35 protein-coding genes (2 of these 35 cut by a window edge) are annotated in these 57,671 nt (G+C 75.7%); 21 read left to right on the top strand and 14 right to left on the bottom strand.

Annotation, left to right across the window (positions count from 1 at the left end; genetic code table 11):
- On the bottom strand, positions 1-742 hold the 5' end (the start) of the coding sequence (locus IEY94_RS18905) for an APC family permease (RefSeq protein WP_189171562.1). Its footprint begins 1,319 nt before the window's first position; only the first 742 of its 2,061 coding nucleotides appear in the window; its start codon is at positions 740-742; the stop codon falls past the left edge of the window.
- Positions 743-935: 193 nt separating this feature from the next.
- On the opposite strand from IEY94_RS18905, the gene IEY94_RS18900 reads away from it, so the two are divergent.
- Genes IEY94_RS18900 through IEY94_RS18890 form a run of 3 tightly spaced genes read left to right on the top strand, consistent with a single transcriptional unit; the run spans position 936 to position 2,535 of the window.
- Entirely contained in the window at positions 936-1,283 is a 348-nt protein-coding gene (locus tag IEY94_RS18900; RefSeq protein WP_189171561.1) for a histone-like nucleoid-structuring protein Lsr2, read from the top strand.
- A complete protein-coding gene (locus tag IEY94_RS18895; RefSeq protein ID WP_189171560.1) occupies positions 1,199-2,059 on the top strand; it encodes an aminoglycoside adenylyltransferase domain-containing protein in 861 nt (286 codons plus the stop codon). Before IEY94_RS18900 ends, IEY94_RS18895 begins: the two co-directional genes overlap by 85 nt.
- Positions 2,060-2,100: 41 nt before the next feature.
- The gene (locus tag IEY94_RS18890) at positions 2,101-2,535 is read left to right on the top strand and encodes a VOC family protein (RefSeq protein ID WP_189171559.1); all 435 of its coding nucleotides are present in this window, start codon (positions 2,101-2,103) and stop codon (positions 2,533-2,535) included.
- Positions 2,536-2,583: 48 nt separating this feature from the next.
- Here the strand turns inward: IEY94_RS18890 and IEY94_RS18885 are convergent, their stop codons facing one another.
- The 3 genes from IEY94_RS18885 to IEY94_RS18875 form a co-directional block, all read right to left on the bottom strand.
- On the bottom strand, positions 2,584-4,524 hold the full coding sequence (locus tag IEY94_RS18885; protein ID WP_229784253.1) for a galactose oxidase-like domain-containing protein: 1,941 nt from the start codon (positions 4,522-4,524) through the stop codon (positions 2,584-2,586).
- 653 nt (positions 4,525-5,177) lie between these two features.
- Positions 5,178-5,498, bottom strand: a complete 321-nt coding sequence (locus tag IEY94_RS18880) for a hypothetical protein (protein ID WP_189171557.1) — start codon at positions 5,496-5,498, stop codon at positions 5,178-5,180.
- A gap of 7 nt (positions 5,499-5,505) precedes the next feature.
- Positions 5,506-6,711 carry a DUF418 domain-containing protein gene (locus IEY94_RS18875; protein WP_229784252.1) on the bottom strand — a complete coding sequence of 402 codons (1,206 nt, stop codon included), beginning with the start codon at positions 6,709-6,711 and terminating at the stop codon, positions 5,506-5,508.
- 356 nt (positions 6,712-7,067) lie between these two features.
- On the opposite strand from IEY94_RS18875, the gene IEY94_RS18870 reads away from it, so the two are divergent.
- Complete coding sequence (locus tag IEY94_RS18870) at positions 7,068-7,487, top strand: hypothetical protein (RefSeq protein WP_189171556.1); 420 nt, start codon at positions 7,068-7,070, stop codon at positions 7,485-7,487.
- 108 nt (positions 7,488-7,595) lie between these two features.
- On the opposite strand, the gene IEY94_RS18865 is transcribed toward IEY94_RS18870, so the two are convergent.
- Complete coding sequence (locus tag IEY94_RS18865) at positions 7,596-8,183, bottom strand: hypothetical protein (protein WP_189171555.1); 588 nt, start codon at positions 8,181-8,183, stop codon at positions 7,596-7,598.
- A gap of 40 nt (positions 8,184-8,223) precedes the next feature.
- Positions 8,224-9,018: a serine protease gene (locus IEY94_RS18860; protein WP_189171554.1), complete on the bottom strand. Its 795-nt coding sequence runs from the start codon at positions 9,016-9,018 to the stop codon at positions 8,224-8,226.
- Between the two features lie 359 nt (positions 9,019-9,377).
- Here IEY94_RS18860 and IEY94_RS18855 point away from each other — a divergent pair, with 359 nt between their 5' ends.
- Positions 9,378-11,093: a RecQ family ATP-dependent DNA helicase gene (locus tag IEY94_RS18855; protein WP_189171553.1), complete on the top strand. Its 1,716-nt coding sequence runs from the start codon at positions 9,378-9,380 to the stop codon at positions 11,091-11,093.
- Here the strand turns inward: IEY94_RS18855 and IEY94_RS18850 are convergent.
- Together IEY94_RS18850 and IEY94_RS18845 are read right to left on the bottom strand one after the other, a co-directional pair.
- Positions 11,077-11,322 (bottom strand): hypothetical protein, encoded by a 246-nt coding sequence (locus tag IEY94_RS18850; protein ID WP_189171552.1) that lies wholly within the window; start codon positions 11,320-11,322, stop codon positions 11,077-11,079. The genes IEY94_RS18855 and IEY94_RS18850 overlap by 17 nt on opposite strands.
- A 250-nt stretch (positions 11,323-11,572) precedes the next feature.
- Positions 11,573-12,190 carry a hypothetical protein gene (locus IEY94_RS18845; RefSeq protein WP_189171551.1) on the bottom strand — a complete coding sequence of 206 codons (618 nt, stop codon included), beginning with the start codon at positions 12,188-12,190 and terminating at the stop codon, positions 11,573-11,575.
- Between the two features lie 256 nt (positions 12,191-12,446).
- Between IEY94_RS18845 and IEY94_RS18840 the strand changes: the two genes are divergently transcribed.
- Positions 12,447-13,784 carry a salicylate synthase gene (locus IEY94_RS18840; RefSeq protein ID WP_229784251.1) on the top strand — a complete coding sequence of 446 codons (1,338 nt, stop codon included), beginning with the start codon at positions 12,447-12,449 and terminating at the stop codon, positions 13,782-13,784.
- 275 nt (positions 13,785-14,059) lie between these two features.
- Here the strand turns inward: IEY94_RS18840 and IEY94_RS18835 are convergent, their stop codons facing one another.
- Positions 14,060-15,634, bottom strand: coding sequence for a (2,3-dihydroxybenzoyl)adenylate synthase (locus IEY94_RS18835; RefSeq protein WP_189171549.1), 1,575 nt, complete (start codon positions 15,632-15,634; stop codon positions 14,060-14,062).
- Between the two features lie 427 nt (positions 15,635-16,061).
- On the opposite strand from IEY94_RS18835, the gene IEY94_RS18830 reads away from it, so the two are divergent.
- From IEY94_RS18830 to IEY94_RS18775, 13 genes are all read left to right on the top strand, one after another.
- Positions 16,062-26,612 (top strand): non-ribosomal peptide synthetase, encoded by a 10,551-nt coding sequence (locus IEY94_RS18830; RefSeq protein WP_189171548.1) that lies wholly within the window; start codon positions 16,062-16,064, stop codon positions 26,610-26,612.
- The gene (locus IEY94_RS18825) at positions 26,605-33,300 is read left to right on the top strand and encodes a non-ribosomal peptide synthetase (RefSeq protein WP_189171547.1); all 6,696 of its coding nucleotides are present in this window, start codon (positions 26,605-26,607) and stop codon (positions 33,298-33,300) included. The genes IEY94_RS18830 and IEY94_RS18825 overlap by 8 nt, the downstream gene beginning before the upstream one ends.
- Positions 33,297-36,461, top strand: a complete 3,165-nt coding sequence (locus IEY94_RS18820) for a non-ribosomal peptide synthetase (protein WP_189171546.1) — start codon at positions 33,297-33,299, stop codon at positions 36,459-36,461. The genes IEY94_RS18825 and IEY94_RS18820 overlap by 4 nt, the downstream gene beginning before the upstream one ends.
- Complete coding sequence (locus IEY94_RS18815) at positions 36,458-37,453, top strand: alpha/beta fold hydrolase (protein WP_189171545.1); 996 nt, start codon at positions 36,458-36,460, stop codon at positions 37,451-37,453. Before IEY94_RS18820 ends, IEY94_RS18815 begins: the two co-directional genes overlap by 4 nt.
- A gap of 182 nt (positions 37,454-37,635) precedes the next feature.
- On the top strand, positions 37,636-37,740 hold the full coding sequence (locus IEY94_RS24385; RefSeq protein ID WP_373291321.1) for a putative leader peptide: 105 nt from the start codon (positions 37,636-37,638) through the stop codon (positions 37,738-37,740).
- Between the two features lie 96 nt (positions 37,741-37,836).
- Positions 37,837-39,225, top strand: coding sequence for an LLM class flavin-dependent oxidoreductase (locus tag IEY94_RS18810; protein WP_189171544.1), 1,389 nt, complete (start codon positions 37,837-37,839; stop codon positions 39,223-39,225).
- Positions 39,222-40,646 carry an NtaA/DmoA family FMN-dependent monooxygenase gene (locus IEY94_RS18805; RefSeq protein WP_229784250.1) on the top strand — a complete coding sequence of 475 codons (1,425 nt, stop codon included), beginning with the start codon at positions 39,222-39,224 and terminating at the stop codon, positions 40,644-40,646. Before IEY94_RS18810 ends, IEY94_RS18805 begins: the two co-directional genes overlap by 4 nt.
- Positions 40,646-42,286, top strand: a complete 1,641-nt coding sequence (locus IEY94_RS18800; RefSeq protein ID WP_189171543.1) for an ABC transporter substrate-binding protein — start codon at positions 40,646-40,648, stop codon at positions 42,284-42,286. The genes IEY94_RS18805 and IEY94_RS18800 overlap by 1 nt, the downstream gene beginning before the upstream one ends.
- Positions 42,287-42,293: 7 nt before the next feature.
- The gene (locus tag IEY94_RS18795; RefSeq protein WP_189171542.1) at positions 42,294-43,262 is read left to right on the top strand and encodes an ABC transporter permease; all 969 of its coding nucleotides are present in this window, start codon (positions 42,294-42,296) and stop codon (positions 43,260-43,262) included.
- Positions 43,259-44,116, top strand: a complete 858-nt coding sequence (locus tag IEY94_RS18790; RefSeq protein ID WP_189171541.1) for an ABC transporter permease — start codon at positions 43,259-43,261, stop codon at positions 44,114-44,116. Before IEY94_RS18795 ends, IEY94_RS18790 begins: the two co-directional genes overlap by 4 nt.
- Complete coding sequence (locus IEY94_RS18785) at positions 44,116-45,843, top strand: dipeptide ABC transporter ATP-binding protein (RefSeq protein ID WP_189171540.1); 1,728 nt, start codon at positions 44,116-44,118, stop codon at positions 45,841-45,843. The genes IEY94_RS18790 and IEY94_RS18785 overlap by 1 nt, the downstream gene beginning before the upstream one ends.
- The gene (locus IEY94_RS18780; protein ID WP_189171539.1) at positions 45,840-47,090 is read left to right on the top strand and encodes an acyl-CoA dehydrogenase family protein; all 1,251 of its coding nucleotides are present in this window, start codon (positions 45,840-45,842) and stop codon (positions 47,088-47,090) included. Before IEY94_RS18785 ends, IEY94_RS18780 begins: the two co-directional genes overlap by 4 nt.
- Complete coding sequence (locus IEY94_RS18775) at positions 47,087-47,683, top strand: flavin reductase family protein (RefSeq protein ID WP_189171538.1); 597 nt, start codon at positions 47,087-47,089, stop codon at positions 47,681-47,683. Before IEY94_RS18780 ends, IEY94_RS18775 begins: the two co-directional genes overlap by 4 nt.
- A 30-nt stretch (positions 47,684-47,713) precedes the next feature.
- Here the strand turns inward: IEY94_RS18775 and IEY94_RS18770 are convergent, their stop codons facing one another.
- The 3 genes from IEY94_RS18770 to IEY94_RS18760 form a co-directional block, all read right to left on the bottom strand.
- Positions 47,714-50,077, bottom strand: a complete 2,364-nt coding sequence (locus IEY94_RS18770; RefSeq protein ID WP_189171537.1) for a putative bifunctional diguanylate cyclase/phosphodiesterase — start codon at positions 50,075-50,077, stop codon at positions 47,714-47,716.
- An 89-nt stretch (positions 50,078-50,166) separates the two neighbouring features.
- On the bottom strand, positions 50,167-51,486 hold the full coding sequence (locus IEY94_RS18765) for a hypothetical protein (RefSeq protein ID WP_189171536.1): 1,320 nt from the start codon (positions 51,484-51,486) through the stop codon (positions 50,167-50,169).
- A 362-nt stretch (positions 51,487-51,848) separates the two neighbouring features.
- Positions 51,849-52,400 (bottom strand): YbaK/EbsC family protein, encoded by a 552-nt coding sequence (locus IEY94_RS18760; RefSeq protein WP_189171535.1) that lies wholly within the window; start codon positions 52,398-52,400, stop codon positions 51,849-51,851.
- Between the two features lie 120 nt (positions 52,401-52,520).
- On the opposite strand from IEY94_RS18760, the gene IEY94_RS18755 reads away from it, so the two are divergent.
- Positions 52,521-53,783: an RCC1 domain-containing protein gene (locus tag IEY94_RS18755; protein WP_189171534.1), complete on the top strand. Its 1,263-nt coding sequence runs from the start codon at positions 52,521-52,523 to the stop codon at positions 53,781-53,783.
- A 57-nt stretch (positions 53,784-53,840) separates the two neighbouring features.
- Here the strand turns inward: IEY94_RS18755 and IEY94_RS18750 are convergent, their stop codons facing one another.
- Both IEY94_RS18750 and IEY94_RS18745 read right to left on the bottom strand, forming a co-directional pair.
- Positions 53,841-54,446, bottom strand: a complete 606-nt coding sequence (locus tag IEY94_RS18750) for a pentapeptide repeat-containing protein (protein ID WP_189171533.1) — start codon at positions 54,444-54,446, stop codon at positions 53,841-53,843.
- A gap of 2 nt (positions 54,447-54,448) precedes the next feature.
- A complete protein-coding gene (locus IEY94_RS18745) occupies positions 54,449-54,913 on the bottom strand; it encodes a hypothetical protein (RefSeq protein ID WP_189171532.1) in 465 nt (154 codons plus the stop codon).
- Positions 54,914-55,219: 306 nt separating this feature from the next.
- On the opposite strand from IEY94_RS18745, the gene IEY94_RS18740 reads away from it, so the two are divergent.
- On the top strand, positions 55,220-57,671 hold the 5' portion of the coding sequence (locus tag IEY94_RS18740; protein ID WP_189171531.1) for a LamG domain-containing protein. 401 nt of this gene lie beyond the right edge of the window; the window shows 2,452 of its 2,853 coding nt (coding positions 1-2,452); it begins with the start codon at positions 55,220-55,222; its stop codon lies off the right edge, out of view.

Raw genomic sequence — 57,671 nt, 5'->3', positions numbered from 1 at the left:
GGAACGCCGGCACGCCGTTCGAGATGGCCTCCACCCCCGTCAGGGCCGTGCAGCCGGAGGCGAACGCCCGCATCGTCAGCAGCGCCAGCGCCAGCCCGGTCAGCCCCACCTGCTCCGGCCGGACGGTCCAGGCGGCCGACTCCGCCACCGGCGGGTCGCCGAGGACCGCCCGTCCGATCCCCACCGCCACCATGACCAGCACGCCGCCGATGAACAGGTACGTGGGCCAGGCGAACGTCCGCCCCGACTCGCGGACGCCGCGCAGGTTCATCGACATCAGCAGCAGCACGAACGCGACGTTGAGCAGGACCCGGTGCCCGTTCAGCGCCGGCACCGCGGAGATGATGTTGTCCACGCCGGCGGCCACCGACACCGCCACGGTCATGACGTAGTCGACCAGCAGCGCCGCGGCCACCACCAGCCCGGCCGGGCGGCCGAGGTTGCGCGAGGCGACCTCGTACGAGCCGCCGCCGCCCGGGTACGCGCGGACGACCTGCCGGTACGAGGCCACCACGACCGCGAGCAGCACGACCACCGCCACCGCCACCCACGGCGCCAGGAACAGGTACGCCAGCCCGCCGAGGGTCAGCACCAGCAGGATCTCCTGCGTGGCGTACGCCACCGACGACAGCGGGTCGGAGGCGAAGATCGGCAGCGCCAGCCGCTTCGGCAGCAGCGTCTCGCCGAGGTGGTCGCTGCGCAGCGGGCGACCGACCAGCAGCCGCTTCAAATACGTCAACACACCCGGTAGTGAAGGCCCGGATGCCGCGCAACTCGATAATCTTGACGGTTTCTTGACGCCGCCGGGCGCGGTTCCGACGCGTTCTTGACGCGGGAGCCGGCCGGGCCGGGTGTCGGGCCGGCCCACACGCCGAAGTCGCCGTTCACTGCTCTAGAGTGTTTCCGAAGATCACTATCATTCGGCGGAGGCTTCAGTGGCGCGTCAGACGATCACCGTACTCACGGACGACATCGACGGTGGCACGGCCGAGGAGAGCGTCAGCTTCGCGCTCGACGGCGTCCAGTACGAGATCGACCTGTCGGGCAAGAACGCGGAGAAGCTCCGGAAGGCACTGGCGCCGTACATCGAGAAGGCCACCCGGATCGGGCGCGGCGGCGTCGTGCCCGGCCGCCGCGGCCGCGCCACCCGGGACGCGGGCGCCGTCGCCGGCCGGGAGCAGAACAAGGCCATTCGCGAGTGGGCGAAGCAGGCCGGCAAGGACGTCAGCGAGCGCGGCCGGATTCCGGCGACGCTGGTCGCCGAGTTCCGCGCGGCGCACTGAGCGATCACGACCAGCGGCGCGCCCGGGCCGCGGCGGAACTCCTGGCGGACCGCTGCGCCGGCATCCTCGGCGCCGCGGCGCGGTCGGTCATCCTGCACGGGTCCCTGGCCGCCGGCGGGTTCCGGCCCGGCCGCAGCGACATCGACCTGCTCGCCGTGGTCGCGGAGCCGCTGAGCGACGCCCGGGCAGCGGACCTCGAGGACCTGGTCCGCGGGGCGGAGCCGGGCGGCGCCGCGGGGATCGACCTGCACGTGGTGTCGGCCGGGGTCGCCGGCGCGCCGTCCCGGGCGCCCGCCCTCGACCTGCACGTGGGCCGGTACGACCGGTCGGCGGCCGGGGTGGAGGTCGCCCGGTGGGTGCCGTCCGATCCCGACCTGGCGGTCGAGCTGTCCATCGCGCGGGCGCAGGGGCGCGCCCTCGCGGGGGCCGCCCCGGCGGCGGTGATCGGCGCGGTGCCGGACGCGTGGGTGGTGGACCGGGGGCGGCACTGGCTGACGGTCTGGCGCGCGCTGCTCGGCGACCGGGAGAACGCCGCCTTCATGGCGCTGACGGCCTGCCGCATCTGGCGGTTCGCCGGCGAGCGCGTGCACTGCCCGAAGGACAGCGCCGCCCGGTGGGCCCTGGCCCGGGACCCGTCGCTGAACGCCATCGGGGCGGCGCTCCGGCAGGAGCACCCCGACGATCCGGCGACGGCCATCGCCGCACCCGACCTGGCGGCCCTGCTCGATGCCGCGCTGCGCGATACCGATCAGGCGCCACCCATTCCGGGGAATTAATTCGGGTGGAGGAGGGTGCGGGCCCGCCTTATGGTGGGCCGATGGCGTCGGTCAAGCAGTTCCAGGTCACCTTCGACTGCGCGGAGCCCGAGCGCGTCGCGCGCTTCTGGTGCGCGGTATTGGGATACGCCGTCCCGCCACCGCCGGACGGTTTCGACACGTGGGACGAATTCGACCGCACGCGGCCGCCCGAGCGCCGGGGTGCGGCGTTCGCCTGCGTCGACCCCTCCGGGGCGGGCCCGCGGCTGTTCTTCCAGCGGGTGCCCGAGGGCAAGGTGGTCAAGAACCGGGTCCACCTCGACGTACGGGTCGGCACCGGGCTCGCGGGTGAGGAGCGCCTGGCCGTGCTGGAGGCCGAGTGCGCGCGGCTGCTCGCGCTGGGCGCGGTCCGGGTGCGACTGCTGACCGCCGACGACGAGAACGAGTCGTGCCTGGTGATGCAGGACGTCGAGGGCAACGAGTTCTGCCTCGACTGAGCCGGCCGCGAACGCGGCCGGCTCAGTCGGCCGGGCCCACCCCGCCGGTCACCAGGTCCACTTCTGCCGGGCGTCGCCGTTGCAGGCCGCGAGGAGGACCGCCGCGTTGTTCGCCGCGGACGCCGTCGCCAGGCACAGCGTGGTCTTCCCGGCCGGCCGGATCGTGCGGTCCGAGCGGAACTGCCAGGTCTGGGCGACCGTCCTGTTGCACCCGTACGCCCAGATCCGCTGCCCCGCCGCGTAGTTCGCCTGCGGCACGTCCACGCAGTTGCCCAGGACCCGCAGCGTGTTGTCGTTGGGCAGGCGGGTCAGCGCCTGCGCCCGGCCGCTCCGGCAGTCGTACGCCACCAGGTACGTGCGCGGCGCCGTCGCCGACGACGGCACGTCGACGCACCGGCCCGTGCTGTTCTTGACCGCGCCCATCAGCGGGCTCGGCCCCCGGCCCACCTGGACCATCGAGGCGACCGACGGGACGCCGGCGGCGTCCACGACGAACAGCATGTAGTAGCCGGGCGGGGCGACGCCGCCGGTCGGCGGCCCCTTGACCGTCAGCGTCGACCCGGCGGTCGTGAACGTCAGCGGCACGTACCGCTGGCCCTGGTCCACGCTGTGCGTGGCGTCGCCGAGCCCCACGAGCGCGACCTTCCGGATGCTCGCCGCGCTGGCGGACGTGAGGGTGAAGGTGGTGTTGATGCCGATGCCGGTCGGCGCCGCCGAGACGACCGGGCGCACCGCGCGCTGGCCGCTGCCGTCCTTCTTGAACAGGTACGGCGGGCTGAAGTACTCGACGTTCTTCTCCAGGTACCCGACGTCCATGCAGATGCCGCAGATCCCGCCGCCGCCGGTCATGACCCGGCCGTCGGGCAGCAGCACGGACGCCGAGTGGTACTGGCGGATGCGGCGGGCGCTGGCGAGCACCGTCCACTTGCCGGTCGCCGGATTCCACCGCTCCGCCGACGTCGCGGCGTGGCCCAGGTCGACCAGGCCCGAGACGGCCGCGCTGGTCATGCCGCCGGTCGCCAGCACCGACCCGTCGGCGAGCACGGTCACGTTGTGCTGCCGGCGGCCGCTCGCCAGCGAGCCGGTCGCCGCCACGGCCGGTACCCGGCCGGTGTTGCTGTCCAGCACGACGGCGGTCCGGCTGGGGACCCGGGCCGCGCCGCCCTCGGTGATGTCGCCGCCGCCGACGACGATCGACTTGCCGATGTGGTACGTGGCGAAGCCGCCGTAGTCGCGGGTGATCCCGTCCCGCTTGCCGGTGCCCGTGATGACCGCGCCGCCGGGCGTGCTGACGGTGTACCCGGTGGGGTCCGGGCCGAGCAGCCCGAGCTGGGTGTCGGGGCGCGAGGCCAGGAACGGGTAGAGTCGCGCGCTGTACTTCGTGAAGCCCGGCAGCGACCGCAGCGTGCCGTTCGCCTGGTACACCTCGGCCGTCGCCGGCCCGCCGCCGATGATGACGCCCTCGCCGTTGGCCGTCCCCGCCACCGACGGGTACCAGCGGGCGCCGGCCATGTCCCGGCCGCGGGTCCACGTCTCGGTCTGCCAGTGGAAGACGTGCGTCCGGACCGTTCCGTCGAGTTTCGCGTTGGCGTTGCCGCCGGCCACCAGGACGTCGCCGTTCGGGAGGTGGGCGAAGCCCGCGCAGAAGATGTTGGTGCCCTTCAGGTCGACCCGCTTGTACGTGTTGTTCCGCGGGTTCCACACCATCGCCCGGGTGAAGCTGTGGTCCGGGTACGTCTCGGCCGCGTTGTCGCCGACGGAGTCCCAGATCAGCACCCTGCCGCTCGGCAGCACCGCCTGGAAGACCGGTACGACGGGCGTACCGGCGACCGCGCTCCACGCGCCGGACTGCCCCGGGTCCGCGGCCGCGGACCGGGTGGCGCGCGCCGTCCCCGGCCGGACCCCGGTGCGGCGCTGGATCCGCCGGGCGTTCTCGGCGGTCCGCGCCTCGATGACCCGCAGCGGGGTGCCGACGAGGTCCTGTGCCATGTGGTCGCGGTCGACCCCGTCGGCGTGATCGTGGGAGTGCCCCGGCGCGGGGGCGGCCGGCCGGGCCGCCGGCGGCGAGGAGGGGCCGGCGGCGGCGGACGGCGCGCCGGCGGTGGCGGCGGTGGCGCCGAGCAACAGCGCTGCCGATGCGAGGAATGACCACATCAATCTGCGTCGCGTACGCATGAAGTCGGTCCTTTCACCAGAAATCTTTGGTCGGTCGCTGTGGGCGGGATTCAGCAACGTCGATCCGGAGATCGGCCAACGATTTCCACTCTGCCCCCCGGATGCTGCGCCGTGCCCGAGCCCGGGCGCGCCCGGGCGGACTGTCGCATGTGGCCAATGATAACAGTTCGGCCGCCAAGGAAATGAACATCAATGCCCGCCGGTACTCATTCCGGGACGGCGTTCGGCGAAATGACCCGCGGGTCCGGACGGCGGCCGGAGGGGACTGTCGAGTGTCGGCCGGCGGGCCGGGGCCCGGCCCGGCGACCGCCCTGGCGGGCGTCCCGGGCCCGTGGCCCCGCCCGCCCGGTGCCGGGTGAGGTGCGTCACGGACGCGATCCCGGGGGAGTGGGTGCATTCGTGGTTGCTCCGGCGACAACAGATGCACCCACTGCCGCCCGGTTCACGGCTGCGGTCGCTCGTACCCATCACCGGTCTTCCTCGTCGCCGCGGTCGGCACGCACCGGCAGGTGGATGTTGCGCGGCCACGGCGCGTCGCCCGGCTCCCGCTCCTGGAGCGCGTAGCCCTCGCCGACGTACGGCGAGAGCCCGAGCCGCGGCGCGGCCCGCTCGGCCGGCTCGGTGTACCGGTAGCGCGATGTCCGGCGCCAGCCGGCGCGGCTCCGGGCGGGTGGCCGGGTCCTGCTGGTAACCCCGTGCCGGCGATGACGAAAGTTCCGGGTGGTGCTGCTGGACGAGTACCAGGACACCTCGCACGCCCAGGTGGTGGTCGCGGGTAACGCGACCAAATACCTACTAATCCGATTGGTTGACAATGGTCTGGATGTGCGGTTTGCGGTAGGTGAAGCGTCGGACCAGCAGCTCGAACGGGCCCCGATTCCCGGCGCGGCGCATCCACTCCGCGAGCAGCACGGTGCCCAGCCAGGTCGCCGCGGCCAGCAGCGCCGTCCCGGCGACCGTCAGCGTGCCGGAGAGGTCGAGCAGGAACGGCGTGAACGCCACCGTCCAGACCGGCGACTGGGCCAGGTAGCAGGTCATCGACCGCTGGCCGGTGGCGGCGATCGCGTCCACGACCGGCCCGCGGGGACGGTTGCGCAGCCGGGCGGCGAGCAGGGCCAGCAGCGCGGCGTAGCCGAGTCCGCCGAGCAGGCCGGTCGCGTCGTGCAGCGGGCTGATCAGCGCGATCGTCGACCGGTCGGGTACCGGCAGCGCGCCGGCGAGGACCAGAGCGGCCGGCTGGGCGCCGAGCACCGCCGCGCCGATGCCGAGGGCGGCCGCGGCCCGCAGCAGGGTCCGGTGGCGGTCCGGCTCCTCCAGGATGCGCCGGCGCCCCGCCCACAGGCCGAGCACGAACGGGCCGAGGAAGCCGATCGGCCCGAGCAGCGCCACGTACAGCGACGCGCCGGCCCGGGCGACGACCGCGGTGGCCGGGTCGGGCGGCAGCAGCGACGGGTCCGGCGGCTCGGCGCGCAGCAGGGCGTCGCCGGGCAGCGCGGTCAGCAGGAGGCACAGCGCGGCGACCACGAACAGCCACCGGTCCCGCCAGCGCACCAGGAGCGCGCCCGGCAGCAGCAGCACGCCGTACGCGGTCAGGATGTCGCCGGCGTAGAGCAGGACCGCGTGCAGGAAGCCGACCACCACCAGCACCAGCCCGCGCCGCCACAGCAGCCGGCGCACGCCGCGGGGCCCGCGGTCCCGCTGCCGGTCCGCGATCCGGGCGACGCCGTAGCCGAACAGGAGCCCGAACATCGGGAACGCCCGCCCGTCGGCGAGGGTCGAGAGCAGCCAGACGACGCACGCGTCGAGGGTCGAGCCGTCCTGCGGGTAGCCGCCGCGCACGGTGCCGCCGGTCAGGAAGTAGTGGGAGTTGGCCAGGGCGATGAACAGCAGCATGAAGCCGCGGGCCAGGTCCGGCCCGAGCGCCCGGTCCGCGAGCGGGGTCGCCCGATCCGGCCCGGCCGGCTCCGCGGCCGCCGCCGGCCCCGCCGCCGGGTCGGTCAACGGCGGGCCGTTCCCGGGCGGGGAGGTCGGCCGCGGTGAGCGGCGCCTCGGCGGGGTCGCACCCTTCCGGTCATGACCCCCAGCCAACCACAGCCGATCCAGCCGGACGGCGGAACGTCCGACGACCGCCGGTCGGCCGCCGGGGCGGCGCGGGGTGCCCGGCGAGGGGATCGGGCGCTATGCGGGTTTGGGCGCCGGGCGGGACTTCCGGCCCCGCCGTTCGGCGACCCGGGTCGCCGAATCCTGCGTACCGTCCATCGTGTTCCGTCGGCTGCCGACGGTACGGGGGCGAACGTGCGTCACGGCACCCGGCCGGGCGGCTGCCGACATGTCGGCTGACACCCGGAGCTGATTTCATGACCAGACGCATCGGCCTGCCCACCGCCCTGGCGGCCGCCCTGCTCGCCGCACCGCTGGCCGCGCCCGCCGCCGCGGCCCCGGCCACGTACTTCGAACTGCACCAGGGGACCTCGTGGGCCGAGGTCACCTACGACATGGTCGAGGCCAACGGCCAGAAGGTGTGGAACCTGGAACTCATCCTGCAGGTGAGCGACGGCTGCAACCAACTGTTCTACAGCCAGCGCTGGCAGACCGACCTCCAGTACTACGGCGCCCTCGGGCCGGAGATGTGCGGGCAGAGCACCCACTGGTACGACGACATCAGCATGCCGTCGCGCGACTACGACATCCCCGGCCTGGCGCTGTGCCGGGCGGACACCTCGCCGGTCACGCCGGGGACCGCGAACTGCACCCGGGTCCGGCGGCTCGACGTCTGACCGGCCGTGCGGGTGGTGGGGCGGGGTCCCACAAGTCCCCGCCCCACCACCCCGGCCTCGCCGTGGGCCGCCGAACCGCCGGCCAACGAACCGCCGGTCGCCGAACCGTCAGTCGACCTTCGCGTAGCCGTCGTCGGGGGCCAGGTCGAGCGTCAGCGGCGCCGCATCGGAGTCGTCGCGCGGGTAGTAGAGCCCGGTCCGGTAGCCGATCTCGGCCGGGTTGTCGATGCAGGACAGCGGGAAGGCGATGGTGTGGGTGCCGTCGCCGTACGCCCCCGTGCCGTCGCAGAGCGGGGTGAGGGTGCCGTCCTTCTCGTCCCTGAAGACCCGGGCGACGAGGCCGTCCGCGCCGTTGTAGGTGCCGTAGTACACCAGGTACTCGATCTCCTCGCTGTCGTCGGTGTTCAGCTCCATCGGCGCCGCCGCGAGGTCCTCCCACGCCGGGTCCGTCTGCGGGTCGGTCGGCTTCGCGGTCCGGAAGCTGAGGACCAGGTCGTCGCCGACGCGGCGGCCGTCCGCGGCGACGAGGTCGGCCTCGGGCTTGTCCACGGGCTCGCCGGTCGCCATGTCGACGACGTCGCCGGCGGGGTCGACGACCGGCGCCGCGCCGCCGGCGAGGGCCGGCGCGGCGGAGCCGGCGCAGATCGCGGGCACCGCGAGGGCGGCGGCGAGGATGCGGGCGGTCAGGGATCTCATGCTGTCCTCCGGCGGGGCGGGCGGGGTGCGGGGGAGTGCGTCACCAGCCGGCGGGCTGGGTGCCGCCGAGGGCGGTGATGGCGTTCTTGATCGGGGTGAGGAACCCGCTGACCCGGGCGTAGTGGCCGGGGTTGTTCGCCCGGGCGCAGCCCACGCCCCAGCTCGTCAGGCCGACCAGCACCCAGCGGTCGCCGTCGCGGGCGGCCAGCGGGCCGCCGGAGTCGCCCTGACAGGTGTCGATGCCGCCCTTGGCCAGGTCCCCGGCGCAGATCTCGGCCGCGCCGACGGTGTCCGGGCACTGGTCGGCCGGGATGTGCGGCACGTCGACCTCGCGCATGGTGGTGACGCTGTTGCCGAACTCGCGGGTCGCGCCCCAGCCCATCGCGCGCAGGGTCGGCGTGGCGTCGTACCGGTTGTCGGTCGGCACGGCCACGGGGGCGATGTCGGTGACCGGGCGGTCGAGCTTGACCACGGCCCAGTCGGCGACGTTCGCCCCCGGCGGGTCGGTCGGGTCGGGGCCGACGCCGTACTTCACGCCGGCGCCCTCGCGCTGGGTGCCCTTGGTGCGGTTGACGTCGCCGAGGTGGAGCGTGACCCGGCCGCTGCCGCCCTCGAAGCAGTGCGCGGCCGACAGGACGATGTCGGGGGAGATCAGCGACCCGCCGCACAGCATGGACAGGTGGGCCACCCACGGGTAGGAGCCCTCGGCGACGGGCTTGCCGCCGACGATGCCCCGCGGCGGGTCGGCCGCGACGGCGGGTGCGGGGAGCAGCCCGGCGAGCAGTGCGGCGGCAGCCGCCGCGCCGAGCGTGGACAGGAGGGTGCGAGGTTTCACGGGTGACTCCGGGTGGGTGGGCAGCGCCGGGTTGTCGACGGCGCTGGCGGGGTGGTGGCGCGGGCGCGGCCCGCGTCGGCGCACGGCACCGGCTCTTTCCGGGTGGGTGGAACCGGCCGTACGCAATTGGCATCGATCACTATTGCGTCCGATGGGGTCGGTGAACAATCTCAGCACCCATAGCGCTCATCTATGTTGATCGAAATAAATGCGGCTCACGTTCGATCAATTTCATGAACGGACGCGATTTCCGGAATTGACGGACCGTCGCGCGGATGGCCTCCCGCGGCCGGGCCGCATGCCGAACGGCCCGACGGGGTACGGCACGGCCACCGACGAACGCCACCCGGAGGCCCACGATGCTCCAGCCGGCCGATGCCGCCGCCCGCCGACCCCACCGCCGCAGCGCGGCCCACCGGGTCCCGGCGCCGAGAACCGCCGCGGGCGGGTCGGCCGCGCTGCGCCGGGCGGCGCGCGAGGTGTTCGGCTGGCCGGAGCTGCGGCCGGCGCAGCTCACCGCGATGCGCGCCGTGCGGGCCGGGCGGGACGTGCTGGTGGTCATGCCGACCGGCGCCGGCAAGTCCGCGATCTACCAGGTGCCGACCGCGCTGGCGGCGGGCCCGACGGTGGTGGTGTCGCCGCTGCTGGCGTTGCAGCACGACCAGGTGTCGGCCCTCGCCGCGACCGGCGCGCCGCGCGCCGCGGTGGTCAACTCCGGGCAGGGCGAGGCCGCCAACGCCGCCGCGCTGGCCGCGGTCGCCGACGGTACGGCCGGGTTCCTGTTCCTCACGCCCGAGCAGCTCGGCCGGGGCGAGGTGGTCCGCGCGCTGGCGGCCGCCCGCCCGGGGCTCGTCGTGATCGACGAGGCGCACTGCGTCTCGACCTGGGGCCACGACTTCCGGCCGGACTACCGGGCGCTCGGCGCGGTGATCGAGCGGCTCGGCCGCCCGCCGACGCTGGCCCTGACGGCGACGGCCTCCGCGCCGGTCCGGGAGGACATCGTCGCCGCGCTGGGTCTGCGCGACCCGGTGCAGGTGGTCAGCGGGTTCGACCGGCCCAACCTGCGGCTCATCGTCCGCCAGTACGTGCAGGACGCCGACAAGCGCGCCGCCGTGGCCGAGTACGTCCGCGCCGAACCCCCGCCCGGCATCGTCTACGCCGCCACCCGCCGCGCCACCGAGCAGTACGCGGCGGAGATCGCCGCCGGCGGACTGCGCGCCGCGGCGTACCACGCGGGGCTGCCGGCCGGCGTGCGCCGGGAGACGCACTCCGCCTTCCTGCGCGGGGACCTCGACGTGGTGGTGGCGACCACGGCGTTCGGCATGGGGATCGACAAGCCGGACGTCCGGTTCGTCATCCACGCCGACGTGCCGGAGTCGCTCGACGCGTACTACCAGGAGATCGGCCGGGCCGGGCGGGACGGCGCGCCCGCCGACGCCGTGCTCTGCTACCGCCCGGAGGACCTCGGCCTGCGCCGCTTCTTCGCCTCCCGCCGGGTGGACCCCGCGGCGCTGCGCGCCGTCGCCGGAGCCGTCCGCGCCGCCGGCCGGATCACCGGCCGCGCGCTGCGCGAGCGGGTGGACCTCGGGCCGGGCAAGGCCGGCCGGCTGGTGAACCTGCTGGTCGAGGCGGCCGCCGTCGTCCGCGGCAAGCGCGGCGCGCTCCACTGGGTCGACGCCGGCACCGACGTCGGGACCGCCGTCGAGGCCGCGCTCGCCGCGGCGGAGCGCCGCGAGCTGCTGGAGCGCTCGCGGGTGGAGATGATGCGCGGGTACGCCGAGACGATCTCCTGCCGACGCCGGTTCCTGCTGGGCTACTTCGGCGAGCAGCGGGCGCAGCGGTGCGGCACCTGCGACACCTGCCTGACCGGGCTGGCCGCGCGCACCGAGGAGGCGGCCGAGCCGATGCCGCACCCGTACGCCGTGGACGGCCTCGTCGACCACCAGCAGTGGGGCCGGGGGACCGTCATGCGGGTCGAGCCGGACCGGATCACCGTGCTGTTCGCTTCCGCCGGCTACAAGACCCTGGCGGTGACCGCCCTGGTCGAGCAGTCCCTGCTCACCCCGGCCGCATAGCGGCCGGCGGGGCGAGCGCGACCGCGCCCGGCGGCGGACCTCGGTCGACCCGTTCGATCACCGCGCGGCGGATGACGAACCAGTGGCCGAGCACCTGGTGCCGGGGCACGTCGCCGACCTGGCGGGCCAGGTCGGCGCGGCGGCGGCGCCGGGCGGCGGCGGGCGGGCGTCGGCCGTACCCGCGCAGTGTCCATCGGCCCTCCTCGGTCGCGTCGCGGCTGGCCGTCAATATAGTAATCAGATAGGAATAATGGAAAGAGGGCGCGAATTGCGCCACGGAAAGAAATTGCGCCGTACCCGGTGAGCTGCGCGAATGCCGTTCGGCATCGGCATTCCGCCACCCGGCCGGCGCACGGTGATTGCCGGCGTCGCGGGACCCGCCCGGTACGGCGGCGGCGTCGGCGCGTTCGGCGGCGGCGCGGGCGGCATCAACGGCGGTCCCGGGTCCGGTTTCCGGACCCCGACCGGGCGGGCCGCGGTCACGCGCAGGGGCGCGCCGACAGGCCGAGCAGGACCGCGAAGTCGGACCGGGCGCGGGCCGGCATGGTCAGCGCGGCCCGGTCCCGGCGGGGGTCGGCGACGGTGACGTACCCGCTCAGCCGCACCGCCAGCGGCTCGGGGTCGACGCAGCGGCTCTGGTCCACCTTCTCCGGCGGGTACGCGCCGATCCACGGCCCGCGGTACGGCCCGGCGAGGTCGGCGACCCGGACGGTGCCGAGCACGTCGTCCACCTCGCCCGCCTCGACGTGCACCCGGCCGACCGCCCCGGCCGGCAGGGCCGCCCGCCCCTTCGCCCCGACGGCCTCCAGCCGCCACCGGTGCCCGGCCGGCACGCCGACCCGGATCTGCGCTACGCACGCGCGCTCGACCGTCCCGCCGGCCCGGCCGCCGGCGCGCAGCGCCATCGCCGCGAAGCGGAGCAGGACCGTCCCGTTCGGATACCCGGTCAGCCGCACGCCCCGTACCCCCGGGCAGGCGTCGCCGGCGTGGGAGCCGAGGGCGAACGTGAGCCCGCCGGCGCGCGGCCGGGGCGCTGCCGCGCCCGCCGCGGGCAGCCCGGCGGCGACCACCGCGGCCGCGCCGGCTCCCGCCAGCACCCGACCGAATCGTCCATACGCGAACATGACGACCTCCCCGTTCGACGAAATGCCACCAAACCAGCTATTTCGGAGTTTAGGCGAGTGTGCTCCGGTGTGGGCGGGGCCGGTGCGGTACCGGCGGCTCGCCCCGGACCGGCCGGGCGGACGGGCGGCCGGCTGGCCCGGCGGTGTTGACCTTCGCCACATTTCCGGCTCTTCCGCGGTACGCCGAGCCCGACTAGATTAGGAGAGCCTTACTTAAGAGGAGATGTGTGTGCGCTACCACGAGCTGAGGGTTCCCGGCCGGTTCGACCCGATTGTCCTGGCGGCGCGATTGGCGAGTTGCGGACTGTTCGAGGGCTACGTCGTCTACGAGCGCGGGGGCGAGTGGTGGTTCGCGGGCGACCGGCTCGTGGACGTGGTGGTGGACGGCGAGTCCGTGCGGGTCACCGCGGACGGCACCACCTCGGCGCAGCCGTGGACGGGGGAGCCGCTGAGCCGGGTCAACGCCGCCCTGGCCGGGTCCGGGGTGAGCGGCTGGCGCGCCTTCGGCTGGGCCGGGTTCGAGCTGGCGTACGCCATCGCCGGCCGGCGCGACCTGGTCGGCGAGCAGGACCTGCTGCACCTGTTCATCCCCCGCACCGAGGTGCGGCTGGCCGACGGCGAGGTGCTCGTCCGCAGCGTCGACGAGGATCGGCTCGGCGCCGTCCGCGAGCTGCTGCGCGCGCCGGAGGCCCCGGCCGCGGCGCCGGCCGCTGCGCCGGTCGACATCGCCGACGGCCGCGCCGAGTACGAGGCCGGCGTCGCCAAGGTGGTCGCGGACATCCGCGACGGCCTGCTGCAGAAGGTGATCCTCTCCCGCGCGGTGGACGTGCCGTTCGACGTGGACCTGGTCTCGACGTATGTCCTCGGCCGGCAGCGCAACACCCCGGCCCGCTCGTTCCTGCTCGACCTCGGCGGCTGGCAGGCGGCCGGGTTCAGCCCGGAGACGGTCGCCGAGGTCTCCGCCGACGGCCGCGTGCTGACCCAGCCGCTCGCCGGCACCCGGGCGTACGGCGACGACCCCGCGGCCGACGCCGACCGGCGGGCGACGCTGTACACCGACCCCAAGGAGGTCTTCGAGCACGCGGCCTCGGTGAAGCTCGCCTGCGAGGAGATGTCGGCCTTCTGCGCCGCCGGCTCGGTGTCGGTCGGCGAGTTCATGGTCGTCAAGGAGCGGGGCAGCGTGCAGCACCTCGGCTCCCGGGTCAACGGCGTCCTCGACCGCGGCCGGTCGGCGTTCGACGCGCTCGCGGTCCTGTTCCCCGCGGTCACCGCCTCGGGCATCCCGAAGCTGCCGGCGTACGACCGGATCGTCGGGCTGGAGGACCGGCCGCGCGACCTGTACGCCGGCGCGGTGCTCATGGCCGCGGCGGACGGCTCGCTGGACGCGGCGCTGGTGCTGCGCGCGATCTACCGGCGCGACGGCCGCACCTGGCTGCGGGCCGGCGCGGGGATCGTGGCGGACTCCACGCCGGAGCGGGAGTACGAGGAGACCTGCGAGAAGCTCGGCAGCGTCGCCCCGCACGTGGTGCGGCGCAGCCGCGAACTGGCCGAGCTGGCGGCCGGCTGACACGTCGCGCCACCGACCCGCGGCCGCCACTCATCACGGGAGCGGCGGCCGCGATGCCCTTCGATGTGCCGGAGCGCCGCCCCGCAAGGTGACGCGCTGATGGTCAGTCGAACGTGAGGCCGGCGGCGGCATGGGCGAGCGCCGCTTGGGTGGCGTACCCGGTTGATCCTCGCGGCCGGCATCCCGACGGTGGTCATGGCGCGGCGCGAGCCGGCCCTGTTCCTCGCCGACTGTCAGGGCTACGAACTGCTCGTCCGGGGCGGCGTGACGGCGGGTCAGGTGCCGGTCAGGCGGGCGACCAGGTCCTTCTTGCTGACCTTGCCGACCGCCGTGTACGGGAACTCCGCCACCACCTCCAGCCGGTCCGGCAGCTTGAAGTCCGCCACCCCGCGCTCGCGCAGGAACGCCTTCAGCTCCACCAGCGTCGGCGCGTCCCCGCGCGGCAGCACGTACGCGCAGGTGCGCTCGCCCAGCAGGTCGTCCGGCACGCCGACCAGGGCCACGTCGTGCACGGCCGGGTGGGCGAGCAGGTGGTTCTCCACCTCCTCGGCGGACACCTTCTCGCCGCCGCGGTTGATCGTGTCCTTGACCCGGCCGTCCACGACGAGGTGGCCGGTCGGGGTGGCGCGGACCAGGTCGCCGGTGCGGTAGTAGCCGTCGGCGGTGAACGCCCGCGCGTTGTGCTCGTCGGCCCGGTAGTAGCCGCGCAGCGTGTACGGGCCGCGGGTGAGCAGTTCGCCCAGCTCGCCGGGGGCGACGTCGATGCCGTCGGCGTCCACGATCCGGATCTCGTCGTCCGGGCTCAGCGGGCGGCCCTGGGTGGTGGCCACGACGTCCGCGGGGTCGTCGAGGCGGGTGAAGCACAGCAGGCCCTCGGCCATGCCGAACACCTGCTGTACCGCGCAGCCGAGCGTCGGTGCGATCCGGCGCGCGGCCTCCTCCTTGAGCTTCGCCCCGCCGACCTGGAGCACGCGCAGGCTGGACAGGTCGCGGCCCGCCCACTTGACCGCCTCCAGCCACAGCAGCGCCAGCGACGGCACCAGCGCCGAGACGGTCACCCGCTCCCGCTCGATCAGCGGGAAGGCGTCCGGCGGGCTCGGGCTCGGCGCGAGGACCACGGTGCCGCCGGCGTGCAGCGCGCCGAGCACGCCGGGGCAGGCCAGGGCGAAGTTGTGCGCCACGGGCAGGGCGGCCAGGTACACCGTGTCGGCGCCGAAGCCGGTCACCGCCGCGCTCGCCCGCAGGTTGTAGGCGTAGTCGTCATGGGTCCGGGGGATCAGCTTGGGCAGCCCGGTCGTCCCGCCGGAGAGCAGGAACAGCGCCACCGCGGCCGGGTCCGGCTCGGGCAGCTCCACCGGGTCGGCGTCCACGTCGGCCAGGGCGGTGTGCGGGCCGGGGTCGCCGGCCACCAGGACGTGCCGCGGCCCCTCGATGCCGGCCGCCAGCTCGCGGTAGTCGAAGCCCCCGTGGGTGTCGGGGATGGCGTACGCGACGGCGCCGCTGTGCGCGCACAGGTAGCTGATCTCGCTCCGCCGGTGCGCGGGCAGCGCGTACACCGGCTGCGCGCCGATCCGGAACAGCGCGAACGACAGCACCAGGAACTCGGCGGTGTTCGGCAGGTGCACGACGACCCGGTCGCCGGCCCGCAGCCCCAGCGCGAGCAGGCCGGCGGCCCGCCGGTCGGCGGCGCGGTCCAGGTCGGCGTAGCCGATCCGGCGGTCGCCGTCGACGACGGCGGTCCGCTCGGGGTGGCGCGCCGCGGCGTCGCGCAGGACGCCGCCGAGGGTCGCACCGGTCCAGTGGCCGCGCTCGCGGTACCGGGCGGCCAGCTCGTCCGGCCATGACGTCATGAGGGACCTCCGCTGATCTCCGGTCCGAATCGAGGGGGTGGCCGCCGTCCCGAGAAGGGGACCGGCGGCGAAGTGAGGATAGCCTAAGCAAATGGGCGCGACCGCGGCTCGACGGCCGGCGGGTGTCGGGCCGCCGTGATCTCGGACACCCGCGCGGGCCGGCCGCGTCGGCGCCGATCCGGCGCGGGTACGGGTTCATTCCGCAGGTGGGTGACGGAGTTGGCGGGTCGCCGCGGCGGCCGCCCGGCGACCCCGCACAGCGGGTCGGAGCGGGCGAATCGGACGCGCGCCCGGCCTCGGCGGAGGGGCCGGTCTTGAAGGTTAGGCTCACCTAAATTAGCATCCTCGGACGTCCATCCGGTGCAGGGAGGTTCGATTACCGGTGACCGATGACGGCCGCGCACGCAAGCGGGAACTGCTCCGTCGCATGCTTGCCGATTCCGGGCTCGCGGCCGGGACGGACACCATCGACCCCCGGCCCGCCGGCGCCGCCGCGCCGCTGTCGGACGCGCAGCGCCGGATGTGGCTGCTCCAGCAGCTCGACCCCGGTACGGCGGCGTACAACATCTGCGCCGCCGTCGGCCTGGCCGGCGACCTGGACGCACCCGCGCTGACCGCGGCGGTCGCGGCCGCGTGCGCGCGGCACGAGGTGCTGCGCACGGTGTACCCGAGCGCGGACGAGCAGGTGGTCCGGGCGGAGCTGAGCCCGACGCTGCTCCCGGTGGACCTCTCCGCCGTACCGGCCGGGGGGCGGGCCGACGCGCTGCGCGACCTCGGCCGGCGGCTCGGCGGGGCGCCGTTCGACCTGACCATCGAGTCGCCGCTGCGGCTGCGGCTGGTCCGGTTCGCCGCCGACGACCACGTGCTCGTCCTGGTGGCCCACCACATCGCCTGGGACGACGCGAGCTGGGCGGTCCTGCTGGGCGACGTCGCCGCCGCGTACGGCGGCACCGCCGCGGCGCCCCCGTCGCCGCAGTACGCCGACTACGCGGCCTGGGAGCAGGCCCGCGACCACGCCGCCGACCTGGACTTCTGGCGCGGCGTGCTCACGCCCGCGCCGGAGCACCCGGCCCTGCCGGCCGACCGGCCGCGCCCGGACCGGCCCGGTGAGTCCGGCGGCCGGATCGGCCGCCGGCTGCCCGCCGCCGTGGCCGACCGGGTGCGCGCGGTCGCCCGCGAGCACAACGTCACGCCGTTCATGCTGCTCGGTGCCGCGGTGAGCGCGCTGCTACACCGGCTCACCGGGTCCGCCGACATCGCGCTCGGCACGCCCGTGGTCAACCGGGACCGGCCCGAGGTCGCCGGGCTGGTCGGCAACTTCGGCAACACCGTCGTCCTGCGCTCGACGGTCGCGGGGACGTTCCGCGAGCTGCTGGCCCACGCCCGCGAGGTGTGCGCGGCCGCGTACGCGCACACCGGCCTGCCCTTCGACCGGCTGGTCGCCGCGCTGGCGCCGGAGCGGGTCGCGGGCCGGTCGGTGTACTTCGACGTGCTGTTCTCCCTGCGCACCGAGGTGCTCGGCGGGTTCGCGCTGCCCGGCGTGCGGGTGACCGAGGTGCCGCTGTTCAACGGCACCACCCAGTTCGACCTCGCGTTCGCCGCGGTGCTCGGCGACGACGGCCTGCTGCTGGAGCTGACGTACCGGGACGAGCTGTTCGACGCCGCGACCGCCGACGCGCTGCTGGCGCACGCCGACCGGCTGCTGACCGCGGTCCTCGCCGACCCCGACCGGCCGCTGTCCCGGGTCGAGCTGCTCTCGGCCGACGAGCGGGACCTGGCGCTGCGCGGCTGGAACGACACCGCCGCCCCGGTACCCGCCACGACGCTGCCCGCGCTGCTGGCCGAGCGGGTGGCCGCGGCGCCGGACGCCACCGCGGTCGTGGCCGACGGCAAGCGGATCAGCTACGCCGAGTTCGACGCCCGGACCGACGCGCTCGCCCGCGCCCTGCGCGCCGCCGGCGCCGGCCCGGAGCGCGTCGTCGGGCTGCTGCTGCCCCGCTCGGCCGACCTCGTCGTCGCGATCTGGGCGGTGCTCAAGGCGGGCGCGGCGTACCTGCCGATCGACCCCGACTACCCGGCCGACCGGGTGGACTTCATGCTCGCCGACGCCGATCCGGCGGCGGTGGTCACCGTCGCCGCGCTGGCCGGCCGGCTGCCCGCCGGCACGCCGTCCGTCGTGCTGGACGCCGACGTCCCCGCCGGCGGCCCCGCGGCCGCGGCGCGGCCGGACCCGCGGCACCCGGCGTACGTCATCTACACCTCCGGCTCGACCGGCCGCCCGAAGGGCGTCGCGGTCGCGCACGCGGCGATCGTGAACCGGCTGCTCTGGGCCCAGCACGCCTACCCGCTGGCCCCCGGCGAGCCGGTGGCGCAGAAGACGCCGTCGAGCTTCGACGTGTCGGTGTGGGAGTTCTGCTGGCCGCTGATCGCCGGCGCGACCCTGGTGGTGGCCCGGCCGGACGGGCACCGCGACCCGGCCTACCTGGCCGGGCTGGTCCGCGCCGAGGGCGTGACCACCATCCACTTCGTGCCGTCGATGCTGCGCGCGTTCCTCGCCGACCCGGCGGCCGCGACCTGCACCGGGCTGCGCCGGGTGCTGTGCAGCGGCGAGGCCCTGCCGGCCGACCTGGCCGAGCGGTTCCACGCCGTGCTGCCCGGGGTCGAGCTGCACAACCTGTACGGGCCGACCGAGGCCGCCGTGGACGTGACCGCCTGGCCCAGCACCCCCGGCGCGGGCACGCCGACCGTCCCCATCGGGCGGCCGGTGTGGAACACCGCGATGTACGTGCTCGACCGCGAGCTGCGCCCCGTCCCGGCGGGCGTGGCCGGCGAGCTGTACATCGCCGGCGACCAGCTCGCCCGCGGCTACCTCGGCCGGGCCGGGCTGACCGCCGACCGGTTCGTCGCCGACCCGCACGCCGGGCCGGGGGCGCGGATGTACCGCACCGGCGACATCGCCCGGTACGACCGGGCCGGCGTGCTGGAGTACCTCGGCCGCGCCGACGACCAGGTGAAGCTGCGCGGCCTGCGGATCGAACCCGGCGAGATCGAGACGGTGCTGGCCGGGCAGCCGGGCGTGCGGGCCGCCGCCGTCGCGGTCCGGGACAACCAGCTCGTCGGCTACCTGGTCGGCGCCGCCGACGCCGACGCCGTGCGCGCCGGGGCGGCCGCGACGCTGCCGGACTACATGGTCCCCGGCGCGTACCGCGTCCTGGACGCGCTGCCGCTGAGCCCCAGCGGCAAGCTCGACCGCAAGCGCCTGGCCACCGCGCCGGAGTACGCGCCGCCGGCCGCGCCGGCCGACCGGTCCCGGCCGCGGACCGCGCGCGAGGCGCTGCTCTGCGCGCTCGTCGCCGACGTCCTCCGGCTGCCGGAGGTCGGTCCCGGCGACCGGTTCTTCGGCATCGGCGGCGACAGCATCCAGGCCATCACGCTCGTCGGCCGGGCCCGCGCGGCCGGGCTGGAGTTCACCCCGCGCGAGGTGTTCGAGCAGCAGACCCCCGCCGGGCTCGCCGCCGTGGCCCGGGCGACCGGCGCGGCCGCCGCCCGGGCCGACGACGGCGTCGGCGCCGCCCCGGTCCCGCCGATCGCGCACTGGCTGCGCGAGCGCGGCGGGTCGGTCGGCCGGTTCAGCCAGGCCGTGCTCGTGCAGGCGCCGGCCGGCGCCGACCGCGAGCGCCTCGCCGCCGCGTGGCGGGCCGTCCTCGACCGGCACGACGCCCTGCGGGCGAGGCTGGTCCGGGACGGGGCCGCCTGGCAGCTCGACGTCCCGCCGGCCGGCGCCGTCGACGCCCGTGCGCTGCTCGACCGCGTCGACGTGGCCGGCCTGGCACCCGCCGCCGTCGCCGCGGCCGTGGACGCCCGGGCCGACGTGGACCGGGACGCGCTCGACCCGGACGCCGGCGCGATGCTGCGCGTCACCTGGTTCGACGCCGGTCCGGCCGCGCCCGGCAGGCTGCTGTGCACCGCGCACCACCTGGTGGTCGACGGGGTGTCCTGGCGGATCCTGCTCGGCGACCTGGCCGCCGCGTACGCCGCCCCGGCCGGCGCGGCGCTGCCCGCCGTCGGCACCTCCGCCCGCGGGCACGCCCTCGGGCTGGCCGACCGCGCGGCCGCGCGTGCCGGGGACCTCGACCGCTGGACCGCCGTCCTCGAACCCGACGGCGCCCTGCCGCTGGACCGCCCGCTCGACCCGGACCGCGACGTGGCCGCGACCGCCCGCCACCTGCGCCGCGGCCTCGACGCCGCCGCCACCGCCCCGCTGCTGGCCGCCGTCCCCGCGGCGTACCGCGCCGGGGTGGAGGACGTGCTGCTGGCGGCGCTGGTCCTCGCCGTGGCCGACTGGCGCGGCCGGCACGGCGGCACCGGTACGGCGCTGACCGTGGACCTGGAGGGGCACGGCCGCGACGGCGCCGCCGACCTCTCCCGGACGGTCGGCTGGTTCACCACGCTGTACCCGGCCCGGCTGGACCCCGGCGCCGTGGACGTCGTCGACGCGCTGGCCGGCGGCCCGGCCGCGGGGGAGGTGCTGCGCCGGGTGCGGGAGCAACTCGCCGCAGCCCGGGTCGACGCCGACGGGTACGGCCTGCTGCGCCACCTCGACCCGGCCGCCGGGCCGGTGCTCGCCCGGTACCCGGCCCCGGCCGTCGGGTTCAACTACCTCGGCCGGTTCGCCGCCGGCGGCGCCGACTGGGAGCTGGTGCCCGGCGACGGCGCGCTGCGCGCGGGCGCCGACCCCGACCTCGCCGCCGCGCACGGCCTCGAGGTCACCGCCGACGTGCGCGACCACGCCGACGGCCCGCGGCTGTCGGTGACCTGGACGTGGCCGGCCGGCGTGCTCGCCGACGGCGCCGCCGAGGACCTGGCCGAGGGCTGGTTCCGGGCGCTCGGCGCGCTCGCCGCGCACGTCGCCGCGACCGGCGGCGCGGCCCGGCTGACCCCGGCGGACGTACCGCTGACCGGGCTCGACCAGGCGGCCATCGACGCGCTGGCGCCGGGCGCGGCGGACATCCAGCCGCTGTCGCCGCTGGCCGAGGGCCTGCTGTACCACGCGGAGCGGGGGGCGGACGAGTACACCGTCCAGTTCACCGTGGACCTCGCCGGCGAGGTGGACACGGCGGCGCTCGGCGCGGCCGTGGACGAGGTGCTGCGCCGGTACCCGAACCTGCGGGCCGGGTACCGCACCGCCGCGGACGGCCGCCCGTTCGCCGTCATCCCGCCGGATGTCGCCACCCCGCTGCGGGTGGCGCGCACGACCGACCCGGACGCCGTGGCCACCGCCGAGCGGGCCACCCCGTTCGACCTCGACCGGCCGCCGCTGATCCGGTTCGTGCTGGCCGGCGACGGGGCCGCGCACCGGCTCGTGGTCACCTGCCACCACCTGCTGCTCGACGGCTGGTCGCTGGCCCTGCTGCTGCGCGAGCTGTTCGCCCGGTACGGCGGCGCCGCGCTGCCCGACCCGCCCGCGTACGCCGACTTCCTGGCCTGGCTGGCCGGGCGGGACACCGCCGCCGGCCCGGCCGCCTGGACCGGCGCGCTGGCCGGGCTGCCCGGCCCGACCCTGGTCGCCGGCGGCGAACCGGCGCGGACGCAGGAGCGGCTGACCGCCGAGGTGCCCGCCGGCCCGCTCGCCGCGCTCTGCGCCGACCGCGGCTGGACGGTGAACACGCTGGTCCAGGGCGCGTGGGGGCTGCTGCTGAGCACCGTGACCGGGCAGACCGACGTGGTGTTCGGCACGGCCGTCGCCGGCCGCCCGGCCGCGCTGCCCGACGCCGGGGCGATGGTCGGCCTGTTCATCAACACGGTGCCGGTCCGGGTCGCGCTGCGGCCGCGGGAGACCGTGGCGGAGCTGCTCGACCGGCTCCAGCGGGAGCAGGCCGCGCTGCTGGACCACCACCACGTCGGCCTCGCGGAGATCCAGCGCGGGACCGGCCACGACGAGCTGTTCGACACGCTGGTGGTGTTCGAGAACTACCCGCTGAGCCCCGCCGACCTGCCCGACCCCGCGCCGGGCCTGGCCGTCACCGGCGTCCGCGGCCACGACGCGACGCACTACCCGCTCGGCCTCACCGTGATCCCGGCCGGGGACCGGCTGTCGCTGACCCTGGACCACCGGGCGCCCGCGGTCGACGCCGACCGGGCCCGCGGGGTGCTCGACATGCTGGTCGCGCTGCTGTCCGGGGACGTGGACCGGCCGGTCGGCGCCGTCGACCCGGCCGGCGTCCGCCGCCACCCGCCGGTCGCCCCGACCGAGACCCGCACGCTGCCCGAGCTGTTCGCCGCGCAGGCCGCCCGCACGCCGGCCGCCCCGGCGCTGAACGGCGCCACGTTCGCCGAGCTGGCCGCGGACGTCGACCGGATCGCCCGCGCGCTGGCCGCGCACGGCGTCGGGCCGGGCCGCCCGGTGGCGCTCGCGCTGCCGCGGCACGCGATGGTGCCGGGCCTGCTCGGCACGCTGCGGGCCGGCGGCGTCGCCGTACCGCTGGACCCCGGCTACCCGGCCGACCGGCTCGACCTGATGCTGGCCGACGCCGCCCCGGCCGTCATCCTGACCACCCGCGGCTCGGGCTTCGCCGGCCCGGCGCCGGTCCTGGCGATCGACGACCTGCCCGCGGCGGCGGCCGAGCCGACCGGGCCGGCGCCGCTGGACCCGGCGTACGTGATCTACACCTCCGGCTCCACCGGCACCCCCAAGGGCGTCGTGGTCACCCACGCCAACCTGGCGAACCTGTTCGCCGGGCAGCGCGACACGGTGTTCCGCCGGGCCGGCGGGCGGGCGCTGCGCGTCGCGCACACCGCGTCCTTCTCCTTCGACTCGTCCTGGGACCCGCTGCTCTGGCTGGTCGCCGGCCACCACCTCGACGTGCTGGACGAGGACGCCATGCGCGACCCGGCCGCGCTGGCCGAGTACGTCGCCGCGCATCGGATCGACTACCTCGACCTGACGCCGGCGCACCTCGCCGCCGTGGTCGAGTGCGGCCTGTTCGCGCCCGGCCGGCACCGGCCGGAGCTGGTCGTCGTCGGCGGCGAGGCCGTCCCGCCGGGCCTGTGGCGGCGGCTGCTGGACGAGCCCGGCTGCACGCCGCTCAACCTGTACGGCCCGACCGAGACCACGGTGGACGCCTACCGCTGGACCCGCGACGGCGGCGAGCCGGTGGCCGGCGCGCACCTGCACGTCCTCGACGCGTTCCTGCGGCCCACCCTGCCCGGCGTGGTGGGTGAGCTGTACGTGGGCGGGCCCGGCGTGGCCCGCGGCTACCTGCACCGCCCGGACCTGACCGCGCAGCGGTTCGTCGCCGACCCGTTCGGCGACCCCGGCACCCGGCTGTACCGCACCGGCGACCTGGCGAGCTTCGACGCCGCCGGCGTCCTCGTCTTCGTCGGCCGGGCCGACGACCAGGTGAAGATCCGCGGCTTCCGGGTCGAGCCCGGCGAGGTCGAGGCGGCCATCGCCGCGCACCCGGACGTCCGGGCCGCCGCCGTGGTCGCCCGCGACGGCCGGCTCGTCGCGTACTGGGTCGGGACCGGGGACCACCGCGCGCTGCGCGCCCACCTGGTCGACGCGCTGCCCGCCCACCTCGTGCCGGCGGCGTTCGTGGCGCTGGACGAGCTGCCGCTGACCCCCAACGGCAAGGTCGACAAGGCCGCCCTGCCCGACCCGCCGGCCCGCGGCGGCCGGCCCGGCGGCAGCCGCGACCCGCGGGTCGCGCTCGTCTGCGACCTGTTCGCCGACGTCCTCGGCGTGCCGGCCGTCGGCGCGGACGACGACTTCTTCGCCCTCGGCGGGCACTCGCTGCTCGCCACCCGGCTGGCCAGCCGGATCCGGACCGCCCTGGCCGCGGAGCTGACCGTCGAGGCCCTTTTCACCGCGCCCACGCCCGCCGGGGTGGTCGCGGCGCTGGCCGACCCGGCCCGGCCGGCGATCGCCGCGGTGCCGCGCACCGAGGTGCTGCCGCTGTCGTACGCCCAGCAGCGGCTCTGGTTCCTGCACCAGCTCGAGGGGCCGAGCGCGACGTACAACATCGCCGCGGCGCTGCGGCTGTCCGGCCCGCTCGACGCCGACGTGCTCGCCGCCGCGCTCGCCGACGTGGTGGCCCGGCACGAGCCGCTGCGCACCGTGTTCCCCGAGGTCGACGGCGTCGCCCGCCAGGTGATCCGGGACGCCGCCGACGTCGGCCTGCTCCGCCGGGACAGCACCGGCGACACCATCGCCGCGGACCTCGCGGACGCGTCCCGGCACCGCTTCCGACTCGCCGCCGAGACCCCGCTGCGGGCCACCCTGTTCGCCCTCGGCGAGCGGGAGCACGTCCTGCTGCTGGTCCTGCACCACATCGCCGGCGACGGCTGGTCGTTCGCGCCGCTGGCCCGCGACCTCGGGGACGCGTACCGGGCCCGGGCCGCCGGCGACATGCCCGCGTGGCGGCCGCTGCCGGTGCAGTACGCCGACTACGCCGCCTGGCAGCGGGACCTGCTCGACACCGGCCCGCTCGCCGACGAGCAGGTCGCGTACTGGCGGGCCGCGCTCGCCGGCGCCCCCGACGAGCTGGCCCTGCCGACCGACCGCCCCCGCCCGGCCGAGTCGACGTACGCCGGCGGCCTGCTCGACTTCGCCGTCGAGCCCGAACTGGCCGGGCGGATCCGGGCGCTGGCGCTGGCCCTGGGCGTCAGCACGTTCATGGTCTTCCAGGCCGCGCTGGCCGCGCTGCTGACCAAGGTCGGCGCGGGTACCGACATCCCGATCGGCACCCCGGTCGCCGGCCGGACCGACGAGGCACTCGACGACGTGGTCGGCTCGTTCGTCAACACCGTCGTGCTGCGCACCGACACCGCCGGCGACCCGACCGCCCGCGACCTGCTCGGCCGGGTCCGCCCGGTGGCGCTGGCCGGGTACGCCCACCAGGACCTGCCGTTCGAGCGGCTGGTCGAGGCGCTCAACCCGCCGCGGGCGGCGAACCGGCACCCGCTGTTCCAGGTGATGCTGGCGTACCAGAACAACGCCCCGGTCCGGCTCGACCTGCCCGGCGTCGCGGTCCGGGACGAGGTGGTGGACGCCCGCGTCGCCTCGTTCGACCTGACCGTCACCATCGTGGACGACCCGGCGGCCGGGATGGCCGGCTTCGCCGAGTACAGCGCCGACCTGTTCGACCGGGCCACCGTCGCCGACCTGGCCGCCCGCCTGGTCCGGCTGCTGGAGCACTTCGCCGCCGACCCGGACCGGCCGCTGTCGGCCATCGACCTCGGCCCGCTGGCGCCGCGGCCGGTGTTCGCCGCCCCGGTCCCGGCCGCCCCGGCGGCGCGGGCGCAGACCGCCACCGTGGACACCCTGCGGACGGTCTTCGCCGAGGTCCTCGGCCTCGACGACGTCGGCCCGGAGGACGGGTTCTTCGAGCTGGGCGGCGACAGCATCGTCTCCATCCAGGTCGTCGTCCGGGCCCGCGCCGCCGGCCTGCTGATCAGCGCCAAGGACCTGTTCCGGCACCACACCCCGGCGGCGCTCGCCGCGGTCGCGGTCCCCGCCGGGGACGACGCGGACGCGGTCAGCGAGCCGCCGGAGGCCGCCCTCGGCCTCGTCCCGGAGACGCCGATCATGGCGTGGCTGCGGGAGATCGGCGGCCCGGTCGGCCGGTTCAGCCAGTCGATGGTGCTGCGGGTGCCGCCGACCGACCACGCGGCGATCACCGCGGCCGTACAGGCGCTGCTGGACCGGCACGAGGCCCTGCGGGCCCGCCTGGTCCGCGGCGACCGCTGGGCCCTCGACGTCCCCGCGCACGCCGCCGCCCGGGTCCGCCGGGCGGCGCTGTCCGCGGACGTCCGCGGACAGGTCGCCGCCGAGGGCGCCGCCGCGCAGTCCGCCCTGGACCCGGACGCCGGCCGGATGGTCGAGGCCGTCTGGCTGGACGCCGGCCCCGAACCCGGCCTGCTCGTCCTGGTGATCCACCACCTCGTCGTGGACGGCGTCTCCTGGCGGGTCCTGCTGGACGACCTGCGGTCGGCGTGGGAGACCGGCGCGACCGCCTCGCCGCGCGGCACGTCGGCCCGCGGCTGGGCCCGGCTGCTGCGCGAGCAGGCCACCCGACCCCGGACGCTCGCCGAGCTGCCGCTGTGGCGGGCGGTCGGCGCCGACACCGCCGCGCTCCCGCTCGCCCGGCCGCTGGACCCGGCCCGGGACACCGCGGCCACCTCGGCCGAGCTGCACCTGACCCTGCCCGCGGCCGACACCGAGCCGCTGCTCGGCCGGGTCCCCGGCCACTTCCACGGCGGCGTCGACGACGTGCTGCTGGCCGCGCTGGCGCTCGCCGTGCGCGAGTGGTCCGGCTCGCCGGGCGGGCTCCTGGTCGAGCTGGAGGGCCACGGCCGGCAGCCGGAGGCGGTCGACCTGCGGGCCGACCCCGGCGCGACGGTCGGCTGGCTCACCGGCGCCCACCCGGTCCGGCTCGACCCCGGCCGGGTCGACCCGGCCGCGGCCCGGGCCGGCGGCCGGGCGGCCGGCGACGCGGTGAAGGCGGTCAAGGAGCAGCTCCGGGCGCTGCCGCACGGCGGCGTCGGGTACGGGCTGCTGCGGTACCTCAACGACGACACCGCGGCCGAGCTGGCCGCGCAGCCGCGACCCGGGATCTGCTTCAACTACCTCGGCCGGTTCGGGGTGGGCGCCGCCGAACCGTGGACGGTCGCCGACGAGGCCGGCGCGGTGCCGCCGGGCGTCGACCCGGAGCTGCCGCTGACCCACGCCCTGGAGATCAACGCCGTGACCCGGGACCTGCCCGGCGGCCCCGAGCTGGCCGTCACCTGGACCTGGCCCACCGGCGTGCTGGACGAGCCGGCGGTCCGGGCGCTGGCCGAGCTGTGGTTCGCGCACCTGCGCGGCATCACCGCCGCCGCCTCGGACGCCGGCGGCTACACCCCCTCGGACCTGGAGCTGGTCTCGCTCTCCCAGGACGAGATCGACGAGTTCGAGGCCGAATGGAGCAGCAGTGAGTAAGTCGGGTCTGGCGGACATCCTGCCGCTGTCGCCGCTGGCCGAGGGCCTGCTGTTCCAGTCCGAACTGGACGCCGGCGGGCCGGACGTGTACACCGTCCAGCTCGTCGTCGGGATCGACGGGCCGCTCGACCCCGACCGGCTGCGCACCGCCGCCGACGGGGTGCTGCGCCGGCACCCGAACCTGCGGGCCGGGTTCCGGCGGCGGCGCAGCGGCGAGGCCGTCGCCCTGGTCCCGAAGCGGGTCGAGCTGCCCTGGCGGTACGTCGAGGCCGACTCGGCCGCGGCGGCCGACGCGGTGGCGCTGGCCGAGCGGGAACGCCGGTTCGACCCGGCGACGCCGCCGCTGCTGCGCTTCGCGCTGGTCCGGCTCGCCGCCGACCGGCACCACCTGGTGATCACCAACCACCACGTACTGCTCGACGGCTGGTCCACGCCGCTGCTGGTCGCGGACCTGTTCGCGCTGTACGCCGGCACGCCGCTGCCGCCGGCCCGGCCGTACAAGGAGTACCTGGCCTGGCTGTCCCGGCAGGACCGGGACGCGGCCGCGGACGCCTGGGCGGCGGCGCTGGCCGGCCTGGCCGAGCCGGCGATGGTCGCCCCCGCGGCCGGCACCCGGCCGCCGATCCGGCCCGACCGGGTGGCGGTGACGCTGTCCGCGGAGGAGACCGCGGGGCTGGACGCCGTCGCCCGCCGGTACGGCGTGACCGTCAACGCGATCGTCCAGCTCGCCTGGGGCACCGTGCTGTCCCGGCTGCTCGGCCGGCCGGACGTGGTGTTCGGCACGACCGTGTCCGGCCGCCCGGCGGACCTGCCCGGCGTCGAGGGCATGGTCGGCCTGTTCATCAACACCGTCCCGGTCCGGGTCACGCTGCGCCCGGCCGAGCCGGTCGGCGCCGCGCTGCGCCGCATCCGGGACGAGCAGGCGGCGCTGCTGGCGCACCAGCACCTCGGCCTGGCCGCGATCCAGCGCCGGACCGGCGAGCTGTTCGACACCCTCGCCGTGTTCGAGAACTACCCGTTCGACGCCGCCGCGGTCGAGGAGCCGGTGCCCGGCCTGCGGCTGTCCCCGGTCTCCGACAGCGACGCCGCGCACTACCCGCTCGGCCTGACCGTGCTGCCCGGCGAGCGGATCGAGCTGCACCTGGACTACCGGCCGGACGTGTTCGGCCGCGCGCACGTCGAGCGGATCGCCGCCGGCGCCCGGCACGTGCTGCGCCGGATCGCCGCCGACCCCGAGCAGCCCACCGGCCGGCTCGGCCTGCTCGGCGGGCCCGAGCGGGACGCGGTCCTGCGCGACTGGAACGCCACCGGCACGTACCCGCTGACGACGCTGCCGGCCGAGTTCGCCCGCCTGGCCGCCGCGCAGCCGGACGCCGAGGCCGTGGTCTGCGGGGACGTCTCCCTCACGTACGCCGCGCTGGCCGCCCGCACCGAGCGGCTCGCCGCCGCCCTGCAAGCGGCCGGCGTCGGACCCGAGGACGTGGTGGCCGTCGCGGTACCCCGCGGCGTGGACCTGGTCGTCGCCCTGCTCGCCGTGCTCCGGGCCGGCGGCGCGTACCTCGCGCTGGACCCCGACTACCCGGACGACCGGATCGCGCTGATGGTCGACGACGCCCGGCCCGTCTGCGCCGTCGCGACGCCGGACCTGGCCGCCCGGCTCGGCGACCTGCCGGTCGTGCCGGTCGACGCCGCGCCCGACCGGCCGCTCGCGCCGGTCGCGCTGCGGCCGGAGCACCCGGCGTACGTCATCCACACCTCCGGCTCCACCGGCCGCCCCAAGGGCGTCGTCGTGCCGCACGCCGGCATCGGCAAGCTCATCGGCACCCACACCGCGCACCTGCGGGTCACCCCGACCAGCCGGGTCGCCCAGTTCGCCTCGCCCGGCTTCGACGTCGCCTGGTGGGACCTCGTCCAGGTCATGTGCACGGGCGGGACGCTCGTCGTCGTCCCCGCCGACCGGCGGGTCGCCGGGGTCGCGCTCACCGACTACCTGCGCGCGCACCGGGTCACCCACGCGATCCTGCCGCCGGCGCTGCTCGCCGCGCTGCCGCCGGAGGCCACGCTGGACGAGGGCATCACGCTGCTCGCCGGCACCGAGGAGGTCACCCCGGCGCTGGTCGACCGGTACGCCCCCGGCCGCCGGATGTTCAACGCGTACGGGCCGACCGAGGTCAGCGTGAACTCGACGCTCGGCCCGTGCCGGCCCGGCATGAGCGCGCCGGTGCCGATCGGCCCGCCCGACCCCGGCACCCGCGCGTACGTCCTCGACGCCGGCCTGTCGCCGGTGCCGGTCGGGGTCGTCGGCGAGCTGTACCTGGCCGGCGACGGGCTCGCCCGCGGCTACCTGAACCGCCCCGGCCTGACCGCCGACCGGTTCCTCGCCGACCCGTACGGCCCGGCGGGCACCCGGATGTACCGCACCGGCGACCTGGTCCGCTGGAACGCCGACGGCGCGCTGGAGTTCGTCGGCCGGGCCGACGACCAGGTGAAGATCCGCGGCTTCCGGGTGGAGCCGGGCGAGATCGCCGCCGCGCTGCTGCGGCTGCCCGAGGTGGCGGCGGCCGTGGTCGTGGTCCGCGCCGACGGGCCCGGCCAGCGGTCGCTCGCCGCGTACGTCGTGCCCGCCGCCGGCCGGGTGGCCGAGCCCGCCGCGCTGCGCCGCGCGCTCGCCGCCGCGCTGCCGGCCGCGTTCGTCCCGGCCGCGTTCGTGGTGCTGGACCGGCTGCCGGTCCTGCCCAGCGGCAAGGTCGACCGCAAGGCCCTGCCCGCGCCGGACGCCGCCGCCCGCCCCGCCGGCCGGCGGCCCCGGGACCCGCGCGAGGAGCTGCTGTGCGACCTGTTCGCCGAGGTCCTCGGCGTACCCGCGGTCGGCATCGACGACGACTTCTTCGGCCTGGGCGGGCACTCGCTGCTCGTCCCGCGGCTGACCGGCCGGATCCGGGCCGTGCTCGGCGCGGACCTGCCGCTGCGCGCGGTGTTCGAGGCGCCCACGGTCGCCGACCTGGCCGCCCGGCTCGACGGCGCCCGCGAGCGGGTGCCGCTGCGCCGGGCCGACCGCCCGGCGGCGCTGCCGCTGTCGTTCGCCCAGCAGCGGATGTGGTTCCTGTACCGGCTGGACGGCCCGAACCCGACCTACAACATCCCGTTCGCCGTCCGGCTGACCGGCCCGCTCGACCCGGCGGTGCTCGGCGCCGCGCTGGCCGACGTGGCCGACCGGCACGAGAGCCTGCGCACGGTCTTCCCCGACGACGACGGGGTGCCGCGCCAGGAGATCCGCCCCGACCGGCCGGACCTGCCGGTGGTACCGGTGACCGCGGACGGGCTGCCGGCCGCGCTGGCCGCGGCGTCCGCGCACGCCTTCCGGCTGGACGCCGAGATCCCGGTCCGGGCCACCCTGTTCCGGCTCGGCGCGGACGAGCACGTCCTGCTCGTCCTGGTCCACCACATCGCGGCCGACGGCGCCTCCGCGCTGCCGCTGCTGCGCGACCTCGGGCACGCGTACGAACAGCGCCGCGCCGGCGCCGCGCCGCGGTGGCGGGAGCTGCCGGTCCAGTACGCCGACTACGCCCTGTGGCAGCGCGACCTGCTCGCCGACGGCGGCGGCCTGCTCGCCGCGCAGGTCGACTTCTGGTCCACGGCGCTGGCCGGGCTGCCCGAGGAGCTGGCCCTGCCGACCGACCGGCCGCGGCCGGCGGTCGCCGGCAGGGTGGCCGGCGAGGTGGCGTTCCGGGTACCGGAGGCGACCCACCGGGCGCTGCGCGACCTGGCCCGGTCGACGGACACCAGCATGTTCATGGTGTTGCAGGCCGGCCTGGCCGCCCTGCTGACCCGGCTCGGCGCCGGCACCGACATCACGATCGGCACGCCGATCGCCGGCCGCACCGACGACACCCTGGACGACCTGGTCGGCTTCTTCGTCAACACCCTGGTGCTGCGCACCGACACCGCCGGCGACCCGACCTTCCGCGAGCTGCTCGGCCGGGTCCGGGCGTTCGACCTGGCCGCGTACGCCCACCAGGACATCCCGTTCGAGCGGCTGGTGGAGGCGCTCAACCCGGCCCGGTCGCTGGCCCGGCACCCGCTGTTCCAGGTGATGCTCGCGCACCAGCACATGCCCGCCGACGCGCTCGCCCTGGCCGACCTCGCGGTCGCGCCGGAGTCGACCGGGGCGGGCGGGGCCAAGTTCGACCTGGCCGTGGACCTGCTGGAGGTCGAGGGCGTGGACGGCCTGGACGGCGTGCTGGAGTACCGGGTCGACCTGTTCGACGCCGCCACCGCCGCGAACCTGGCCGACCGCCTGGTCCGGCTGCTGGCCGCGGTCGTCGCCGACCCGGAGCGGTCGATCGGGACGCTGGACCTGCTCACCGACGCCGAGCGGCACACCGTCCTGGTCGAGTGGAACGACACCGCGCTGGCCCACGGCGAGCCGGGCACCCTGCCGGCGCTGTTCGCCGCCCGGGCCGCCCGGAGCCCGGACGCGACCGCGCTGGTCTGCGGCGACACCCGGTACACGTTCGCCGAGCTGGACGCGGCCGCGAACCGGCTCGCGCACGAGCTGGTGGCCCGCGGCGCCGGCCCGGAGCGGGTGGTGGCGCTGCTGCTGCCGCGCGCGGCCGAGACGGTGGTGGCGATCCTGGCGGTGCTCAAGTCCGGCGCGGCGTACCTGCCGCTGGACCCGCACTACCCGGCCGACCGCATCGACTGGCTGCTGGCCGACGCCGACCCGGTCCTGGTCCTCAGCACCGCCGCGCTCGCCCCGGCCGGCCGCGCCGACGTGCTGCTGCTCGACCGCCTCGACCCGGCCGCCCGGCCGAGCACCGCGCCGCCCGGCCCGCAGCCCCGGCACCCGGCGTACGTCATCTACACCTCCGGCTCCACCGGCACCCCCAAGGGCGTCCTGGTGGAGCACCGCAGCGTGGTGAACCTCTTCGCCTCGCACCGCGAGACCCTGTACCGCCCGGCGGCCGCCCGGGCCGGCGGCCGGCAGCTCCGGGTCGCCCATAGCTGGTCGTTCGCCTTCGACGCCTCGTGGCAGCCGCAGCTCTGGCTGTTCGACGGCCACGCCCTGCACATCGTCACCGAGGACACCCAGCGCGACCCGGACCGGCTGGTCGCGCAGATCCGCCGGGAGCGGATCGACTTCATCGAGGTCACGCCGTCGCACGCGGTGCAACTCGCCGCCGCCGGGCTGTTCACCGGGGACCGGTGCCCGCTGCTCGTCCTCGGCGTCGGCGGCGAGGCGGTGCCCGCGAGCCTCTGGCGGGACATCCGCGACCTCGCCGGCACCGAGGGGTACAACCTGTACGGGCCGACCGAGGCCACCGTGGACGCGCTGTCCGCCCGGGTCGGCGCCAGCGAGCGCCCGCTCGTCGGCCGGCCGACCGCCAACACCGCGGCGTACGTCCTGGACCGCGGCCTGCGGCCGGTCCCGCCGGGCGTGCTCGGCGAGCTGTACCTGGCCGGCGCCGGCCTGGCCCGCGGGTACCTGAACCGCCCCGCGCTGACCGCGCAGCGGTTCCTCGCCGACCCGTACGGCCCGCCCGGCACCCGGATGTACCGCACCGGCGACCTGGTCCGGTACCTGCCCGACGGCAACCTCGACTACGTCGGCCGGGCCGACGACCAGGTCAAGGTGCGGGGCTTCCGGATCGAGCTGGGCGAGATCCACGCCGCGCTCGCCCGGCACCCGGCCGTTTCCCAGGCCGCCGTGGACGTCCGCGAGGACACCCCCGGCGACAAGCGGATCGTCGCCTACGTCGTCCCGGACGGCGGATGGGACGCGGCCGCCCTGCGCGCGCACCTGTCCGCCGCGCTGCCGGACTACATGGTCCCGTCGGCGTTCGTCGAGCTGGCCGCGCTGCCGCTGACCGCGCACGGCAAGCTCGACCGCCGCGCGCTGCCCGCACCCGCGGCCCGCCCGGCCGGGCGGGAGCCGGCGACGCCGCTGGAGGCCGCGGTCCGGGACCGGTTCGCCGAGGCCCTCGGCCGGCCGATCGGCGTGGAGGACAACTTCTTCGCCGAGGGCGGGCACTCGCTGCTGCTGGTCCGGCTGCGGGACCGGATCGAGCGGGCGACCGGCCGCCGGGTGGCCATCGCCGACCTGTTCACCCACCCGACCGCCGCGGCGCTCGCCGAGCGGCTCGCCGCCCCGGAACTGGCCGCCCCGGCGTGGACGGTCGCCGCCGGGGGCGCCGGTGTGCCGCTGGTCTGCCTCGCCCCGGCCGACGGCCCCGACTGGGCGTACGCGGCGCTGCGCGAGTACGTCCCCGACCGGCCGGTCCACCTGCTGCGCGCGGCCGACCCGGAGCAGCTCGCGGCGCTGGTCCCGACCGGGCCGGTGCACCTGCTCGGCTACTCGGCCGGCGGCGTCGCCGCGCACGCGCTGGCCTGCGCGCTGCACCGGGCGGGCCGCCCGGTCGGCGTGCTGGCGCTGCTGGACGCCGCGGCGCCCGCGACCGCCCCCCGGTTCGCCGGGCCGGCCGCGTACGTCGCGGCCGAGGAGCCGGCCGAGGGCTGGAAGCCCTTCGTGGACGAGGTGCGCGTGCTGGACACGCTCGACTGCGCCCACGACGACCTGCTCGACCCGGCCCCGCTCGCCCGCGTCGGCGCGGCCGTCCACGCCGAGCTGGCCGCGTGGGACGCGGCCGCCGCCGACCCCGCCCGGCCCGCACCCGAGGAGCAGAATTGACCGAGTTGGCCTCGCCGTACCCGCTCGCCACGCCCGACCCGGCCGGCCGGTACGAGCCGTTCCCGCTGACCGACCAGCAGCAGGCGTACCTGCTCGGCCGCACCGGCGTGTTCGAGCTGGGCAACGTCTCCACCCACGCGTACTACGAGTACGAGGGCGAGCTGGACCTCGACCGGTTCACCGCGGCCTGGCGCCGGGCGATCGACCGGCACGACGTGCTGCGCGCGGTCATGCTGCCGGACAGCAACCAGCAGGTCGTGCTGGCCGACCCGCCGCCGTTCACGCCCGAGGTGGTGGACCTGCGCGGCACCGACCCGGCGCCCGGCCTGGCCCGCATCCGGGAGCGGCTGTCGCACGAGGTGCGGCCGGCGGGGGAGTGGCCGCTGTACTCGGTGGTGGTGAGCCTGCTCGGCGGCGGCCGCAGCCGGGTGCACGTCAGCTTCGACGCGCTGGTGCTGGACTACCTGAGCTGGCAGCTCCTCATCGCCGACCTGACCCGCTTCTACGCCGACCCGGACCTCGACCTGCCCCCCCTGGGCATCGGCTACCGCGAGTACGTCCTGGCGGAGACGGCGATCGCCGACACCGAGCGGCACCACCGCGCCCTGCGCTACTGGCGCGGCCGCGACCTGCCCCCGGCACCCCGGCTGCCGCACGCCGTCGACCCGTCGACGGTCCGCGAGCCGCGCTGGTCCAGCCGGATCGCCACCCTGCCCGCGGAGCAGTGGCAGCGGGTGCGCGCGGCGGCGGCGAAGGCCGGCCTCACCCCGACCGCGCTGTGCCTGGCCGCGTTCGCCGAGGTGATCGGTACGTGGAGCGAGTCCGCCCACTTCACCCTGAACGTGCCGCGGATGAACCGGTTCCCGCTGCACCCCCGGGCCGGCGAGCTGCTCGGCGAGTTCGCGTCGTTCACGCTGCTGGAGGTCGACAACCGGGAGCGCGGGACCACCTTCGCCGAGCGGGCCAAGCGGATCCAGCGGACGTTCTGGGCCGACCTGTCGCACCAGGAGCTGTCCGGCGTGCGGGTGCTGCGCGAGCTGATCCGCGCCGCCGGCGGCACCCGCGGCGCGCTCATGCCGGTGGTGCTGACCAGCACGATCGGCTTCACCGCCGGCGAGCGCCCGCTGCTCGGCGAGCAGCTCCCTCGGGTGTTCGCGGTCTCCCAGACCCCGCAGGTGTACCTGGACGTGCAGATCGAGGAGTCGCCGGCCGGGCTGGTGTACAACTTCGACTCCGTCGACGCGGTGTTCCCGGCCCGGCTGGTGGAGAAGCTGTTCGCGGCGTTCGGCGCGGTGCTGGCGCGGCTCGCGGACCCGGCCGGCTGGGCCGCTGTCGACTTCGGGCTGGCCGCCGACAGCGCGGTCCGCGGCCCGGCCGCGGACGTCCCCGACGAGCTGGTCCAGGACGGGTTCCTCCGGCACGCCGCCGCGGCGCCGGACCGGGTTGCCGTGATCACCCCGTCCGCCGAGTTGACGTACGGCGAGCTGCACCGGCGCGCGGTCCGGGTGGCGAACTGGCTGCGCGAGCGGGGCGCCGCCCCGGACCGGCCGGTGGCGGTCGTGCTGGACAGGGGCTGGGAGCAGGTCGTCGCCGCGTACGGCGTGCTGCTCGCCGGGGCGCCGTACCTGCCGATCGACGCCGCCGCCCCCGCCGCCCGCCGCGCCGGGATCCTCGAACAGGCCGGCGTGACCGTGGTCCTCGACGGGCCTGCGGTCGCGGCGGCGGTCGCCGGCGGCGCCGACACGCCCCCGCCGCCGGCCGCCCGGCCGGGCGACCTCGCCTACGTCCTGTTCACCTCCGGCTCCACCGGCCGCCCCAAGGGCGTGATGATCGAGCACCGGGGCATGGTCAACGCGCTGCGCGCGACCGCCGCGGAGTTCGGCATCGGCCCGTCCGACGTGTGCTTGGCCGTCACCGCGCTGCACCACGACATGTCCACCTTCGACCTGTTCGGCATCCTCGGCGCCGGCGGTACCGTGGTCGTGCCGGAGCGCGACCGCGACGCCGGGCACTGGGCCGAGCTGATCGCGGCGCACGGCGTCACGGTGTGGAACTCGGTGCCGGCGATGATGGAGATGCTGCTGGCCACCGGCGCCGCCCCGGCGCCGCTGCGGCTGGCGTTGCTCGGCGGCGACTGGGTGCCGCCGCGGCTGGTGGCGGAGCTGCGCGAGCGGGCGCCGGGCGTCGAGGTGGTCTCGGTCGGCGGCCCGACGGAGACGACGCTGTGGAACATCTGGCACCGGGTCGTCCCCGCCGACCTCGACCGGGCCTCCGTCCCGTACGGCCGGCCGATCGCCAACACCACCTACTACGTCCTGGACGAGCGCGGCGGCGACCGGCCGGCCGGCGTGCCGGGGGAGCTGTGCTGCGCCGGGCCGGGCGTCGCCCGCGGCTACTGGGGCGACCCGGAGCGCACCGCCGGGTCGTTCGTGGACCGCGCCGGCGAGCGGGTCTACCGCACCGGCGACCTCGGCCGGCTGCTGCCCGACGGCTCGATCGAGTTCGTCGGCCGCGCGGACACGCAGGTCAAGGTCCGCGGCATGCGGATCGAGCTGGCCGAGGTCGAGGTCGCCCTGGCCGCCGGGCCGGGCGTGCGGTCGGCGGTCGCGGTCGGCGTGCCGCACGAGGGCCGCCCCGGCTACCGGGCTGTCGCCGGGTACGTCACCGGCCCCGCCGACGCCGCGGCGCTGCGCGCGGCGGTACGCGAGGTGCTGCCCGAGCACATGGTGCCGGCGACGATCACCGTCCTGGACGCGTTCCCGCTCACCCCGAACGGCAAGGTCGACCGCGCCGCGCTCGCGGCGGCCGACACCGCGCCGGTCGTGCCGAAGCGCTGGGCTACCACCCCGCTGGAGCTGACCATCGCGCAGACCTGGGCGGACGTCCTCGGCGTGGACGGGGTCGGCGCGGACGAGGACTTCTTCGCCCTCGGCGGGGACTCGGTGCTCGCCACCCGCATCCTCGTCGAGCTGCGGGTCGCGCTGGACAGCCCCGACCTGCCGCTGCCGGCGCTGTTCGCCACCGGTACGGTCGCGGGCATGGCCGAAGCGCTGACCGCCGCGGAGACCACGCCCGGCCGGCTGGCCCGGGTCGCCGAGCTGTACCAGCAGATCGTCGCGCTCTCCGCCGACGAGGTCGAGGCGAAGCTGGGGGCGCAGTGAGCGCCGAACCCTGGCTGCGCCGGTACGGCGGCCGCCCCGACGCCCGCCGGCTGCTGCTGTGCTTCCCGCACGCCGGCGGCGCGGCGAGCGCGTACCGCGGCTGGGCCGCGCACCTGCCCCCGGACGTCGAGCTGTGGGCGGCCCAGTACCCCGGCCGGGAGAACCGGATCGCCGAACCCCTCGTCGACACAATGGACGCCCTGGTCGACGCCCTGGTGGCCGCGGTCGAGCCGGCACTGGACCGGCCGGTGCTGATCTTCGGGCACAGCATGGGCGGCTCGGTCGCGCACGAGGTCGCGATCCGGCTGGCCGCGCTGCGGCCGGGCCTGGTCCGCCGGCTGGTGATCTCGGCCCGCCCGGCGCCGGCGGCGTGGACGCCGCGGGCCGACCCGGTGCACCGGCGCGACGACGACGGCGTGGTGGCCGAGGTGCGGGCGCTCGGCGGCTCCGCCGACGCGCTCGCCGACCCGCAGCTCCGCGCGCTGCTGCTCCCGATGATCCGCAACGACTTCCGGCTCATCGAGACGTACCGGCCCAACCCGGCTGTCCTGGACGTGGAGCTGGTGGTCCTGGCGGGCACCGACGACGTCTCCCTGCCGGTCGCCGACACCGCGGGCTGGTCGGCCGCGACCACCGGCCGCTTCGCCCGGCACGTCCTGGCCGGCGACCACTTCTACCTGCACGACCACCTGCCGGAGGTCATCGCCAGGGTGACCGCCCCCGCCGAGACACGGAGCCCCCATCCCATGACCGACGACCCGTTCACCGTCGACCGCCTGCGCGGCACGATCGCCGAGGTGCTGGAGCTGCCCGTCGCCGACGTCACCCCGGACGCCAGCCTGTTCGAGCTGGGCCTGGACTCGATGAAGATGATGATGCTGTCCGTCCGCTGGCAGGCGCACGGCGTGGAGATCCCGTTCGGCGACCTGGCCGAGCACCCCACGGTCGAGGCGTGGTCGGCGCTGCTGGGCAAGGCGGCCGCCGACCGGTAGCCCCGGCTCCCGCGCACTGCCGGGGTTCCCTGCCCGTTGCGGGCGGGGGACCCCGTTTTGCGTACCCGGCGGCGTGTGATCGACAACGCCTTCCGCGCCGGGGTCTTGCGCTCGGATGACCTAGTAAGTCTATAGTGTTTGTAGGAATTATCGGCGGGTCGCGTTCCCCCCTCGCGCAGCCGATGCGGCCCACGAGAGCGCCGGGAGGGTGCCCGATGAGCGAACTCGTTCTCGTCTCCCGCCGGCACGTCGACCTCGGGCGCGTAGCCAGCTCCCTGTGTCCGTGAGTTGACGTCGGCCGCGCCGGCCGACCGTCCCGTCCGCACACCCCCACGGCGCCCGTCCGGGCGCCGGATGGCTGTCCGCCGTACCCGGAGAGACGCATGTCCGTACGCCCCCTGCACTTCGCCGCCTTCGTCATGAACACGACCGGCCACATCATCCAGGGCACCTGGCGCCGCCCGACGGCGCGCCAGACCGACTTCAACAGCCTCGACCACTGGGTCGACCTGGCGCGGACCCTGGAGCGCGGCCGGTTCGACGCGATCTTCTTCGCCGACGTGGTCGGCCTCTACGCGCCGTACCGCGGCGACGAGCGCACGTACGTCGAGGCGGGCCTCCAGGTGCCCAGCAACGACCCGTCGGTGCTGGCCAGCGCCATCGCGTACGCCACCGAGCACCTCGGCATCGCGTTCACGGCGTCGATCCTGCAGGAGCACCCGTTCAACTTCGCCCGGCGGATCTCCACCCTGGACCACGCCAGCAGGGGCCGGATCGCCTGGAACATCGTCACCAACTACCTGCCCAACGCCTCCCGCAACTTCGGCCTGGACGGGCTGACGGAGCACGACGAGCGGTACGCGTGGGCCGACGAGTACGTCGACGTGGCGTACAAGCTGTGGGAGGGCTCCTGGGCGGAGGACGCGCTGGTCCAGGACCGGGCCACCGGCATCCACGCCGATTACGACAAGATCCACCGGATCAACCACGAGGGCCCGCGGTACCGGGTGGAGGGCCCGCACCTGGTCAGCCCCTCGCCGCAGCGCACGCCGCTGCTGTTCCAGGCCGGCGCCTCCGAGGCGGGCCGCACCTTCGCCGCGCGCAACGCCGAGGCGATCTTCATCGTGGCGCCGAGCGTCGGGGCGGCCGCCCGGGACACCGCCGACATCCGCGCCCGCGCCGTCCGGCAGGGCCGCGCGCCCGGCGACCTGAAGTTCTTCCAGGGCCTGCACTTCGTCGTCGGCTCCACCGAGGCGGAGGCGAAGCGCCGCAGCGCCGAGCTGGACGAGTGGATCGACCAGGACGCGCAGCTCTCGCACATGTCCGGCGCGATCGGCATCGACTTCGGCCACGAGGACCTCGACCGGCCCGTCGGCGAGCTGCGGACCGAGGGCGTGCAGTCCATCCTCGGCTGGATCAGGGACCTGGTCACCGACCGCGAGCCGACGCTGCGCGACGTCGCCCGCTACACCTCGCACAACGGCCGGGTCACCGGTACGCCGGAGCAGATCGCCGACCAGCTCGACCGCTGGCGGGCCGCCGGGGTCGACGGGATCAACGTGGTCAACGCCGAGATCCCCGGCAGCTACGAGGACCTGGTCGACCACGTCCTGCCGGTGCTGCGCGAGCGCGGCCTGGCCCAGCGCGAGTACGCGCCGGGGACCCTGCGGGAGAAGCTGTTCGGCCGGGGCGACCGGCTGCCCGACAGCCACCCCGCCGCCCGCTACCGCGGCGCGTTCGCGCCCGCCGGCGCCGGGGGAGCGGGGGCGTGAGCGGCCGGAAGCGGCTCATCCTCAACCTGTTCGAGATGAACTGCGTCAGCCACATCACGCACGGGCTGTGGCGGCTGCCGGACAACAACCGCGAGCGGTTCAACGACATCGAGTACTGGACCGAGCTGGCCCGGCTGCTGGAGGACGGCGGCTTCGACGCGGTCTTCCTGGCCGACGTGCTCGGCACGTACGACGTGTTCCGCGGGTCGGCGGCGACCGCCGTGCGGGAGGGCCTGCAGATCCCCAACAACGATCCCGCGTCGGTGGTGCCGGCGATGGCGGCGGTGACGAAGCACCTGGGCTTCGGGATCACGTTCTCGACGACGTACGAGCCGCCGTTCTCCTGGGCCCGCCGGCTGAGCACGCTGGACCACCTGACCAAGGGCCGGGTGGGCTGGAACATCGTCACCTCGTACCTGCCCAACGCCGCGCGCAACTTCGGCCACGACGGCGAGGTCGACCACGACCTGCGGTTCGAGATCGCCGACGAGTACCTGGACGTGCTGTACAAGCTGTGGGAGGGCTCCTGGGACGAGGACGCGATCGTCGCCGACCGCGCCGGCAACGTCTTCGCCGACCCGGCCAGGATCCGGCCGATCCACCACGAGGGCCGCTGGTACAAGGTGGAGGGGCCGCACCTGCCCTCGCCCAGCCGGCAGCGCACCCCCGTCCTGTTCACGGCGACCGCCAGCGCGGCCGGCACGGCGTTCGCCGGCAGGCACGCCGAGGTCGTGTTCACCGGCGGCCCGACGACGGAGTTCCTGCGCACGACCATCGACAACATCCGGGCGGCGGCCGTGGCGGCCGGCCGGCGGGCCGACGACGTCCGTTTCGTGACCATCGCCGGCGTGATCGTCGCCCCGACGGAGGCCGAGGCCAAGGCCAAGCTCGCCCGGTACCAGGAACTGGCCAGCGCCGACGGCTACCTGGCGCACACCAGCCTGCCCTGGGACCCGACGGCCTTCCCGCCGGGGACCAAGGTCAAGGACGCGGCCACCGAGGACGGCGGCCGGGTCGGCCGCTGGCGGGTGGTCGACCCGGAGCAGACCGTCGGCGAGTTCGCCGCCGGCTTCGGCGACCTCGGCCGCCAGCCGCTGCTCGCCGTCGGCGACCCGGAGCAGGTGGCCGACGAGATCGAGCGCTGGCTCGACGAGGTCGGCATCGACGGCATCAACCTGCTCCAGTACCACTCGCACGACACCGCCCGCGACTTCATCGAGCTGGTCGTGCCCGTCCTGCGCGAGCGCGGCCGGCTGCGCCGCGGGTACGACGCGCACGAGACCCTGCGCGACCGGATCTTCGGCGCCGGCGACCGGCTGCCCGAGCGGCACGTCGGCGCCCGCTACCGCGGCGGCGCGCACCTGCCGGTGCGCGGCATCGCCGAACAACCGAGCACCACCATCGATAAGGAAGCACAGTGATGACCCGACGGACCCGACGCAGCAGTGCCGGACTCGCCGCCCTCCTCCTCCTCGCCGCCGGCGCGTTCGCCGGCTGCTCCAGCGACGGCGCCGACGCCGCCGGTGGCAGGCCCGGGACCGGCGGCACGATCGTGTACGGGCACGTCCAGGAGCCGCCGTGCATCTTCGGCGGCTGGATCCAGCAGGCGTACCTCTCCCGGCAGGTGCTCGACGGGCTGGTCACGCTGGCCGACGACGGCACCGTCAGGCCGTGGCTGGCGACCGCGTGGACGGTCTCGCCGGACGGCACGAAGTACACCTTCACCCTCAAGGACGGCGTGAAGTTCACCGACGGCACCCCGGTCGACGCCGCGGCCATCGCCTGGAACTTCGACCTGTGGGAGAACAAGGGCGGCAACAGCACCGCGAAGGTCTCCATCGACCCGTACTTCAAGGCAGCCCGGGCGGTCGACCCGACGCACGTCGAGATCACCCTGAGCCAGCCGTACCCGCCGTTCCTCACGCTGATTACCCAGGGGTACTTCGGCATCCAGTCGCCGACGGCGTTCAAGAGCCGCGGCGAGAAGGAGAACTGCGAGCAGCCGATCGGCTCCGGCGGCTTCACCGTGGCGGAGTGGAAGCACGGCCAGGAGGTCGTGCTCGCCAAGAACCCGAACTACACGTCCTGGCCGGCCACCGCCAAGCACCAGGGCCCGGCCATCGTGGACCGGGTGCGGTGGAAGTTCATCGCCGACGGCGTGGCCCGCTACGCCTCGCTGGGCACCGCCGAGTCGCACGTCGTCTACGAGGTGCCGACGGTGAGCTGGAAGGACGCCCAGTCCCGGTACGAGACGATCAAGTACATCACCCCGGGCAAGCCGGTCTCCTTCTACATCAACAACAAGGTCGGGCCGTTCACCGACAAGGCCGTCCGGCAGGCGTTCGCCTACGGCGCCGACCGCAAGGCTGCGGTCGAGGCGGGCTTCCACGGGGTGATCCCGTACGAGGGCAACCCGTCGGTCAGCCAGTCCACGCCGGGCTACGACCCCGAGGTCGCCAAGGCGTACCCGTACGACGTGGCCAAGGCCAACCAGCTCCTCGACGGCGCCGGCTGGACCACCCGCAACGCCGCCGGGGTGCGGACGAAGGCCGGTCAGCCGCTGACCATCAAGCTCGTCTACGGCGCCGGGTTCATCTTCACCGCCGAGGGCGCCACCGTCCTGCAGGTGCTGCAGGAGCAGTGGAAGCAGGTCGGCTTCGACGTCAAGCTGATCCCGGCCACGCTGGCCGAGCTGTGGGGCGGCAAGTACGGCGACCCGAGCACGTTCGACGCCACGCCGTCGTACTGGACCAGCCCCAGCTCCGCGATCCTGTGGATCGTCTGGCGCCCGTCCACGCCGGCCCTGCCGAACTTCAACAACCGGTCGTTCTACACCAACACCTCGCTGTCCGCGGTGATCCAGCAGGCCAACCGCGAGGCGGACGCCACCAAGGCGAACGCGCTCTACGGCCAGGCCCAGAAGCTGATCCAGGACGACGCCGCGGGCATCGGGCTCTACACCCAGAACTCGACGTACGCGGTGGCCCGCAACCTCAGGGACGTCTGGCTGGAGAAGAGCCAGGGCGAGCCGGTCTTCTCCGACGCGTACTTCACGGAGTGAGACGACGATGAGTGGACAATGGGGTCCGCGGGTCCGGCGGCTGGCGGTGAAGGCCGTGGCGTCCGTGGCCGTCGTCGTGGCCGCCGCCTCGGTCACCTTCTTCGCCCAGCTCGCGGTGCCCGGCGACCGGGCCACCGTGCTGATGAACATCCAGTCCGGGCAGGAGAAGAAGTGGACGGCCGAGGAGCTGGCCCCGGTCAACGCCCGGTACGGCTTCGAGGACCCGATCGCGGTGCAGTACCTGCGCTACGTCTCCGGCCTGTTCCGCGGTGACCTGGGCACGTCGTACACGCAGAAGCGGCCGGTGGCCGAGGTGATCGGCGGCCAGCTGCTGCCGAGCCTGACCCTCACCCTGGCGGCGCTGGCGGTCGCCTGGGTGCTGGCCCTCGGGCTCACCCTGCTCACGGTGAAGCGGGGCCGGTTCCTGACCAGCCTCGGCGCGACGATCGAGGCGGTGTTCGCGAGCCTGCCGCACTACTGGGTCGGCGTCGTCCTGCTGGTGGTGTTCGCGGTGCAGCTGCGGGTGTTCCCGATCATCGGCGGCACCAGCGCCCGGGGGACGGTGCTGCCGGTGCTGACCCTGGCGATCCCGCTGGCCGGGTTCCTCGGCCAGGTGACCCGCGACGAGTTCCGGCAGGTGCTGGAGCAGCCGTTCGTGACCACCGCCCGGACCCGGGGGATGTCGGACCCGGCGGTGCGGCTGCGGCACGTGCTGCGGCACGCCGTCCTGCCGGCGATCACGTTGTCGGGCTGGGCGCTCGGCGCGCTGATCTCCGGCGCGGTCATCGCCGAGAACATCTTCGGCCGGCCGGGGATCGGCCAGGTGCTGGTCACCGCGGTCAACACCCGCGACCTGCCGACCGTGTCCGGCATCGTGCTGGTGGTCGCTGCCGTGTACGTGGTGGCCAGCCTGCTGGTCGACCTCGCCTACGCGGCGGTCGACCCGCGGCTGACCGCCGCCCGGAGCGTCCGGTGAGCGCCGGGGTGTTCGCCCCGGCCCGGGGCTGGGTGCTGCCCCGGCTCGGCCGGCTGCCCTCCGTGGCGACGGTACTGGCGCTGCTGGTGGTCGGGCTCGTGGTGCTCGCGGCGCTCGCGCCCGGGCTGCTGCGCGACGGCAGCCCCACGGCGATCGACCTGGGCTCGACCCTGCGGGCGCCCTCGTGGGCGCACCCGTTCGGCACCGACGACGCCGGCCGGGACCTGCTCACCCGGGTCATCCACGGCGCGCGCCAGTCGCTGGGGATCGGCCTCGGGGCCACCGCGCTGGCGTTCGTGGCCGCGATCGTGCTGGGCTTCACCGCGGCGCTGGCCGGGGGCTGGGTCGACGCGGCGGTCACCCGGGTGCTGGAGGTCGCGTTCGCGTTCCCGGTGCTGCTGCTCGCGCTGCTGATCATCACCGTCCGCGGGCCGTCGGTGGCCACCGCGATCATCGCGGTCGGCGTCGGCTCGGCGCCCGGGTACGCGCGGATGATCCGCGGCCAGGTGCTCGCCGTCCGGCAGGCCGGCTACATCGAGGCCGCCGCGGCGCTCGGCCACGGCCGGTTCACGGTCATCCGCCGGCACCTGTTCCCGAACGCGATGCGGCCGCTGGTCGCCGTCGCCACCCTCGGCGTCGGCCAGTCGATCGTCTGGGCGTCCGGGCTGTCGTTCCTCGGCCTGGGCGTACCGCCGCCCAGCTCGGAGTGGGGGGCGCTGCTGGACGCCGGCCGGCCGCACATCACCACCTCCTGGTGGCTGGAGATCCTGCCCGGCCTCGTGATCGTCCTGGTGGCGCTCGCGGTGACCTCGCTGGGCCGCACCCTGCAGGACCGACTCGGAGGAGCCGCCTGATGACCACCCTCGACTACCCGCGCGCCGAGCGCGCGGACCCGGCCGCCGACGGCGACGACGCGCCGGCCGCCGACGGGGAGCCCGCCGCCGCGCTGCTGCGGGTGGAGAACCTGCGGGTCTCGTTCGCCGGGGCCGAGGTCGTCCGCGGCATCTCGTTCACCGCCCGGCCGGGGCGGTGCCTGGCCATCGTCGGCGAGTCCGGGTCCGGCAAGAGCGTCACCGCCCGCACGATCGTCGGGCTGACCGGCCCGGCCTCGCGGGTCACCGCCGACCGGCTGGACCTGGCCGGCACCGACCTGCGGCACACCTCCGAGCGGGCCTGGCGGGCGGTGCGCGGCAGCAGGGTCGGCTTCGTGCTGCAGGACGCCCTGGTCTCGCTGGACCAGCTCCGCCGGGTCGGCGACGAGGTGGCCGAGCCGCTGCGGCTGCACGGCTGGGGCACCCGCGCCACCCGCCCCGCCAAGGCGGTCGACCTGCTCGCCGCCGTCGGCGTGCCCGAGCCGGCGGTGCGGGCCCAGCAGCGGCCGTACGAACTGTCCGGCGGGCTGCGCCAGCGGGCCCTGATCGCCTCGGCGATCGCCCTGGACCCGCCACTGCTCATCGCCGACGAGCCGACCACCGCCCTGGACGTCACCGTGCAGGCCCAGGTCCTCGACCTGCTCGCCGCGGCCAAGGAGCGGGGCACCTCGATCATCCTGATCAGCCACGACCTGTCCGTCGTGGCCCGGCTGGCCGACGAGGTGGCCGTCATGCGCGACGGCGAGATCGTCGAGCACGGCCCGGTCCGCCAGGTCCTGCACGCGCCGCGGCACGAGTACACCAGGGTGCTGCTCGACGCGATCCCGTCGGAGCACACCCGCGGCACCCGGCTCACCCGCCCGCCCGCCGGCGCGGCCGCGCCGGCCGACGCGGCGCCGACGCGGACCCGGCGGCCGGTGGACCGGGGTCGGCCCGTGCTGACCGCCCGCCACCTGACCAAGGTCTTCCGCGGTCCGGACAAGGTGGACCGGACGGTCGTCGACGACGTCTCGTTCGAGCTGTTCGGCGGCGAGACCCTGGGCATCGTCGGCGAGTCCGGCTCCGGCAAGACCACCACCGCCCGGATCGCGCTGGCGATCCTCGGCGCGACCGCGGGGGAGGTGCTGCTGGACGGCCAGCCCTGGTCGACGCTGACCGCGGCGCAGCGCCGACCGCGGCGCAAGCAGATCGGCGTCATCTACCAGGACCCGCTCAGCTCGTTCGACCCGCGCTGGTCGGTCGGGCGGATCCTCACCGACGCGCTGGCCACCGGGCCCCGCCCGCCGAGCGCGAAGGCCGAGGCCCGCGACCGCGCCGTCCGGCTGCTCGAGCAGGTCGGCCTGCGCGAGCAGCACCTGGCCGCGGCGCCGCTGCGGCTCTCCGGCGGACAGCGGCAGCGGGTCGCCATCGCCCGGGCGCTGGCGCCGGACCCGGCGGTCGTCGTCTGCGACGAGCCGGTCTCCGCGCTCGACGTCTCGATCCAGGCCCAGGTCCTCGACCTGCTCGCCGACCTGCAGGACGAGCTGGGCGTCAGCTACCTGTTCATCTCGCACGACCTGGGGGTGATCCACCACGTGAGCGACCGGATCCTGGTGATGAAGGACGGCCGGGTGGTCGAGGACGGCACCGCCACCGACGTCTTCGAACAGCCGCAGCACCCGTACACCCAGCGCCTGCTCACCGCCCTGCCGCGGCTGGCCCGGGCATGACCCCGGCCGGGACGGACCTCGGGATCACCGACCAGGAACTCGCCGACCGCTTCGCCCCGGTCCACGCGCGCATCGCGGAGAAGGCGGTGGAGCGCGAGGCCGACCGCCGACTGCCCGGCGACGAGGTCGGCTGGCTGCGCGAGGCGGGCTTCCTCAAACTGCGCGTCCCGCGCGAGTACGGCGGGCTGGGCGCGACGATCCCGCAGCTGGTCGAGCAGCTCGCCGAGCTGGGCCGCGCCGACTCCAACCTGCCGCAGCTGCTGCGCGGCCACGTCGGCTTCGTGGAGAACCGGCTGACCCACCCGGACCCGGCCACCCGGGAGCGGTGGCTGCGCCGGGTCGCCGCCGGCGTCCTGGTCGGCAACGCGCAGAGCGAGCGGACCACCGCGTCGTGGTTGGAGCCGGCGACGACCGTCCGGCTGGACGGCGACGCGGGCTGGCGGCTGGACGGCCGCAAGTTCTACTCCACCGGCAGCCTGTTCGCCGACTGGATCCAGACCACCGCGGCGCTCGGCGACAGCCTCGCCGACGTGCTGGTGTCGGCCACCGCGCCGGGGGTGACCCGGATCGACGACTGGGACGGCTTCGGCCAGCGGCTCACCGGCAGCGGCACCACGGTCTTCGACGACGTCCCGGTCGCTGCCGAGGACGTCGAGGTGCTCGACGTCGCCCAGCGCGCCAATTCCTCCCTGTTCGCGGTCTTCCAGCTCGTGCACCTGGCCACCCTGGCCGGGATCGGCCGGGCCGCGCTCGCCGACACGGTGGCGTTCGTGAACGGCCGCACCCGCAACCTGTTCAACCCGGTGCACGCGTCGCCCGGCGCGGATCCGCAGGTGCAGCAGGTGGTCGGCCGGGTCGCGGGGGCGTCGCAGGTCGTGGACGCCGCGACGGCCGCCGCCGCGGCGGCGGTGCAGGCCATCCACCTGGACCAGCGCGCGGGGCGGGCGACGCAGGAGGGGTTCGACCGGGCGGACGTGGCGGTGTACGGCGCGCAGGGCGCGGTGATCCGGCTCGTGCTCGACCTGACCACCGAGCTGTTCGAGGTCGGCGGCGCGTCGGCCACCGCCGAGCGGTTCCGGCTGGACCGGCACTGGCGCAACGCCCGCACGGTCGCCTCGCACAACCCGGTGATCTACCGCGACCGGATCGTGGGGCAGTACCTGCTCGACGGTACGAGCCCCGGCTCGACCCACACCCGCACGCGGGACCCCGCGGCCGGGCCGGACACCGAGGGGGAGCAGCCATGACCAGGACCCCGCAGCAGCGCACACCCACCGACCGGCTCCCCGCCGACCCGGCCGCCCCGGCCGCGGCCGCGCTGCGGACCAACCAGGACCTCGACCCCGGTCGGCTGCGGGAGGTGTTCGGCATCTACCCGAGCGGGGTGGTGGCGGTCGCCGCCCTGGTCGACGGCGTGATCGTGGGCCTGGCGGCCAGCTCGTTCACGTCGGTCAGCCTCGACCCGCCGCTGGTGTCGTTCTCCATCGCCAACACGTCCCGGACGTGGCCCGACCTGCAGCGGGCGGCCCACCTCGGGGTCACGATCCTGGCCGACCACCACTCGGCCGTGGCCCGGCAGCTCGCGGGCGCGGTCGACCAGCGGTTCGCCGGCCTGCCGCTGACCACGACCGCCGACGGCGCGGTCACCATCGACGACGGGCTGGCCCAGTTCGAGACCACCATCCACGACGTCCTGCCGGCCGGCGACCACACCATCGTGCTGCTGCGCCTGCACGCCGCCCGCCGCGGCGCGCCGGCCGACCCGTCGCCGCTGGTCTTCCACCGCAGCCGGTTCGGCCGGCTGCACCCCGGCGAGGGGCCGGTCCGGCCGCCGGCCTGAGCCGGGCTCGTGCCTCCGGCGGACGGGGAGCTACCGGGAGTCGGTGGCCGGCGGGCGCGGCTCGGGTGCCTTGGGGTGGGGCGGGTCCGGCGGCGGCCAGTGCAGCCAGCCGACCTCGGCGTCGCCGGGCCGCGGCTGGCCGAAGAGGTACCCCTGGGCGAGGTCGGCGCCGAGCGCGCGCAGCAGGTCGCGCTGCTCGGCGGTCTCCACCCCCTCCGCGACCACCCGCCGGCCGAGGGCCTTGGCCATGGCGATGGTGGCGCGGACGATCGCCTCGTTGCTGGGCTGGTCCGTCATGCCCATGACGAAGGACTTGTCGATCTTCACGATGTCCGCCGGGATCAGCCGCAGGTAGCTCAGCGAGGAGTGGCCCGTCCCGAAGTCGTCGATGCACAGCGTGATGCCCAGGTCGGACAGCGCGGTCAGCGTGTGCATGCTGTTGGCGTGGTCGGCCATGGCGCCGGACTCGGTGATCTCCAGCCACAGCGCCTCCGGCGGCATCCGGTGGCTGTCCAGGACCCGGCGGACGGTCGTCGGCAGCCGGTCGCCGCGGAGCTGCCGGACGGCCACGTTGACGCTCACGTGCAGCTCCGGCGCGGACGCCGGCCGCTCCCGCTGCCAGGCCGCGAGCTGGGCGACGGCGGTGTCGAGCACCCACTCGCCGATCGGCGCGATGAGCCCGGTGTCCTCGGCGATGGGGATGAAGTCGACCGGCGAGATCGCGCCGTGCTCCGGGTGGTTCCAGCGCACGAGCGCCTCGAAGCCGGACAGCAGCGGCTCGGCGCCCTGCAGTTCGATGATCGGCTGGTAGTGCACGGACAGCTCGCCGCGGTCCAGCGCGCCGCGCAGCGCCTGGTCGATGTCGATCCGGTGGCGCACCCGCTCGCGGATCTCGCGGTCGAACAGGGCGACGTTGTTGCGGCCGGCCTCCTTGGCCTGGTACATCGCGGTGTCGGCGTCGCGGATCAGCTCGACGGGGTCGGTGGCCCCGGCGGCCCGGGAGATGCCGACGGACGGGGTGATGATGACCTCGCCGACCGACAGCGGGAACGGCCGGGCGAAGGCGCCCACGACGCGCTCGGCGAGTTCGTCGGCGAGCGCGCCGGGCGCCGGCGAGGCCATCGCGACGACGAACTCGTCGCCGCCGATCCGGCAGATCAGGTCGTCGTCGCGGGCCAGCGAGCGCAGCCGGCAGCCGACGGATTCGAGGAGTTCGTCGCCGACCGGGTGGCCCCACTTGTCGTTGACGTCCTTGAACCGGTCCAGGTCGATGAAGAGCAGGCTGATCTCGCCGGCCGCCGCGCCCGGCCGGTCGCCCCAGTGCGCGAGGGTCTCGGTGAGCAGCTCCCGGTTCGGCAGGTCGGTCAGCGCGTCGTGGGTCGCCCGGTGCCGCTCGGCCCGCTCGGCCTTGCGGGCGGCCTGCTGCGCCCGGGCCTGCGCGTTGTGGGCGCGCACGATCCGCACGACGATGATGGCGCCGAGCACGATCGTGATCAGCAGCCGTACCGCGAGGTCCCACCACCGCGTCGGCGGCACGATGGTGGCGGCGATGGTCGGCGCGACGGCGACCAGCAGGATGCCCAGCGTGCGGCCCAGGCCGAGCCGGTTGACGTGGTTGGCGTGCGGCTCGGTCAGCTCGCGCATGGACGGGTGCAGGGCGGCGGCGCCGAGGAAGATGAACGCGAGCAGGAAGATCGCCTCGAACTGCTCGTCGGTGACCGCGAGCGTGAGCGTCCCCGCCTGGTTGAGCGCGTAGGCGAGGTCGCCGAGGAACGTGGCGACCGCGGCGCCGCCGAGCAGCCACAGCACCGGCGCCCGCCCGCCGGCGATGAACAGGAGCTGGACGACCACCGCCAGCACGATGGTGTCGAAGATCGGGAAGCAGGTCGCGACGACCTGCACGAGCTGCTTGGGCGGCTCGGCGGTCAGCATGGGCACGATCAGGAAGCACCAGGCGGCGAAGACCGCGCACACCGCCACCAGGAACGCGTCCATCCGGGCCGGGTCGGCGCGCGAGGCGCGGCGGCGGCGCAGCATGGCCGCGATGCCGACCACCAGGAGCACGTACCCCGGCACGACGAGCGCGTCGGGGATCGCGACGGCGAGGCCGGTCCCGGACTCGGTGCGCAGCAGCAGCCGGAGCACGGCCCCGCCGGTGAACGCGACGACCGCCGCCAGCACGTACCACCAGGGCGCGGCGTACCGGGGCCGGTTGCGGCGCACGCCGACGATCAGGGCGAGGATGGTGGCCAGCGACATCAGGCCGAAGAGGACCGAGCGCAGGCCCGCGCCGCCGGCGAGGTAGGCGGCGGCGCCGGCGACGCCGGCGATCAGGAATCCGTAGGCCGCCCGTCCCGAGCGCGATGCGGGCAGCGCAAGGCCATCAGCAGCCACCTGACGCACCCCCCGGACACGGTCACGCGACAATCCCCGACATAGTCCCTATCGGCAGACTAGACCGGCCTTACGGCATTTCAGGCGAATCAGCCGTTAATCGGGTGGGCCACCCAGACATTCGGCTCACTATATCGACCCACGTCGGATGCGGTATCCACGCGCAGCGGGACGAGGCCGCCGGGAATGACGTACTCGCCGGCGACCGGGAGGGGCCGCCCGGTCCATTCCTGCCATTCGGCCACCGTGCCGGTCACCGACAGGGACGATTCCGCCACGCCGAGCAGAGTGGCGCCGGCGTCGAGGTGCAGGCGCAGCCACGGGTCGAACACGCGGCCCTTCTCGTCGCGCCAGTTCACGTACGCGTCCATCGGCGCGAGCGGGTACTTCTCCTTCAGAATCGGACGAACCGGGGCGATCATGGCCCTGGCCCCGATCCCGGCGGCGGCCGCCCGCAGCGCGGCGATCATCTCGGCCGACCGGCCCTGCCCGGCCACGGCCGGCGTCAGGGTGATCGACAGCGCGCACACCGCGTCGGGCCGATCGCCCGCGCGCCACTGCGCGTCGGCCCGGGCGATCGCGCCGTCCCACCCGGCCGGCAGGTCGGCCGGGGTGCCGTCCCAGCGCAGCGGCACCGACAGCCCGGCGCCGTGCACCGCGTCCTCGCCGTCGACCAGCAGCACCTGGTGCCGCGGGCAGCGCGCGATCACCTCGGCGACGTCCACGCCGTGCCCCGCCTGCCCGAACAGCATGAACGCCGGCCAGCGCGACGCCAGCACCTCCGGGACCTGGGCCGCCAGCTCCGGCCGGTCGGCCAGCGGCACGATGGACAGCCCGCCGACCGGGCGCGGCACCGCCACCCCGTCGGGGCGCCCGGCCAGCGCCGGGTCGAGCACGAAGTACCGCTGCTGGTCCACCTCGCCGAAGCCGAACCCGTGCCGGCGCCCGATCATGGCGAACGAGCGCGGCAGGTTCCGGGCCCGGTTGTAGGCGCACACGTCGATGCCCACCACGGCCCGGGCCGCCCGCGAGCGGATCGCCGCCCGGTTGTTCAGTTCGAGGTACGTCCGCGAGCCCTGGAGGTCGTGCCGGACCAGCGTGAAGCCGAGGTAGAAGATCGCCCCGCGCGCGTGCTGCTCCGGGTACCGCGCGGCCAGGTGGGCGGGGTTCACCCACGGGACGGCGGCCAGGTCCAGGGCCAATGTCGACAGTCCGACGGGCCGGTCGTCGCCGTCCCATGCCACGTACTTCTCGATCCGCGGGTCCGCCATCTCCGCGGCGAACTCCGGCCGGGTCAGTACGTGCCGGGCGACGGCCTTGGTCGCCAGCGGGGCGAACGCCTCGACGTACAGGTCGAACATGGCGTCGACGTGCCGCGCCGGCAGTACCGACTCCACCGTCACCCGCACCGCGCCGCCTCCCGTCCGCGTGGGCCTGCGCTCCGACGATAGTGGCCCGGCCCGCGGCCGGGTAGCGGTTCGCCCCGACCGGTCGCCCGCTGGCAAATACCGACGAATTCCCGCGATTTATTCGAGTGAATTCCCGGCCGTTGCGGCGGCCGCCTTTTCGGTACCGCCGGTATCTCTTCACCGTCTATCCACAGCTCGCGGACGGCCGGTCGAAGGGGGGCTCGTTCGATGTCCGGGAACAATTACAGTGACGAACATCAATTGATATGCGAATCCCACCGGGCCGGCGGACCGCGTGGGCCCACCCGCTCGGGGTGCCGGTGGGCTCACGCCCCGCCCCGGCGGGCGGTGCCGAACGACGCCTACCGGTCGGTAACCTCGCTGCCGAGGCCGTCGACCACCTCGGCGCCGGTCAGGGCGGCGAGCAGCCGCCCCGGCACGCGCAGCTTGCTGTGCCGGACGCCGGAGCCGACGATCACCTGCTGGTCCGCCCCGATCCGGGCGTCGACCAGCACCGGCCAGTCGGCCGGCAGGCCGATCGGGGTGATCCCGCCGTACGCCATGCCGGTCCGGGCGACCGCGTCGTCCATCGGCGCGAAGCTGGCCTTGCGCGCGTCGAGCCGCCGCCGGACCAGCCCGTTGACGTCGGCCCGGGTGGTCGCCGGCAGCACGCAGGCCGCGTACCGGGTGGCCTCGCCGCGGCGGCCGGCGACGACGACGCAGTTCGCCGAGTCGGCGAGCGCCACCCCGTACGCCGCGCAGAACGCCGCGGTGTCCGCCAGGTCGGGGTCGATCGGGGCGACGAGCGCCGCCCGGGCCAGCTCCGGCGGGAGCGCGCGCAGCCCGGCGAGCACCGGTTCGGCCAGCAGGTCGGGGCGCTCCAGCGCCGGCTCGGTCGCCAACATGCCGCCCATCCTGCCGGATCCGCTGCCGGGGCGCCGGCAGCGGCGCGCCCCGGCCATAGGCCCGGCCAATGCCCGGTACCGATGGCCGATTCCGTCGGGCGGCGGCGGCGCGACCCGATCCAAGCTCACATGGAACCCCACGGGCGCGGCGGCCGGCACCGCGGGACCGGACGCCGGTCCCCAACCCGGCTGCTGCCCGTGGTCGCGGCGGCGGTGAGCCTGCTGCTGGCCCTGCCGCCGGCCGGGGCGACGTTCTCCGCCACCACCCGCAACCAGAACTCGGGCCTGGACCTGGCCGCGAACTTCCTCGCCGGCGAGCTGTACGGCTGGGGCGACAACACCACCGGCAACCTGGGCCTCGGCAACACCGCGAGCCCCCGGACCAGCCCGGTGCAGGTCGGCGCGGTCACGACGTGGGTCGATGTGGACACCGGCAACAGCTCGTTCAACGCCACCATCGACGCGAACTCCGGCCACACCTGCGCGGTCCGCGCCGCGGGGACGCTGTGGTGCTGGGGCCGCAACCCCTACGGCCAGCTCGGCCGCGGCAACACCACGGACGCGACCGGCCCGGTCCAGATCGGCGCCGGTACCGACTGGGCCGACGTGGACCTGGGCGGCTACCACACCTGCGCGCTGCGCGGCGCCGGCACGATCTGGTGCACGGGCGAGAACAACTCGGGCCAGCTCGGCGTCGGCGACACCACCGACCGGACGAGCTTCACGCAGGTGGGTGCCAACAGCACCTGGAAGCAGCTCTCCGCCACCGACGTGCACACCTGCGCGGTGCGCACCGGCGGCACCCTGTGGTGCTGGGGCTGGGGGACCGACTACCGGCTGGGCAACGGCAGCACCGCCACCCGGACGAGCCCGGACCAGCTCGCCGGCACCGGCTGGGACGCCACCGACCTCGGTACCGCGCACGGCTGCGCGATCCGCACCGCCGGCACGCTGTGGTGCTGGGGGTACAACGGCGACGGCCAGCTCGGCCTCGGCGACACGACCACCCGCCAGACGCCGACGCAGGTCGGCTCGGTCAGCACCTGGCGGACGGTCACCGGCGGCAGCAACCACACCTGCGCGATCCGGGCCGACGGCACTCTGTGGTGCTGGGGACACAACGACGAGCACGAACTCGGGCTCGGCGACACCGGCCAGCGCAGCAGCCCGGTCCAGGTCGGCTCGGCCACCTGGATGCAGGTCAGCGCGGGCGACGACTTCACCTGCGGCACCCGCACCGACCGGACGGTCTGGTGCTGGGGCGACAACGCCGAGGGCTCGCTCGGCCAGGGCAACACCACCGACCGGAGCACGCCGGCGCAGGTACCGGGGATCACCGGGCGGGTCTTCGCCGGCAGCTACGGCGCCGGCGCCACCTTCGCCATCGGCTAGCCCGCCCGCCGGCCGGCCCGCCCGCCCGTCGCTGGCCCGCCCCGCCCGTCGGCCGGCTCACCCCGCCGGCGGCCGGTCGGGGCAGCCCGCGGGGAGCAGCGGGGCGAGCGCCGTGGCCGGCGGCGCGACCGTGCGCGCGTCGGTCACCGCGTTCGCGAGCGCCGTGGGGGTGATGCCGCGGGCGCCGCCCAGGTCGACGCCCCGCAGGTCCGCGCCGTCCAGGGCGGCGTCGGTCAGCACCGTACCGGCGAGGTTCGCGCCGCGCAGGTCGGCGCGGCGCAGGTCGGCCCCGGACAGGTCCAGGCCGGCCAGCGCCAGGCCGCCGAGCCGGGCGCCGGTCAGCGAGGCGTCCCGCAGCACGGCCCGGTCGAGCCGGGCGCCGGTGAGGTCGGCCCGGTCCAGGTACGCGCCGGTCAGGTCGGCGCCGTGCAGGTTCGCGCCGGTGAGGTCGGCGTCGGTGCCGAAGGCGTCGCGCAGGTCGGCGCCGAAGAACTGCGCCCCGGCGGCCCGGGCGCGGTCCAGGTGCGCGCCGCGCAGGTCGGCCAGGCCCAGCACCGCGGCGCGCAGGTCGCCGCCGGACAGGCCCGCGCCGCTCATCGTCGACCGGTACAGGTTGAGCCGGTCGCCCGGCCGGTCCCGGCCGGCGTCGCGGCGGGCCAGCACGGTCAGCGCGGCCTGGATGTCCTGGCCGGGCGCCGGGGCGGGGGAGCGGGCGGCCGGGGGCAGCCCAGCGGCCCGACGCCGGCCGGGAGCGGGGCGTGCACCCGGACGTACGCGGCCAGCACCTCCACGACGGCCGGCTGGTCCTGCGCGGAGTCGCGCATGATCCGTTCGAGCGCGTACACCGCGCCGAGCCGGACGTCGATCTTCGCCGCCCCGGCCTGGCCGAGCTGCTCCACGGCGCGGGTGAACCGGTCGGTGAGCTGGCCCTGCAGCGCCACGTCGAGCTGCCGCCGGTTGGCCTCGTTGGTGACGTACAGCCCGATGGCCACGACCAGCACCGACAGGATGCTGCCGACGGCCAGCAGCCGCTGCCACGGGTCCGGGCGCAGGTCCAGCGGGGCGGCGGGGATCAGCTCGATCCGGGTGGCGGCCGGCGCGGCGGCCGGTTCGTCGATCGGGGTGGGCATGGACTCCATCGGATCGCATCGACGCCGCTGCCGCCGCGCGGCGCGGCCGGCGCCGGCCCGGTTGCGGCCGTTCGGCGACCGGGGCGAACCGTTCACCCGATGCCCGACGGGGTACACCCGCCCCGGGCGGGGCGAAACCGCCGGGTACGCGCGGGGCGGACGGGCCGGGTGGGGCCGCGGCCCGCGCCGGCGGCAACCTTTCGCGCAGGAAAAGGGACCATCCCGGCACTCAGGGGCACGCCGTGGACGCCGATGGGTGACGCGAGGGTCTGACCGTGGTCCGGAGTCGGCGGTGGGGAGTTCGTCATGGACGCACTCGGCAAGCCACCCCGCCCTGCCCTGCACCGACTACTGCTGGTGTGGGTGGCGCTGGCGGCGGTGTGGTCGCTGCCGCAGGCCGCGGCGGCGTACAGCACGACGACCCGGAACCTGGCCAACCAGCTCAACCTGGCGGCGACGTTCCCGTCGTACGCGACGACGGTCGACAACGACAGCCCGCTGTTCCACCACCGGCAGGACGACGCCGAGTCGTCCTCGGGCACCCCGGCGGCGGCGGATGCCTCGGGCAACAACCGCACCGGCGCGTACGCGGGCCCGACGGAAGGGCCGCGGACCTGGTGGCAGTTCGAGGAGGGCACCGGTACCGCGACGACCGACAACGGCGGCGGCGCGGCCGTCGGCACGCTGACCGGCGCGAACGCGGCGTGGAACGCGCGCGGCCAGGTCGGCGGCGGGTTCGAGGTGGCCTCCGGCACCGGCTACGTGGCCGGCCCGTCCCGGGTGCGCACGGACGCCGCCTTCACCGTCTCGGCGTGGGCGTACGTGACCGGCACCGGCGCGCACCGGACGATCGTGGCCCAGGCGGGCACCACGACCAGCGGGTTCGTGCTGCGGCGGGACTCGACGAACGTGTGGTACTTCGGCATGCCCCGCACCGACGTGGCCTCGCCGACCGTCGACGCGGTGTCCGCGGGCGCGGCGAGCGCCTCGACCTGGACCCACCTGGTCGGCGTCTATGACGACGCCGCCGACCTGCTGCGCCTGTACGTCAACGGGGCCTCGGTCGGCACCGTGGCGCACACGACCAACAGCTTCAACGCCGGCGGGGACCTGCTGGCCGGCGTCACGTACTGGAGCGGCGCCGCCGGTACCAACCAGCTCACCGGCCGGGTCGACGACGTGCAGATGTACCCGCGGGCGCTGTCCGCTACCGAGGTCAGCGACCTGTACCGGGCGCCCGGCACGGTCTGGCGGTGCGACGAGGGCAGCGGCGCCCGGGTGGAGGACGGCGCCCAGTACGGCAACACCGGCACCACCGCCAACACGTCCTGGGTCAGCGGCGGCGGCCCGGACGGCGCGGGCGCGCTGTCGTTCAACGGCACCAGCTCCCGGGTGGAGGGCGGCCAGGAGGGAGTGCACGTCGACCGCAGCTTCAGCGTGTCGGCGTGGGCGCGGATCCCGGACGTCTCGGCCACGTACGTCATCGCCAGCCAGAACGAGACGGTCACCTCGTGGAGCGGCGCGGGGCAGTCGTCGTTCCTGCTGCGGTACGACCTCTCCCGGGACAGCTGGAACTTCGCGCTGATCGACCGGACCACCACCAACTCGTACCCGGCGAACAATGCCGTCGGCTCCTCGCCGACGCCGAACCGCTGGTACCACGTCGTCGGGGTCTACGACGACGCCACGGACTCGATGTACACCTACGTCGACGGCGTGGCCTCGGCCGCCCGGTCGTACACCGACGCGATGGAGGGCACACCGAACACCTCGCAGCCGCTGCGCGCCGGCGTGCGGCAGCTCAGCGGCGTCAACGACGCGTGGTTCAAGGGGCAGGTCGCGGAGCTGCGCACGTACCAGCGGGCGCTGTCCGCGGCGGACATCACGGCGCTGTACCGGGACAACCCGCTGACCCGGTGGGAGTTCAGCGAGGGCAGCGGCACCAGCGTCGCGGACTCCGCCAACCGCGGCGCCACCGGCACGGTCAGCAACACCGCCGCGTGGAACGCCGGCGGCCAGAGCGGCTCCGCGTTCGCCGCCAACGGCTCCAGCTACCTCACCAGCGGGTCCAACGGGCTCGTCGCCACCGGCACCAGCTACACCGTCGCCGCCTGGCTCTACCTGTCCGACAAGTCGACCAGCCGCGCGGCCATCTCCCAGGACGGCACCAACGTCTCCGGCTTCCAGCTCGGCTACTACCAGCCCAGTGACCGGCTGGTGCTCTACACCACCCGGACCGACAGCACCGGCGGGACGGTCGACGCCGCCCTCGGCACCACCTCGCCGGCGCTGAACACCTGGATCCACGTGGCGGGCATCTACGACGCCGCGGCCGGGCAGCTCTACCTGTACGTCAACGGAGCCCTGGCCAGCTCGGCGGCCCACCCCGCGACGTGGAGCGCCACCGGCGGCTTCCGGATCGGCCGCGGCTGGTGGACCGCGGCGGCGGCGTACTACTGGCAGGGGCGGATCGACAGCGTCCGCGCGTACGGGCGGGCGCTGAGCGCGGCCGAGGTCAGCGCGCTGTACACCGCGGCCGCCGGGCCGGCGGGGATCTCCAGCGACGCCCGCCGGTCGAACCTGTCGGCCGCCCAGGCCGGCTCCCTGACCGGCGCCGACCAGTCCACGTCGACCGCGGTCGGCTACGGCGGCGGCGCCGGGGCGGGCGGCTACCAGCCGATCCAGTACAGCAATCCGAACACGTTCACCGTCAGCGCGATCTTCCGCGCCGACGCGGCGAGTCCGGGCGGCGCGATCG

It is taken from the genome of Pilimelia anulata, from assembly GCF_014647895.1.
Classification (GTDB): Bacteria; Actinomycetota; Actinomycetes; order Mycobacteriales; family Micromonosporaceae; genus Pilimelia; species Pilimelia anulata.
Note: the sequence above shows the minus strand (reverse complement) of the source record. Positions and strands in the feature narration are given on the sequence as shown.

Coding starts and splice junctions, on each gene's coding strand:
- IEY94_RS18835 (WP_189171549.1), bottom strand. CDS start 15,634: ATGACGTCATGGCCGGACGAGCTGGCCGCCCGGTACCGCGAGCGCGGC.
- IEY94_RS18870 (WP_189171556.1), top strand. CDS start 7,068: ATGACCAGACGCATCGGCCTGCCCACCGCCCTGGCGGCCGCCCTGCTC.
- IEY94_RS24385 (WP_373291321.1), top strand. CDS start 37,636: ATGCGGCCCACGAGAGCGCCGGGAGGGTGCCCGATGAGCGAACTCGTT.
- IEY94_RS18890 (WP_189171559.1), top strand. CDS start 2,101: ATGGCGTCGGTCAAGCAGTTCCAGGTCACCTTCGACTGCGCGGAGCCC.
- IEY94_RS18885 (WP_229784253.1), bottom strand. CDS start 4,524: ATGGCACAGGACCTCGTCGGCACCCCGCTGCGGGTCATCGAGGCGCGG.
- IEY94_RS18795 (WP_189171542.1), top strand. CDS start 42,294: ATGAGTGGACAATGGGGTCCGCGGGTCCGGCGGCTGGCGGTGAAGGCC.
- IEY94_RS18755 (WP_189171534.1), top strand. CDS start 52,521: ATGGAACCCCACGGGCGCGGCGGCCGGCACCGCGGGACCGGACGCCGG.
- IEY94_RS18830 (WP_189171548.1), top strand. CDS start 16,062: ATGCTTGCCGATTCCGGGCTCGCGGCCGGGACGGACACCATCGACCCC.
- IEY94_RS18785 (WP_189171540.1), top strand. CDS start 44,116: ATGACCACCCTCGACTACCCGCGCGCCGAGCGCGCGGACCCGGCCGCC.
- IEY94_RS18745 (WP_189171532.1), bottom strand. CDS start 54,913: ATGCCCACCCCGATCGACGAACCGGCCGCCGCGCCGGCCGCCACCCGG.
- IEY94_RS18855 (WP_189171553.1), top strand. CDS start 9,378: ATGCTCCAGCCGGCCGATGCCGCCGCCCGCCGACCCCACCGCCGCAGC.
- IEY94_RS18780 (WP_189171539.1), top strand. CDS start 45,840: ATGACCCCGGCCGGGACGGACCTCGGGATCACCGACCAGGAACTCGCC.
- IEY94_RS18760 (WP_189171535.1), bottom strand. CDS start 52,400: ATGGGCGGCATGTTGGCGACCGAGCCGGCGCTGGAGCGCCCCGACCTG.
- IEY94_RS18810 (WP_189171544.1), top strand. CDS start 37,837: ATGTCCGTACGCCCCCTGCACTTCGCCGCCTTCGTCATGAACACGACC.
- IEY94_RS18800 (WP_189171543.1), top strand. CDS start 40,646: ATGACCCGACGGACCCGACGCAGCAGTGCCGGACTCGCCGCCCTCCTC.
- IEY94_RS18865 (WP_189171555.1), bottom strand. CDS start 8,183: ATGAGATCCCTGACCGCCCGCATCCTCGCCGCCGCCCTCGCGGTGCCC.
- IEY94_RS18775 (WP_189171538.1), top strand. CDS start 47,087: ATGACCAGGACCCCGCAGCAGCGCACACCCACCGACCGGCTCCCCGCC.